Annotated in this window: 56 protein-coding genes, 1 other RNA gene and 1 pseudogene (1 of these 58 only partly in view); 33 read left to right on the plus strand and 25 right to left on the minus strand. The window is 53.9% G+C overall.

Annotated elements, in window-relative coordinates:
* Positions 1–353: 353 nt before the first annotated feature.
* The 3 genes and pseudogenes from J2X14_RS16070 to J2X14_RS16080 all read right to left on the minus strand — a co-directional run.
* Positions 354–533, minus strand: a pseudogene (locus J2X14_RS16070) (SDR family NAD(P)-dependent oxidoreductase); the annotation flags it as partial.
* A gap of 52 nt (positions 534–585) precedes the next feature.
* Positions 586–1,014, minus strand: coding sequence for a zinc-binding dehydrogenase (locus tag J2X14_RS16075; protein WP_352412191.1), 429 nt, complete (start codon positions 1,012–1,014; stop codon positions 586–588).
* Complete coding sequence (locus J2X14_RS16080) at positions 989–1,435, minus strand: ester cyclase (RefSeq protein ID WP_352412192.1); 447 nt, start codon at positions 1,433–1,435, stop codon at positions 989–991. Before J2X14_RS16080 ends, J2X14_RS16075 begins: the two co-directional genes overlap by 26 nt.
* A gap of 93 nt (positions 1,436–1,528) precedes the next feature.
* Here J2X14_RS16080 and J2X14_RS16085 point away from each other — a divergent pair, with 93 nt between their 5' ends.
* The 3 genes from J2X14_RS16085 to J2X14_RS16095 all read left to right on the plus strand — a co-directional run bounded on the left by J2X14_RS16085 (position 1,529) and on the right by J2X14_RS16095 (position 5,227).
* Positions 1,529–2,440, plus strand: a complete 912-nt coding sequence (locus J2X14_RS16085) for a LysR family transcriptional regulator (protein WP_352412193.1) — start codon at positions 1,529–1,531, stop codon at positions 2,438–2,440.
* Positions 2,441–3,606: 1,166 nt separating this feature from the next.
* A complete protein-coding gene (locus tag J2X14_RS16090) occupies positions 3,607–4,044 on the plus strand; it encodes a hypothetical protein (RefSeq protein WP_352412194.1) in 438 nt (145 codons plus the stop codon).
* The gene (locus J2X14_RS16095; RefSeq protein WP_352412195.1) at positions 4,025–5,227 is read left to right on the plus strand and encodes a hypothetical protein; all 1,203 of its coding nucleotides are present in this window, start codon (positions 4,025–4,027) and stop codon (positions 5,225–5,227) included. Before J2X14_RS16090 ends, J2X14_RS16095 begins: the two co-directional genes overlap by 20 nt.
* Before the next feature lie 309 nt (positions 5,228–5,536).
* Here the strand turns inward: J2X14_RS16095 and J2X14_RS16100 are convergent, their stop codons facing one another.
* The 6 genes from J2X14_RS16100 to J2X14_RS16125 are packed head-to-tail and all read right to left on the minus strand — an operon-like array spanning position 5,537 to position 9,503.
* Positions 5,537–7,852 (minus strand): phage/plasmid primase, P4 family, encoded by a 2,316-nt coding sequence (locus J2X14_RS16100; RefSeq protein ID WP_352412196.1) that lies wholly within the window; start codon positions 7,850–7,852, stop codon positions 5,537–5,539.
* A 9-nt stretch (positions 7,853–7,861) separates the two neighbouring features.
* The gene (locus J2X14_RS16105; protein ID WP_301250684.1) at positions 7,862–8,209 is read right to left on the minus strand and encodes a DUF5375 family protein; all 348 of its coding nucleotides are present in this window, start codon (positions 8,207–8,209) and stop codon (positions 7,862–7,864) included.
* Between the two features lie 17 nt (positions 8,210–8,226).
* Positions 8,227–8,466 carry a hypothetical protein gene (locus J2X14_RS16110; protein WP_502890020.1) on the minus strand — a complete coding sequence of 80 codons (240 nt, stop codon included), beginning with the start codon at positions 8,464–8,466 and terminating at the stop codon, positions 8,227–8,229.
* Positions 8,463–8,987: a host cell division inhibitor Icd-like protein gene (locus J2X14_RS16115; protein WP_352412197.1), complete on the minus strand. Its 525-nt coding sequence runs from the start codon at positions 8,985–8,987 to the stop codon at positions 8,463–8,465. Before J2X14_RS16115 ends, J2X14_RS16110 begins: the two co-directional genes overlap by 4 nt.
* A gap of 13 nt (positions 8,988–9,000) precedes the next feature.
* A complete protein-coding gene (locus J2X14_RS16120; RefSeq protein ID WP_352412198.1) occupies positions 9,001–9,249 on the minus strand; it encodes a hypothetical protein in 249 nt (82 codons plus the stop codon).
* On the minus strand, positions 9,246–9,503 hold the full coding sequence (locus J2X14_RS16125; RefSeq protein ID WP_352412199.1) for a helix-turn-helix transcriptional regulator: 258 nt from the start codon (positions 9,501–9,503) through the stop codon (positions 9,246–9,248). Before J2X14_RS16125 ends, J2X14_RS16120 begins: the two co-directional genes overlap by 4 nt.
* Positions 9,504–10,022: 519 nt before the next feature.
* Here J2X14_RS16125 and sid point away from each other — a divergent pair.
* The 3 genes from sid (at position 10,023) to J2X14_RS16140 (ending at position 13,057) form a co-directional block, all read left to right on the plus strand.
* Positions 10,023–10,733, plus strand: coding sequence for a capsid size-determining scaffold Sid (sid, locus tag J2X14_RS16130; protein WP_352412200.1), 711 nt, complete (start codon positions 10,023–10,025; stop codon positions 10,731–10,733).
* Entirely contained in the window at positions 10,730–10,981 is a 252-nt protein-coding gene (locus J2X14_RS16135) for an ogr/Delta-like zinc finger family protein (protein ID WP_352412201.1), read from the plus strand. The genes sid and J2X14_RS16135 overlap by 4 nt, the downstream gene beginning before the upstream one ends.
* A gap of 411 nt (positions 10,982–11,392) precedes the next feature.
* Positions 11,393–13,057, plus strand: coding sequence for an ATP-dependent nuclease (locus J2X14_RS16140; protein ID WP_352412202.1), 1,665 nt, complete (start codon positions 11,393–11,395; stop codon positions 13,055–13,057).
* Positions 13,058–13,071: 14 nt separating this feature from the next.
* Here J2X14_RS16140 and J2X14_RS16145 read toward each other — a convergent pair whose 3' ends face one another.
* The 3 genes from J2X14_RS16145 to smpB all read right to left on the minus strand — a co-directional run bounded on the left by J2X14_RS16145 (position 13,072) and on the right by smpB (position 15,340).
* On the minus strand, positions 13,072–14,265 hold the full coding sequence (locus J2X14_RS16145) for an integrase domain-containing protein (RefSeq protein ID WP_352412203.1): 1,194 nt from the start codon (positions 14,263–14,265) through the stop codon (positions 13,072–13,074).
* 184 nt (positions 14,266–14,449) lie between these two features.
* Positions 14,450–14,813, minus strand: a transfer-messenger RNA (tmRNA) gene (gene ssrA, locus J2X14_RS16150).
* A 44-nt stretch (positions 14,814–14,857) separates the two neighbouring features.
* A complete protein-coding gene (gene smpB, locus J2X14_RS16155; RefSeq protein ID WP_352412204.1) occupies positions 14,858–15,340 on the minus strand; it encodes an SsrA-binding protein SmpB in 483 nt (160 codons plus the stop codon).
* A gap of 159 nt (positions 15,341–15,499) precedes the next feature.
* Here smpB and J2X14_RS16160 point away from each other — a divergent pair, with 159 nt between their 5' ends.
* Together J2X14_RS16160 and J2X14_RS16165 are read left to right on the plus strand one after the other, a co-directional pair.
* A complete protein-coding gene (locus tag J2X14_RS16160; RefSeq protein ID WP_352412205.1) occupies positions 15,500–15,934 on the plus strand; it encodes a type II toxin-antitoxin system RatA family toxin in 435 nt (144 codons plus the stop codon).
* The gene (locus J2X14_RS16165; protein ID WP_352412206.1) at positions 15,927–16,214 is read left to right on the plus strand and encodes an RnfH family protein; all 288 of its coding nucleotides are present in this window, start codon (positions 15,927–15,929) and stop codon (positions 16,212–16,214) included. The genes J2X14_RS16160 and J2X14_RS16165 overlap by 8 nt, the downstream gene beginning before the upstream one ends.
* A 36-nt stretch (positions 16,215–16,250) precedes the next feature.
* On the opposite strand, the gene bamE is transcribed toward J2X14_RS16165, so the two are convergent.
* The 3 genes from bamE to nadK all read right to left on the minus strand — a co-directional run bounded on the left by bamE (position 16,251) and on the right by nadK (position 19,421).
* Complete coding sequence (gene bamE / locus J2X14_RS16170; protein WP_352412207.1) at positions 16,251–16,607, minus strand: outer membrane protein assembly factor BamE; 357 nt, start codon at positions 16,605–16,607, stop codon at positions 16,251–16,253.
* Positions 16,608–16,793: 186 nt separating this feature from the next.
* Positions 16,794–18,455 carry a DNA repair protein RecN gene (recN, locus tag J2X14_RS16175; RefSeq protein WP_352412208.1) on the minus strand — a complete coding sequence of 554 codons (1,662 nt, stop codon included), beginning with the start codon at positions 18,453–18,455 and terminating at the stop codon, positions 16,794–16,796.
* An 87-nt stretch (positions 18,456–18,542) separates the two neighbouring features.
* Positions 18,543–19,421, minus strand: a complete 879-nt coding sequence (gene nadK, locus J2X14_RS16180; protein ID WP_352412209.1) for an NAD(+) kinase — start codon at positions 19,419–19,421, stop codon at positions 18,543–18,545.
* A 123-nt stretch (positions 19,422–19,544) separates the two neighbouring features.
* Between nadK and grpE the strand changes: the two genes are divergently transcribed.
* Positions 19,545–20,138 (plus strand): nucleotide exchange factor GrpE, encoded by a 594-nt coding sequence (grpE, locus tag J2X14_RS16185; RefSeq protein WP_352412210.1) that lies wholly within the window; start codon positions 19,545–19,547, stop codon positions 20,136–20,138.
* Positions 20,139–20,178: 40 nt separating this feature from the next.
* Here grpE and ung read toward each other — a convergent pair whose 3' ends face one another.
* Complete coding sequence (ung, locus tag J2X14_RS16190; RefSeq protein ID WP_352412211.1) at positions 20,179–20,856, minus strand: uracil-DNA glycosylase; 678 nt, start codon at positions 20,854–20,856, stop codon at positions 20,179–20,181.
* A 272-nt stretch (positions 20,857–21,128) separates the two neighbouring features.
* On the opposite strand from ung, the gene grcA reads away from it, so the two are divergent.
* Positions 21,129–21,512 (plus strand): autonomous glycyl radical cofactor GrcA, encoded by a 384-nt coding sequence (gene grcA / locus J2X14_RS16195; protein WP_352412212.1) that lies wholly within the window; start codon positions 21,129–21,131, stop codon positions 21,510–21,512.
* Positions 21,513–21,737: 225 nt separating this feature from the next.
* Here the strand turns inward: grcA and srmB are convergent, their stop codons facing one another.
* The gene (gene srmB / locus J2X14_RS16200; protein WP_352412213.1) at positions 21,738–23,081 is read right to left on the minus strand and encodes an ATP-dependent RNA helicase SrmB; all 1,344 of its coding nucleotides are present in this window, start codon (positions 23,079–23,081) and stop codon (positions 21,738–21,740) included.
* Positions 23,082–23,213: 132 nt separating this feature from the next.
* On the opposite strand from srmB, the gene trmN reads away from it, so the two are divergent.
* On the plus strand, positions 23,214–23,951 hold the full coding sequence (gene trmN, locus J2X14_RS16205; RefSeq protein ID WP_352412214.1) for a tRNA(1)(Val) (adenine(37)-N(6))-methyltransferase TrmN: 738 nt from the start codon (positions 23,214–23,216) through the stop codon (positions 23,949–23,951).
* On the opposite strand, the gene nadB is transcribed toward trmN, so the two are convergent.
* Positions 23,936–25,555 carry an L-aspartate oxidase gene (nadB, locus tag J2X14_RS16210; protein ID WP_352412215.1) on the minus strand — a complete coding sequence of 540 codons (1,620 nt, stop codon included), beginning with the start codon at positions 25,553–25,555 and terminating at the stop codon, positions 23,936–23,938. The two genes, trmN and nadB, sit on opposite strands and share 16 nt — an antisense overlap.
* A gap of 473 nt (positions 25,556–26,028) precedes the next feature.
* On the opposite strand from nadB, the gene rpoE reads away from it, so the two are divergent.
* From rpoE to acpS, 11 genes are all read left to right on the plus strand, one after another.
* Positions 26,029–26,604: an RNA polymerase sigma factor RpoE gene (gene rpoE, locus J2X14_RS16215; protein WP_085070649.1), complete on the plus strand. Its 576-nt coding sequence runs from the start codon at positions 26,029–26,031 to the stop codon at positions 26,602–26,604.
* 30 nt (positions 26,605–26,634) lie between these two features.
* A complete protein-coding gene (gene rseA / locus J2X14_RS16220; RefSeq protein WP_352412216.1) occupies positions 26,635–27,285 on the plus strand; it encodes an anti-sigma-E factor RseA in 651 nt (216 codons plus the stop codon).
* The gene (rseB, locus tag J2X14_RS16225) at positions 27,285–28,241 is read left to right on the plus strand and encodes a sigma-E factor regulatory protein RseB (protein WP_352412217.1); all 957 of its coding nucleotides are present in this window, start codon (positions 27,285–27,287) and stop codon (positions 28,239–28,241) included. The genes rseA and rseB overlap by 1 nt, the downstream gene beginning before the upstream one ends.
* Positions 28,238–28,705 (plus strand): SoxR-reducing system protein RseC, encoded by a 468-nt coding sequence (gene rseC, locus J2X14_RS16230; protein ID WP_352412218.1) that lies wholly within the window; start codon positions 28,238–28,240, stop codon positions 28,703–28,705. Before rseB ends, rseC begins: the two co-directional genes overlap by 4 nt.
* A gap of 237 nt (positions 28,706–28,942) precedes the next feature.
* Positions 28,943–30,742 carry a translation elongation factor 4 gene (lepA, locus tag J2X14_RS16235; protein ID WP_352412219.1) on the plus strand — a complete coding sequence of 600 codons (1,800 nt, stop codon included), beginning with the start codon at positions 28,943–28,945 and terminating at the stop codon, positions 30,740–30,742.
* A 9-nt stretch (positions 30,743–30,751) separates the two neighbouring features.
* Positions 30,752–31,726, plus strand: a complete 975-nt coding sequence (gene lepB, locus J2X14_RS16240) for a signal peptidase I (RefSeq protein ID WP_352412220.1) — start codon at positions 30,752–30,754, stop codon at positions 31,724–31,726.
* Positions 31,727–31,856: 130 nt separating this feature from the next.
* Positions 31,857–32,537 (plus strand): ribonuclease III, encoded by a 681-nt coding sequence (gene rnc, locus J2X14_RS16245; RefSeq protein WP_352412221.1) that lies wholly within the window; start codon positions 31,857–31,859, stop codon positions 32,535–32,537.
* Positions 32,534–33,439 (plus strand): GTPase Era, encoded by a 906-nt coding sequence (era, locus tag J2X14_RS16250; RefSeq protein ID WP_352412222.1) that lies wholly within the window; start codon positions 32,534–32,536, stop codon positions 33,437–33,439. Before rnc ends, era begins: the two co-directional genes overlap by 4 nt.
* Before the next feature lie 7 nt (positions 33,440–33,446).
* Complete coding sequence (gene recO, locus J2X14_RS16255) at positions 33,447–34,181, plus strand: DNA repair protein RecO (protein ID WP_352412223.1); 735 nt, start codon at positions 33,447–33,449, stop codon at positions 34,179–34,181.
* A gap of 59 nt (positions 34,182–34,240) precedes the next feature.
* Entirely contained in the window at positions 34,241–34,972 is a 732-nt protein-coding gene (pdxJ, locus tag J2X14_RS16260; protein WP_352412224.1) for a pyridoxine 5'-phosphate synthase, read from the plus strand.
* Entirely contained in the window at positions 34,972–35,352 is a 381-nt protein-coding gene (acpS, locus tag J2X14_RS16265) for a holo-ACP synthase (RefSeq protein ID WP_352412225.1), read from the plus strand. Before pdxJ ends, acpS begins: the two co-directional genes overlap by 1 nt.
* A gap of 12 nt (positions 35,353–35,364) precedes the next feature.
* Here the strand turns inward: acpS and J2X14_RS16270 are convergent, their stop codons facing one another.
* Complete coding sequence (locus J2X14_RS16270; protein ID WP_352412226.1) at positions 35,365–35,619, minus strand: YfhL family 4Fe-4S dicluster ferredoxin; 255 nt, start codon at positions 35,617–35,619, stop codon at positions 35,365–35,367.
* A 59-nt stretch (positions 35,620–35,678) separates the two neighbouring features.
* On the minus strand, positions 35,679–36,518 hold the full coding sequence (locus tag J2X14_RS16275) for a MurR/RpiR family transcriptional regulator (protein WP_352412227.1): 840 nt from the start codon (positions 36,516–36,518) through the stop codon (positions 35,679–35,681).
* Between the two features lie 228 nt (positions 36,519–36,746).
* On the opposite strand from J2X14_RS16275, the gene yfhb reads away from it, so the two are divergent.
* Together yfhb and tadA are read left to right on the plus strand one after the other, a co-directional pair.
* Positions 36,747–37,382: a phosphatidylglycerophosphatase C gene (yfhb, locus tag J2X14_RS16280; protein WP_352412228.1), complete on the plus strand. Its 636-nt coding sequence runs from the start codon at positions 36,747–36,749 to the stop codon at positions 37,380–37,382.
* A gap of 60 nt (positions 37,383–37,442) precedes the next feature.
* On the plus strand, positions 37,443–37,946 hold the full coding sequence (gene tadA, locus J2X14_RS16285) for a tRNA adenosine(34) deaminase TadA (RefSeq protein WP_352412229.1): 504 nt from the start codon (positions 37,443–37,445) through the stop codon (positions 37,944–37,946).
* Positions 37,947–37,953: 7 nt separating this feature from the next.
* Here the strand turns inward: tadA and mltF are convergent, their stop codons facing one another.
* The gene (gene mltF / locus J2X14_RS16290; RefSeq protein ID WP_352412230.1) at positions 37,954–39,411 is read right to left on the minus strand and encodes a membrane-bound lytic murein transglycosylase MltF; all 1,458 of its coding nucleotides are present in this window, start codon (positions 39,409–39,411) and stop codon (positions 37,954–37,956) included.
* Positions 39,412–39,675: 264 nt separating this feature from the next.
* On the opposite strand from mltF, the gene purL reads away from it, so the two are divergent.
* The 5 genes from purL (at position 39,676) to glnB (ending at position 48,133) form a co-directional block, all read left to right on the plus strand.
* Positions 39,676–43,566, plus strand: coding sequence for a phosphoribosylformylglycinamidine synthase (purL, locus tag J2X14_RS16295; RefSeq protein WP_352412231.1), 3,891 nt, complete (start codon positions 39,676–39,678; stop codon positions 43,564–43,566).
* A 612-nt stretch (positions 43,567–44,178) separates the two neighbouring features.
* On the plus strand, positions 44,179–45,603 hold the full coding sequence (locus J2X14_RS16300) for a sensor histidine kinase (RefSeq protein ID WP_352412232.1): 1,425 nt from the start codon (positions 44,179–44,181) through the stop codon (positions 45,601–45,603).
* 6 nt (positions 45,604–45,609) lie between these two features.
* Positions 45,610–46,338: a two-component system QseEF-associated lipoprotein QseG gene (gene qseG / locus J2X14_RS16305; protein WP_352412233.1), complete on the plus strand. Its 729-nt coding sequence runs from the start codon at positions 45,610–45,612 to the stop codon at positions 46,336–46,338.
* Positions 46,338–47,675: a two-component system response regulator GlrR gene (gene glrR, locus J2X14_RS16310; protein ID WP_352412234.1), complete on the plus strand. Its 1,338-nt coding sequence runs from the start codon at positions 46,338–46,340 to the stop codon at positions 47,673–47,675. The genes qseG and glrR overlap by 1 nt, the downstream gene beginning before the upstream one ends.
* Before the next feature lie 119 nt (positions 47,676–47,794).
* Positions 47,795–48,133, plus strand: coding sequence for a nitrogen regulatory protein P-II (gene glnB / locus J2X14_RS16315; RefSeq protein WP_038624670.1), 339 nt, complete (start codon positions 47,795–47,797; stop codon positions 48,131–48,133).
* A gap of 79 nt (positions 48,134–48,212) precedes the next feature.
* Here the strand turns inward: glnB and J2X14_RS16320 are convergent, their stop codons facing one another.
* On the minus strand, positions 48,213–48,905 hold the full coding sequence (locus J2X14_RS16320; protein WP_352412235.1) for an aspartate/glutamate racemase family protein: 693 nt from the start codon (positions 48,903–48,905) through the stop codon (positions 48,213–48,215).
* A 36-nt stretch (positions 48,906–48,941) separates the two neighbouring features.
* The gene (gene hmpA / locus J2X14_RS16325) at positions 48,942–50,123 is read right to left on the minus strand and encodes an NO-inducible flavohemoprotein (RefSeq protein ID WP_352412236.1); all 1,182 of its coding nucleotides are present in this window, start codon (positions 50,121–50,123) and stop codon (positions 48,942–48,944) included.
* A 320-nt stretch (positions 50,124–50,443) separates the two neighbouring features.
* Between hmpA and glyA the strand changes: the two genes are divergently transcribed.
* Positions 50,444–51,697, plus strand: a complete 1,254-nt coding sequence (glyA, locus tag J2X14_RS16330; RefSeq protein ID WP_352412237.1) for a serine hydroxymethyltransferase — start codon at positions 50,444–50,446, stop codon at positions 51,695–51,697.
* Between the two features lie 127 nt (positions 51,698–51,824).
* Positions 51,825–52,979: a 3-phenylpropionate MFS transporter gene (locus J2X14_RS16335; RefSeq protein WP_352412238.1), complete on the plus strand. Its 1,155-nt coding sequence runs from the start codon at positions 51,825–51,827 to the stop codon at positions 52,977–52,979.
* Here J2X14_RS16335 and csiE read toward each other — a convergent pair.
* Positions 52,962–54,230: a stationary phase inducible protein CsiE gene (gene csiE / locus J2X14_RS16340; protein WP_352412354.1), complete on the minus strand. Its 1,269-nt coding sequence runs from the start codon at positions 54,228–54,230 to the stop codon at positions 52,962–52,964. The genes J2X14_RS16335 and csiE overlap by 18 nt on opposite strands.
* Before the next feature lie 124 nt (positions 54,231–54,354).
* On the opposite strand from csiE, the gene J2X14_RS16345 reads away from it, so the two are divergent.
* Positions 54,355–55,002 carry a DUF1007 family protein gene (locus J2X14_RS16345; RefSeq protein WP_352412239.1) on the plus strand — a complete coding sequence of 216 codons (648 nt, stop codon included), beginning with the start codon at positions 54,355–54,357 and terminating at the stop codon, positions 55,000–55,002.
* Complete coding sequence (locus tag J2X14_RS16350; protein WP_352412240.1) at positions 54,993–55,994, plus strand: nickel/cobalt transporter; 1,002 nt, start codon at positions 54,993–54,995, stop codon at positions 55,992–55,994. The genes J2X14_RS16345 and J2X14_RS16350 overlap by 10 nt, the downstream gene beginning before the upstream one ends.
* 57 nt (positions 55,995–56,051) lie before the next feature.
* Here J2X14_RS16350 and suhB read toward each other — a convergent pair whose 3' ends face one another.
* Positions 56,052–56,394: the 3' portion of an inositol-1-monophosphatase gene (gene suhB, locus J2X14_RS16355; protein ID WP_352412241.1), read on the minus strand. The gene runs 461 nt beyond the window's last position; only the last 343 of its 804 coding nucleotides appear in the window; the start codon falls outside the window, past its right edge; its stop codon occupies positions 56,052–56,054.

Consider the following 56,394-nt stretch of genomic DNA (forward strand, 5'->3'; position numbering starts at 1 on the left):
ATATCGTTTGAGCTATCCTGGGCGGATATGTTGAGGTATGCAAAAGCTGCATCTTTTGCGGGATCTTTGGTAGCAATTGGTTGTTGGTGGATCTACTACCAGCACTACAGAAAAAACAGATAGAGTACATATTCTAGTCATTTGGCTGGGTTATATTATGTTTGGAACCATGCTGGGTTATGGTCTGGGCTGTGGTATTACGAGGAAAATGGAAGCAGCCTAACGTAACGCGTTACCTTTATTTTGATGCTGCTGCTATAGGTTCTGTCATGATAGTTATGTAAATTCTTAGGTCTGATATTCGCTTAACACCGCGTAGATAAGACTCCTTTTCATAGAGCGGTGTGTTTGTTCTATGTACATGCGTGCGCGGTTGCAAGGGTAACGTTTTCGCACCGGGCAAGTTCCCTCAGTTCCGCAACGCACTGGGCATTTCTCCCCGTAGTCTCACGCATGCTGGCATAGACGACCAGGCCTTTGCGTACCAGCGCTAATGAAATGGCGTGACCGATGCCGGAAGAGGCGCCAGTTACGAGAACGACTTGTTAGTCTTGTTCCATGATTGCCGCTTTATCAGTGACTGGTTTAGATAAGCACCTTGCCGCATGCGTGTCCCGTGGATAGTTTTTCAAACGCGGCGCGCGTATGGTCCAGCGTGAAGATTGTATCGATAATGATCTGGAGTTGGCCGTCAAGGAATAACCTGATCGCTTCCGGCTGGACAGATGTAGCCTCGGCAAAGAAAACGAATGCGCCCGTATGGCTGCTCTTCGGTGTGAGATCGAATGCGACCAGGCTGGCAATCCGTCCGCCCGGCGTCAGTACAGACCCGGATTGCTCAAGTATGTTGCCTCCTATGGTATTGAGTACCAGGTCCACCTCTCGCAGTCGCGTGAAATCATCATTCCGATAATCGATAACTTCATCAGCACCCAGATTTTTGATCAGATCAATGTTTTCATTAAATCCTCGCGTCTGTGAAAAAGGTTCAACCTTGTGACGGGAACTGGCCAAGCTGCAGAAACAGGCCAAACCAATCTTCCATGTGCCAGGTGGTGGTTATCAGACCGTTGCTGAGCGTATGAAACTCGTGCAGCCTGAAATTCACCTTCTTACCGGTTGGCGCGATGCCGAACAGCTCACCCAAGTGGGTCCCGCTGATCTCGGCGCGCACACCGACCTTGCCAGGCTCCTGGATGGTGTCATGGATGGTAATGAGCACGTCCGGAAAGGCGGCGACGACCATATTAATGATAGGTTTGATGCCTGCCGGACCGGGAACCTGACCAGGGGCCGGTGGGATGTCATCCCATTCCGGAGCAAGTACCGCATCCACAAGATCGGGACGCTGTTCGCTGAAAGCGCGATACAGCGTCTCTACGGCGGCCAGTTCGGTGCGTAATTGCTGGGTCAATTCTATTGATGGGATGTTCATAAAAAGATCTACTCTGCGGTAAAGGAAGTGGCAGAATAAAACTTGCGTTATAATCAATCCAACAAATAACCTGTATAAGCCATTATTTGAAATATGGATTTTCACGGTGTTGATCTGAACTTGTTAGTTGCTTTCAATGCGCTCATGAACGAACGCAATGTCACGCGCGCCGCAACCCAGATAGGCGTAAGCCAGCCGGCGATGAGCGCAGCCTTGTCCCGGTTACGTAACTTGCTGGGGGATCCCCTGTTTCAGCGCAGCAATGCTGGTTTAATTCCCACCCCACGCGCACGGGATCTGGCGTCTCCTGTCGCTGCGGCTTTGCGCCAAATCGAGCTGGCCATGGTTACCCCGCCTGCTTTTCAGCCTGAAACGGCGCAAGTGACGTTTAAATTGGGCCTGCAAGATTACCCGACCGTGGTTTTGCTTCCAGCGCTTATGGAAGCGCTGGAACAGAACTCGCCGGGCGTTTCCTTGAATGTGATTACATTTAATGACCGCAATGCTGCTGTCGATCTGCTCGATGCCGGTGTGATCGATGCGGCCATCGGTGTGCCACCGACGAATATGGATGCGCGTATTTTGACGCGGCCGCTGCTGCATGATGAATTCGTCACCATCGTATCGAGCGAACATCAGGCTGCAAGGGAGCCGATGAATTTGAACACTTACCTGGATCTACAGCATGTGCTTGTGTCACCTGAAGGACAGTTGCACGGCCTCGTCGATCAAACTCTCGCGCAACATGGCAAGCAGCGCAAACTCGTATTAACCATCCCACAAATATTTGCCGTGCCTGCGGTCGTCGCGCGCACCAAGATGGCCGCTACGATACTCAAACGTGTGGCACTTCATTCGCAGGTCAGCCATCGACTGATGCTATTTTCGCCGCCTCTTGCGCTGCCAGAGATCGTGTTTCATCTGATATGGCATCGACGCAGCGACAACTATCCAGCTCAGGTATGGTTCAGGGAATTTATTGCCAGGCACTCAAGCACCTTGTGATCAGCATTTTGTTTGACGGCGCCGCTGATAGAAGCGCATTTGCAGAGAGTAAGAGCCGGTTGTCAATGAATGCGAGTCTGCATTTTTTACAGTGAATTGCACGCTAGCTTCGCTGATATTAAGCCAATCGCTTAGAAGCGCGTACTGGATATTGTTTGCTATAAGCGAACAGCGGACATTACGGGTTAATAAGTGGCTCTGCACTTCCTTAAGTGTTTTTTGATCAAAATTCTGTAAGCGCTATCGGTTTTTGGTCGGCGTCCAGCGCCTGAAGCTTGCCCCGGTTTAGCATGCACAGTTAATGAGCTTGGGTTGGGCTGGGAAAATCGAACGGATACTTCAGCTGAAGCTCAAGGGGCTTGGTCTTTCACCGCGCATGGTCTCTCGAAGACTCTGCCAACAGCTATTGCAGTATTACTAAGCGACTCGCATGCGTTACTCCATTGGCGCCTAACAAGGTGCCTAAAAGGTTCGGATTTAATTAGTTCAGTTCGGACTTCGCGGGACAAATTGAGGGCACAAAAAAGCCCGCAGGGCTTGTGCCGTGCGGGCTCTTAGGACTTCATCGGATGACTCTGGTAATCACCGATGGAGAATTTTGGTGGGCTGGCGGAGTCTGAATTTTACCCACAACTTTATGTTTTTAAGTGATTTTTATGAGTTCAACTTTGATTGGTATACCTAAGCGTATACCAATGGCGTTTAGTCTGTGGCTTTACGACAGCTGATAAGTTAAGAATTTATAAAACTAAATGCACATATTATCTTCAGAAAAAAAGATTCTTCGAAAAAGTGTTCACCCTGTTCACTTTTAATTTTTATGATTAATAATCATAATGTTATCTGGTGATCACTTAGACGGGTACTCTTCACCACTCTTCACCCGAGGTGAACACCATTCACATTCAGACGTAAAAGTATGATGGCAAGTTTAAATTTTCGTCGCACTGCGGAAGATGGCCGGTGTCACTGCTTGGGTGATAGGAACCTTTCGCCTACGTTGTAAGTAGGCTTTGAGCGAACAGCGGACATGGGTATCGGTATTGCCCTGAGGATACCGCTTATTGCTTACACCTGCGCGAAGGCTTGAAATTTAAGGCAATAAATTTTTTGCTAAAAGTTTATTTTATTGTTATAAAAACATTTTACATTTTTTGGTGTTGAGAATGAGTGAAAATACAAAGATTCAGGCATCAACTTCTAATGAAAAGAAATATAAATGTAACCCGAAACATAGGAATACAAAACCAGAATCAGACAAAACTATATGGTTAGTAAATGAAGCTCAAGAAGAAACTTTCTTTTGGGAATCAGTTGATGAAAAGTATGTATGCGATAAAAATTGTTATTGGTGGGTGAATGTTACACCAGCGACGAGTGAAAAAAACATAATCGGAAGAACCGATGTGAATTATGCATACATCGCAAAGTTTAAATCAGATCATAATAATGAATGGCATGGCTATCCAGTGACAGCGGAAAGGTCGCCACATGATGTTCCGCATACCACTATTTTGGATGAGTGGAAGAGGCTTAAGTTTTTTTCAAAAAAAGAGGTTTCAGACCTCAAAAAGGGGAGAGGTTATGTCAAATCTTGCGCTTGACCTTAAAATAGAAGGAGACTTCATAGATTCTTTTATTTACTCTGGGGTTTTATACCTCCTTGATTCTGAATTTAGGTTCACATCATATTCTTGGAACTCTTTATGTGATTTTATCTTAAAAAGAAATGGATTCAAATTTAGCGATGCTAGCTGTATCTTAAGATACTCAAAAGATAATAGAAATGATAATGGTTCAGCGCATACAATAGACACCAATATTAGTGTGAATGAGCTTCTTTCGCTGAAAAAAGATTCTATCAATATTAATACTTGGCCATCAGATATAAACTTATTTTCAAATAAATTATATTTCTCTGGTGATGATGGTGTTTATTTTATAAATACAGACCATACAACTGCTGAATTTGATAAGAGAAAAATGCAAAAAGTTTTCGGCATGAAAAGTTTCTCTATATCTCCTAATACAAACAATAGAATTGCTTTAGCTGTTGGCCGTGAAGGTGTTTTTACTTCAACTTTAAAATATGGAATTAAAGTACCTGCAGAATCTAAAGTATCCGGTAGCAGTTGTATTGATATAGATTGGATGAATGATAATCTTTTCATTAACTCAGATACTCTCGTTGTTGAACAGTTTTGTAAGATTGAGAATAAAAATAATGTTGAGTCTAATGATTTATTTGTGGCAATAAAAAGCGGAATATCAAAAGAACATGAAGAAGAACATGTTAATTCTGGAGAGCTGACTAAAAAAGCCTACAGGAAATACGTTGATGCAATCTTAAATAAGCCTCCTGAAACTATGCAGTTAAAGGAAAGTTATAAATATGGCTGGTCTAGTGGTGATTGCGACTTTATATTAAATAAAGATGATAGGATATTAGCTCAAAATAATATATCTGGTGAGAAAAAGGATATTTCAATTGAGGGCCGTTCTTCGGGGTTAATTAAAGTTCGAACTTCAGGCTGCGGAACTATTATAGAATCCAAAGATGGTAGGCTATTCATGCTTTCGGAGCATGAAGTTAAAGATATATCGAGTGAATTCGTTTCTTGGCGAGTTTACCCTAGGGCAAAAAACCACGCCAATCACTTGCATATAATAAACGATGAAAATATAAATATTAAGATTTATAACAAAACATTTTCCATCCTCAATACTTTTCTTTCTAAGGGCAATGATGATGAGTATAATTACAAAATATCCAACCTGATCAGCTAGAGCATTATCATCAGAGTGGTGGTATTTAATAGATATCGCCACTTTGATTGAAAAATACCAAGGTGCACATCATTCTAAAATATTCACCACAACCTCACTTGAACTTTTCCGTTGCAAAATATTCAAATCATAAAAAATTAATTCTAAAAAGCATCCAGAGTTATGTGGGTGAATTCTGCACCAGTAATTACAGTAATAACTATGGATTTAAATCGTTCGTTAAAGAGTGTCTGTGACAGTGCTATTCCAGACTCTTGAATGTATGCACTTGGCACAAACCGGCCTAAGCCGGTTTGATATTGCAATTTATTAGCCATCGCAGCGGGGCAGCCAGTCGGCCTCGCAGTCTTTGCTCAGCTCCAGGCTGGTCTGTATGCCGTTCTTTGTCTTGCGCTTCAGCAACTCTATCTCGTACTCCTTCAGCGTCTGCGGCACCGCCTGCCCGAACGCCGTCAGGCTCATGGGGTGCTGATGGCCTCTGGCCTCCATAAAGGAGAGGTAGGCGTGATACAGGTAGCGGCGTGGGTTCATCGGCCGGATATTGGCGTTGCCGATAAACAGTCCGGTCGGCGTGCTGAGCGACGTCAGGTAGCCGCAGAAGTCGACCAGCGGATCGGCACTGCGCTTGATTTCCAGTGCTTCTTCTGACGACTGCTGCGCCTGCAACAGGTCGCGGGCGTCGTCAGGACGGGTGAAGCGCTCCATAAGGTGGCGCACGATAACCGCCAGCTCACCGGCAATCTTCTCCAGCAGCTGCGGGTCACGCTCGTTTGCCGGTATCACGTCCGGGAACGGCAGGATTACCCGCCGACGCGACACGCCGCCGCTGCGGTCGCTGAAGCGCATCGGGTTGTTGTTCACCGCCAGTATTACCGCCGGGATATGGGTTGAGTAGGCGTCACGATACTTCGGGTCAATCGCCACGGCGTCACCGCCGGTAATCGCTTTGATGCCCGCACCGTCGCCGCTCCACTTCTCCTGGTCCGGCAGGATAATTAAGGAGTATCCCACGACCGAGGCGCGTTCCCGTGATGACTCCAGCGTGTCGATGGTGGCCGCCGTGGTGTTGTCCTCGCCTGCCAGCAGACGGGCAATGGAGGCCATCACACTTTTGCCGCTGCCGCCGGGGCCGGTCACTTCGAGGAACAGCTGCCAGTCGTAGCGGTTCGCCAGCACCATAAATAACGCCGCGAGGATACGCTCCTGTTTCGTCTCATTACGTCCGGCCGCCCGCGTCAGCCACTGCCAGAAGTGCGGGGCATCGTCCGCCAGATTCTCGCCCGCCTTCGGGGTGGTGTAGTCCACGCTGTTGATGGTTCTGAGCCAGTTCTCTTTTTTATGCGGGCTGAAGGTGCCGGTTGCGGTGTCAAACACGCCGTTACGAAAGCCAATCAGCCTCCGGGCCGGTGCGCCCATCTGCGGCACCATCAGCTTGAGCGTGTCCACGATGCCGCCGATACCGGTTGCCGAGAACGGCGCGCGCACCTTCTGAAATAGCGCTGCGATTTCCCGACTGAGCACGCGATACGGCAGCACCTGCCACGCGCCGCCCTCGTAGCGGCACAGGTCTTCACCCACCACCGGCACGGCCAGGGTGTTGAGGTAGTGCGCGGCCAGCAGCTCGGCCTTCTGGCTGGCGCTCATGGCCTTCAGGTCGGCCTCGCTCACCGACTCAAACGGGCTGAGCGCTTTCGGCTGGGTAAAAGCGGTCAGCATCGCCAGAGTAGCGACTTCACCCTGCGCCTGAAAGACGTCGTTCCAGTCGCCGGTAACAGGTGGCAGGGCCGGTTTGCCGTTACAGCGCTTTGCCGCCGCTTCAGCCCTGAGCTGGCCGGTGCCGTTCTCATCGTTATCAGCGGCAATCAGTATCAGCGCCTCCGGATGCTCCGCGTGCAGTCGCTCCGCCAGCGCGGGCAGGTTGTTGGCGCTTAATGCCACAAAAACCGCCTGGCCTGTGAGCTGGTGCACGGTCAGGCCGGTGGCGTAGCCTTCGGTCAGCCAGAGCGTGTCGCCGGGTTCGCCCAGGCAGTGGAACGCCTCCTTCACCTGGCCGCCCGCAAGGGTACGTTTGGTGCCGTCAGCATTAATCAGCTGGGCGTTGACCGTGTCGCCGGTAAAGTCCGTCAGTGGCACCAGCAGGTCGCCGGGCTGGTATGTTGTGTCGCTGATGCGCTTTAAAGTGGTCAGCGTCAGAACGGGCGTTTCAGCCAGGCCCTTGTCTGTCAGGTAGGCGTTACCGGTCTGTGCTTTCGCACCGGCGACAAGCCGTGCAGCCTCTTTTGCGGCGTTAAGGCGCGCACGCGCCTTTTCCTCGTCGGTTTTCTCCTGGGAGGTAACCAGCTTTACCGGCAGGGTGCCAATCAGGTCAGCCACCCGGCAGGCGGCCTCCTTTGTGTTCACGTCCAGCGCCTTTTCAACCAGCGCCAGCCCGTCGCCCGCGCCGCACTGGTTGCAGACCCACGTCCCGCGTCCGGCCTGATTGTCGAAGCGGAAGCGGTCTTTGCCGCCGCAGACCGGGCACGGTGAGTGCTGCCCGGCGGCGTTGATGCTGATACCCAGCGCGGGCAGCAGCTGAGGCCAGTGACCGGCGGCGGCGCGCACGGTGTCGGTGACGATATGTTTCATGCGGCCTCCTTAATGCAGTGTGGCTTTTGAAGCGGCCAGGCGGCCGCACAGCAGTTCATCCATCATGGTTTCACCCATGCGCGTCAGGCGCGGCGCGGCGACCAGCACGTCGGGCTGTACCATTTCGCTAAGCATGGTGCAGGCCATGTCCATGCCGTTTTCCGGGCCGTACTTACGCACGTAATAGCCTTCCAGCTCCAGTGCGATGGTCATCTGCACCTCGTCCAGCGAGGCGGAGACGTCAAGGCCGTAATGCTCGCAGGCGGAAAGGTAGCCCTGGGCAACGGCGCGGCGGTAAACGGCAGTGCGCACCTCAACGGGCAGGCAGGACTGATTATTAGAGTTATTAGTTGTCACGGGAGACCTCCATATCGTTAAGCATGACGGATTCGCAGGTGCTGACCAACTTTCCCCAGCTGGTCGGTAAGCAGCGCCACCACGGACGCGAGCGCGTTACCGTCGGGGCCATTCTTACGGTTGCCGGAACATTCGATAACGTCGAGCATATCGAGCACGGTCACGCCCACGCTGTGGGCATGCTGAAGGCGCAGGAAATCGGCGTACGGAATGGGGTAGCTGTCGTGGTTGTTAAGTCGGGCTGACAGGGTATTCATGCGGCCACCTCACAGAGCGGCAGGCGACCGGCAAAGAAAAGCACGTAATCGCGGGCCAGCAGGCGGCGGGCGGCGGATTCGGTTTCGGCAGTGGTACGCAGCATGCAGGGACGGGCGGCGGTATCGGCACGGCGCACGGCGGCAAAAAGAAAGGTGAACTGCATGCGTGCAGAAATAAGGGTTGCGGCCATAGTGGCAGACTCCATTGAGTAGCGGTTAACGCCACCACCGGAGTTCTCACACTCGGGTGGCAGCCCGGACGGGGGTGAGAAACCGGCCTCAATGGATACCGGCCAGCCCGAAGGCTGCCCCGCCCGGGCCACCATTATGAAGACGGCACAGCGGCTCAAGAACCGTTGCCCGAAAAATGGGTGCACAAAGGCTACGACGTAAAAAAACACGCGTGGCGCGTGTTGTGTCGCCATTGAGTAACCCGGGTTCTCACGCCCGGCTGCCGATTTTGCGGCAGCGGAAAAACTGTATACCGGTAGCTCGCCAGAAAAAAGCCTTTTTTTACACATCGGGCCTTTTTCCTCAGCAATCGGTCAGGACGTGATCGGATTGCGGCGGATTTGATCGGAAGTTTTCGCTTTTATCCCCCTTGCTCCCCTTTGCGGGCTTCTGCTTTTCGGTAAGCACGGAAATATGGCCGTGGCGGCCGCTGTTGAATGCAGGCAGCGTGGATTTTTTGCCTGCGATGGCAGAAAGCAGACTTTCTGCCACGTACACGGCCTCTTCCTGGCTGAGCGGATAGCTGCGGGTGCCGAAGTTAAGCTTAATCATGCCGCACCTCCGGCACGCTGCGCGATGCGGGCCTGCATCCAGTCGTCAATCTCCGACGCCAGCCAGGCGACGTTCTTGCCGCCGAGAGAAATCTGCGACGGAAACTGCTCGCGGCAGATTAAGTCGTAAATGGTGGAGCGGGACAGACCGCAGGTGCTGATAACTTCCGGCAGGCGCATAAAGCGGTCGCGGGGGTAGTGCAGGTCGTTCACGGACGGCGTGGCCGGAGCGGATGGTGAAGCAGTGGAGAGCATGATGTTACCTCATATTGTATCCAGGCGGCGCTGGCCGTTTCCGGTCGTGTTGTGCTGGTAACCCCCTATTGTGAGAATATTTTTTCCTGTGTAAACAAGCCGCCTTCCTGTGGTAAATGAGCAAAATCGCGTTCTGTTACACCCTGTTTGCCACTGTATGCCAAAGAGTGCCAGAGAGTGCCATTTATAAAGAACTGACCGGAAACTCAGATTCATTAATAGTTAAAAACTCTGAAAGAATGCTAGCCAGAAAAAGGTCGGTTTAAAACCGGGTGAACAGTGGTGAATACTCGGTGAACAGTTAATTCTGAAGTGTTCACCCCTTTACTAACTGTATTTATTATATTGTTCCTTAAGGTGAAGAGTAGTGAACAGTTTTTTATAAAACTAAAAGCTCAGCAGGGATACTTGGTCAGAATATAACCATGTTTGCTGAGCGACAGGCAGACAGCAATGAAATGATTTGTCCGGTGGTGAACGACAGAATAGCGACATACTTTACAGACAGAGAGAAAAGCTATGAGCACCCCGGAAAACAGCGGCACCTTGGCAGCCTTTGAGCAGGCCCGTACCGCACACCTTGAGAAGATGAAAGAGTACAACGCCATCTGTGCCGACATTACCCGCTGCACGAAAGAGCGTGAAGCGGCCATTGAGGCCGGAAAAGAAGCTGAAACGAACTGGCGCACCCGCTTTCGCAGCCTGCGCGGCAATCTGACCGACGAGCTGAAGGCGGAACACAGCCAGCGCATTGCCAGCCGCGAGCTGGCCGACGAGTTTACCGGCCTGATTGCCGAGCTGGAGCTGGATAAGCAGGTCTCCATGCTGAATGCTTGCGGCACGGGTAAGGAATATGTCTACGCGCACAAGCTGGCTTTTAACGAGTTTGCCGATGCGGCCTGGCAATCGGCGCTGCGCAACGTCAGCCCGTCCCTGCTGTGGGCCATCCGCCTGCGCCTTCAGCGTGAGAAGGTGAATCCCCGTGACGACGGCGAGCGCAGCGACGTACAGGTCGTGGCGGAGCTTATCGGCAATGCGCTGACCCGTGTGGCCGCCGCGCTGCCCGAGAAAGCGCTCACGGAAGCCCCAGTGCTGGAGAATATCGGCCTGTGGCGCCCGGCACTCACCGGGGTGGATATGGCGCTGTATGCCAGTCCGGGTAAGCGCAACAAGCTGTGGGACGCCATCCATGTACACCGTCCGTGGATAAAGGAAGGTAAAAAGAAATGATGCACTGTCCGTACTGCAAAAGCCCCGCGCACGCCAAATCGAGCCGCTATATGTCCGAACAGGTGAAGGAGCGCTATCACCAGTGCACCAGCCTCGACTGCTCCTGCACGTTCAAAACCAGCGAGAGTATCATGAAAGTCATCACCGCACCGCCTCAGCCCGAACCGGTTCACGCAGCCACCCCGGAGCCGGTAAAAGAACGCCAGACAATCGGGCGCTACGGCTCATCTTTCCGCATTCTTCACTGACCACAACGGCCGCTGAAACCAGCGGCTTTTTTGTGTCCGTTTTTCATCCTTTCAACGCCCTTTTTCTGGCCAGCCCGGTTTGTAAATAGCAATGCATGCATACGGTGCATGGATTTGCATGTAAACTGAGGGACTACACATACCCCTTCAGTCTATGCCCGGCGCGGCTTTGTCCGGTTCATGCAATTGCATAAAAAACGATGCATAAAGCGGGCAGGCGAGGCGGGGGTATGAGTGCGCGCAAAGGTATTATTCATCATAAATGTTTTTTGAAATGATTATTTTAAAGCTAATAATTCATTTGCTATCGAATGTGGCCTACTGGTTAAAAAACCATCTTTTATTTTCTTTTAGGTTGTGATTAATTAAGTGCTCTTATGTTTTTAGGAAAAATCCTAAAATGGAGTTTTTATGAAACTTGCAGCGCTGTACATTAAAAATTTCAAAGGTGTCAACGAGGAAATAAGAATACTGATAGATAATGTCGTTGTGTTGATTGGGAAAAATAACAGCTGTAAATCTACAGTCTTAGATGCATATGAAGCATATTGTACTCTAGGCACAGGAAGTCGAAGTTTAGATGATTTTCATAATCGCGATGATTCTTTACCAATTGAAATAACTGGGTTGTTTACCGATGTAAATGATCACGATATTAAGCAGATAGGGCAAGAGTGGTTTCATGAAGAACTTGATAGTTTTAAAAAATGCTCTAAATTTAAAATAATTTGGGATAACGCTGACAATGACGGAAGGAAACTCAGCTTTAGTAATGAAACTAATGACTGGAAAGATGGTGGGGCTGGGGGATGGAACTCAATACTTTCAAGCAGGTTGCCGACGCCCATAAGAATTAATCCCAATGACTCTCATGTGACTTTAGAGGCAATAGTTAAAGATTTGATAGCAAGTAATGCTGTTGAAAAAATAAAATCTGATAAATCAAAAGCAGCTGGAATTATATCGGAAATCCAATCTTTAGCAAAAGAGATTGAAGGTGAACTGCTAGAAAGCATACAAGATATAAGTGCTGGAATCGAAGAAAACGTAGATGCTATGTTTAAGGGTGTGAAGGTAAGGTTTGAGACAGGAGTTGGTAAATTTGAACCTGAAAAAGCTATCAAGGAAGGCAGCCGCTTCATATTTGATACAAACGGCTGTAGCTCTCCACTTTCACACCAAGGTTCTGGTGTGCAGCGAGCATTCTTATGGGCAGCCATTAAAACTTTATGCAATGCAGGGCTTTTAAAAAAAGGTCGAAAAATAATAAATAATCAAAAAGCGAAAATACTACTCGTTGATGAACCAGAAATAAACATGCATCCTTCTGTCGTACGTTCTGTACGAGATGCTATTTATACTCTTGCTGGGTTAGAGGGGTGGCAAGTGATATGTACTACTCACTCACCTGTTTTTATAGATCTCACGAGGGCTCATACAACTCTAATCAAAGTTTCTAACGTCAAAAAGAGTGTAAGATATTATCAAACAGAGAAGGTGGCATTTACTGATAACGAGAAAGAAAATTTAAAAACATTGAATAGGTGTTGTCCAACTGTCAATGAGTTCTTCTTTTATGAGAAATCAATTTTGGTTGAAGGTGACACTGAGTTTTTGGCTTACAATCACATTATACATACTAATAGCAAAGAGCATGAATACTGCGTTATTAATTGCAGAGGTAAAGCTAACATCCCAACATTTATAAAAATATTAAATCAGTTTGGAAGTAAAGCCGTTGCAATCCATGATCTAGATAATAAATTTATAGATGGTGGGAAGATTAATGCTATGTGGACAATCAACAAAAAGATCAGGGAGGCGGCCGATCTTTCCTATGGGAATGTCATAACTGTTGCACACCTCCCTGACTTTGAAGGGCACTATCTAAAAGAAAAGCCCAAAAAAGATAAGCCATATAATATATTTTGCCATTTATCTGCTGAGGATTATTATGAAAATGAAAAGTATCGTGCTTTACGAAATAGTCTAAATGATATTGAGGCTGGCACACATACTGGAATATATGAAGGGTGTGATAAAATAGATGCATGGGGTGAGGCACGCATCTCTTAGTTTTTTTTAATTTCTTATTTAGAGTGGTAAATAAAATCCCCCCACCACTGCATAAGCTCAGCCCTTTTTTCCAAGTAGAGAGAGCGGTTGTATGCTCTCCTTACTTCGTTTTTATCAACGTGCGATAAGGCTGCCTCAATAACATCGGCATTGAATCCCATTTCATTCATCGCTGTGCTGGCGATAGAGCGTAATCCATGAGCTACTAACCTTTTACTATAACCAATCCTTTTTAAGGCTGCATTCGCAGTTTGGCTATTCATAGGTTTTTTTGGGTCATTCCTGCTGGGGAATATATACTCTCGGTGACGGCTAATAGGAGATAATGTCATTAACAATTCAATAGCCTGACTTGAAAGGGGAACAATATGTTCACGTTTAGCTTTCATACGCTCCGCAGGTATAGTCCATAATTTTGCATCTAAATCAATTTCTATCCACCTAGAGCCGGCAGCTTCAGAAGGTCGGGCAAGTGTCAGTAGCTGCCACTCAATGAGGCACCGCGTTGGTATAGTAAGATTCGACATTCCAAGTGATTGCATCAATTTTGGCAGCTCTTCCGGCCGTAGTGTCGGCATATGCTGCTTTTTGGGCTTCTCAAACGCCATTCCGATACCAGATGCAGGGTTAGCTTCAATCAGCCCGGTATTAACGGCATAAATCATAATCTCGTTTATACGCTGTACCAGACGGCGAACGGTTTCAAGAGCACCACGGGCTTTGATGGGTTCTAACGCCTCAACCAGCTTACGAGCTTTGATTTCCTGCACGGGAATCTCGCCAATGGCAGGAAAAACGTCTCTCTCAAGAGAGCGCCAAATATCCTTCGCGTAATCCGGTGTAACGCTGGCCTGTTTCAATGCAAACCAGTTGGCGGCCACGGTTGAGAAGATACTGTCTAATGCAATCTGTTGCTGTTCTGTGGCCTGTTCGGCCTGCGTTTGTGGGTCAATGCCGTTAGCGATTAAGGAGAGGTAATCAGCGCGCATGCGTCTGGCATCTGCCAGTGAAAGGGCAGGGTAGACACCGAGGCCCATCATAGTTCTTTGTTTTGTTACTGGGCGTTGATAGCGAAAACGCCAGAGCTTCTTACCGCTGGTTTTTACGATCAAGAAAAGCCCATCGCCATCATGCAGCGTCAAATCTTTATCAACGGCTTTGGAGCGAAGAACTTCGGTGTTGGTAAGAGGACGCGTAGTCCTTGCCATGTGGGGCGTTCCTTCGTGAATTGGTATACGTTTTTAGGATACATCTTACCGTATACCAATACGTATACCAATAATCACTGGATTTAGCCGGAACGCTACGGACTATTACAGACACAAAAAAGCCCGCGAAGGCTTATGCCATGCGGGCTTTCCGTACTTCACCGGACGTATCCGGATCAACATTTGGTGGAGCTGGCGGGAGTTGAACCCGCGTCCGAAATTCCTACGTCCTCGGTACTACATGCTTAGTCCAGTCTTTACATTCGCTTGTCAGCTGCGAACGGACACGCCACTAACAAACTAGCCTGATTAGTTTTAACGCTTCAACCCCAGGCAGGGCATCCACGCGATCTCTTTTGGGTTTGACCTCTCTTGATCCCCGTCCTAAGAGCGGAGGCTAGGGAGAGAGGGCTCTAAGCAGGTTATTAAGCTGCTAGTGCGTAGTTTTCGTCGTTTGCGACTATTTTTTTGCGGCTTTTAACGAGGCCAACCGCCCCTCGGCATGCACCTTGGGTTTCGCGAATCCCGTCGAATCCAGAATCAGCCCCAAGAGTTAAAGAGTATAACAAAAAACGTTTGGTCAATCCAGCGCTTAGCGATGGGCATTCTTCATAATGCGTGCTTTATCCAGCTGCCATTCGCGGTTTTTCACATCCTCACGCTTGTCATGCTGCTTCTTGCCGCGCGCAACGCCAATTTTCAGCTTGCACCAGGCATTCTTCCAGTAAAGCGACAGCGCAACAATCGTATAGCCTTCGCGGTTAACGCGACCGTAGAGGCTGTCCAGCTCGCGCTGGTTCAGCAACAGCTTACGGTTACGCGTAGGATCGCAGACAACGTGGCTGGATGCGACCAGCAGCGGCTGAAAGGTGGCACCGAACAGATAAGCTTCACCATCGCGCAGCAGAATATAGCTGTCGCTGATGTTGGCCTTACCGGCTCGTAGCGATTTAACTTCCCATCCTTGTAGCGCCATTCCCGCTTCGAACTCCTCTTCAATGAAGTATTCATGGCGGGCGCGTTTGTTAAGGGCAATAGTGGCAGAACCGGGTTTATGTGCTTTTTTCTTTGTCATAGTGCAACTTAGTTTACATCAGACCAGGGTTAATCGCATCCCCGGCCCCAAACTCACCGGGAAAAAAAGCTATTCTAGCACGCCTTGCGACGTAGAGAATTTCTGTTTGACTATTGAAAATGCTATTATTTGTACGTTTTAGGAATCACAGGAAACAATATGGCCCAGATTAGCCGCTCCGCACTCGTGCCCTACAGTGCTGAACAAATGTACCAGTTAGTGAACGATGTCGATGCCTATCCGGAGTTTTTGCCTGGCTGTTCGGGAAGTCGCGTGCTGTCCGCTTCCGGACAGGAGATGACGGCCTCGGTCGATGTGTCCAAAGCGGGCATCAGTAAAACGTTCGTGACGCATAATACGCTCACCGATAATCAAAGCATCCGCATGCAGCTGGTAGACGGCCCGTTCCGTAAGCTAACCGGTGGCTGGACCTTTACCTCGCTGGGCGATGACGCCTGTAAAGTTGAGCTCAATCTGGAGTTCGAATTTACCAACATGCTGGTTGAGCTGGCGTTCGGTCGTATCTTTAAAGAGCTGGCAAACAGTATGGTGCAGGCTTTTACCCAGCGTGCAAAAGAGGTTTACCGTGCCTGATATTACTGTTGAGGTGGTTTATGCGCTGCCGGAAAAACAGTACGTGCGTCAGGTAACGCTGGCGGAAGGCAGCAGCGTGGAAGAAGTGATCCGCGCGTCGGGCTTACTGGAGCTGCGTCATGATATTGACCTGACGCAGAATAAAATCGGCATCTACAGTCGGCCAGTAAAACTGCAGGATGAGGTGAACGATGGTGATCGCGTGGAAATTTATCGTCCGCTCATCGCCGATCCTAAAGAGCTACGTCGACAGCGGGCTGAGCGTTCAGCAAAAAAATAAAGGCGCCTTAGCGCCTTTTTTTATATCCGACACCCATTAGTTGCTGGCGTTATTTTTGCCGCTGAGGTTCGGTTTATTATCGATATTGGTCAGCACGCCGCTGCTGTCAAAAGTCAGCGTCAGCGTCTGCTGGGTGACTTTTTCATGGCCGGGCTGCTGGCGGAATACATAATACCAGGTATTGTTGCTGAATGGATCGCTCATCATCGGCGTACCCAGCGTATAGGCAACCTGCTGTTTGTTCATGCCTACGCGTAGCTTGGCAACGTCGGTGGTAGTGAGATAGTTACCCTGATTAATATCAGGACGGTAAACCACGCGCTCCAGAGTGGAACAGCCAGCAGTCATCATGAGAAGTAACACTGCAGCAGCAGTCAGCGTTTTACAGCGCATTTATACATTCCTTTTTTGGGCTCAACGCCTTTTAAACAGGCGAGTTTGGTGCCAGCACGGTCTGAACACAGCCTGCGATCATCGTGTTTCATTCAGGCGACAAGCTGTCGATGATAATAAACCTGACCGCAGTTGGAAACCTTTACAGAGCAAGCATATGACCGCAGGAATGTAAAAAAGTGCATATCAGGCCGCTAAAAGCTCTTTCGCATTCGCCAGCGTGTTGCGCGTGACTTCGCTGCCGCCCAGCAAACGCGCCAGTTCCTGCAGGCGCGCACGCTTATCCAGCGGCTGCATATGAGTTTCGGTCATTGCGCCGTCGGTCTCTTTGCTGACAAAGAAATGATGATGACCACAGCCCGCCACCTGCGGCAGGTGCGTTACGCACATGACCTGCGTAGACTCGCCCAGCTGGCGCAGCAGCTTGCCAACCACCGCCGCCGTCGGTCCGCTGATACCCACATCCACCTCATCGAAAATCAGCGCCGGGGTATCCATCTTACGGGCGGTAATCACCTGAATCGCCAGCGCGATACGCGACAGTTCGCCGCCGGAGGCCACTTTAGCCAGCGGCTGCAACGGTTGGCCTGGGTTGGTGCTGACGCGGAAATCGATGCGATCCGCGCCCTCAGCGGTAAGCTGCTCCGGGTTAAACTGGACGGCAATAGTGAACTGGCCGTGCGGCATGGAGAGCGCATGCATGCTTTCAGTAATCAGCTGCGTTAACTCCTGCGCATAATGCGCGCGTTGCTCATGCAGCTTCTGCGCGCTGCTTAGCGCCGCCTGATGATGCTGGGTCACCGCCAGGCTCAGCGCTTCCTGATCGCTCTCCTGCTGCGACAGCAGCTGCTCTTCATCCAGCAACTGCTGATGGAAGGCTGGCAACGCTTCCGGCGCAACGTGATGCTTGCGCGCCAGGCTTATCTGCCGGGAGAGTCGCTGCTCCAGCTCATACAGCCGGTTAGGATCGAGATCGAGGCGGTCGCAGTAGAGACGCAGTTCATCGCTTGCTTCGCTGATCTGGATAGAGGCTTCATCCAGCATGTTCAGCACGCCGCCCAGCTTCTCATCCATGGTGACCAGTTCACCCATCATCTGACGTGCGCTGTAGAGCAGGCTCTGCAAATTGCTGTCATCGCCATCGGCCAGCAGGTGGAGCGCCTGCTGACTGGTAGAAAGCAGCTGTCCGCTGTTGGCGAGGCGTTTATACTCTTCGTCGATTTGCTCGAACTCACCGGCGACCGGGGCAAACTCGTTGAGCTCTTTTAACTGATACTGCAACAGCTCGCGTCTGGCTTCGCGCTCCTGCATCTGTTGTTGATGCTGCGCTAGCGCGCGGCAGCTCTGATGCCACTGACGATAGTTAGCCGCCATGCTTTGCATCAGCAGCGGCTGATCGGCATAGGCGTCCAACAGGGATTTTTGATGTTCCGGTTTTAACAGCAGTTGATGCGCGTGTTGACCATGAATCTGAATCAAGTGCTGACCGAGGTCGCGCAGCTGAGAAAGCGGGACCGCCGTGCCGTTAATAAAACCACGGGAGCGGCCATCGCTGCTGATTACGCGGCGCAGCAGACACTCCTGACCGTCGTCCAACTGGTTCTCTTCCAGCCAGCGCAGGGCAGAAGGGGTATCTTTCAGGTTAAAACGGGCGCAGAGGTCGGCACGGTTTGCGCCCTGGCGCACCATATCCACTTCCGCACGGCCGCCAAGGCAGAGGCCCAGCGCATCAATAGCAATGGATTTGCCCGCGCCGGTCTCACCGGTAATCGCGGTCATGCCACGTTGAAAATCAATTTCCAGCTCGCGAACAATGGCAAAATTACTGATAGTGAGTTGGGCCAGCATACGTGCCTTCCTGTACATAAACACAGACATGGTTTTTCGTACAGTATAATCTGGTTTTATATACAGTAAAGTGGCACGTTGCGCTTTTTAAAATAATTTTTTCGACCAGCCAAGCTTTGAACTTAGGGTATTGAAATAGCTATAGTTTTTAGGGTGGATCAGGTTGAGGTGATAGTCGCTACGGCGTACCAGCACATCCTCGCCCTCCTGGATCGGCAGCGCGATTTGGCTGTCGCAGCTGATCTCTAAATCGTTGCGCAAGTCGGAAAAACGCAGGCGAATTGTGCTGCTGCTGTTGATGACTAAAGGTCGGGCAGAGAGCGTATGCGGGAACATTGGCACCAGCGCAATCGCATCCAGCGAAGGGGTTAAAATAGGGCCGCCCGCGGAAAGCGAATAAGCGGTAGAACCGGTCGGCGTGGAGATAATCAGCCCATCGGAGCGCTGCGAAAAAGCGAAGTTCTCATCAATATAAACTTCAAACTCAATCATATGCGCTACTTTGCCGGGATGCAGCACCACTTCGTTGATGGCGGTGCCAATACGCGGATCGCCCTCGCCACGACACACGCGCGCTTCCAGCAGAAAACGTTTTTCCGTGATGTAGTCGCCGCGCAGCACATCATCCAGCTGCTGCTGAGCGTTGTCAGGATCCAGATCGGTGAGAAAGCCTAAATTGCCGCGGTTAATGCCGATCACTTTGATATCGTAACGCGCCAGCACGCGCGCCGCGCCCAGCATATTGCCGTCGCCGCCGACCACCACCGCCAGATCGGCGCGTTGTCCAATTTCCGCCAGCGTGCCGGTTTGCACATGTTCCAGCGCAAGCTCACGCGCAATCTGTTGTTCAACAATCACTTCGTAGCCTTGCTCACTCAGCCAGCGCCAGAGCATTTCGTGAGTGGTCAGGGCGGTAGGATGGCGAGGATGTCCGACGATGCCGATGCACTGGAAATGTTTGTTCATTATGCTGGTATCCCTTATAGGGCAAATCTGCCCTGACATTGTGACTGGTTCCCTTGAAACCATTAATCTGATCCCCATAATAAGCGAACCAGCGAGATGAATGTGCAAAACGCGGAGAAATTCATGAGTAGTAAAGATCAGAAAGCACCAAACGAGCAAGTCTCAGACGAGATGGAAATGGAACAGCAGCAAAACGACAACGCGGAGACGGTACAGTCTGAAGCAGAAGTGGTGGATCCGCGTGATGAACGTATTGCTCAGCTTGAAGAGCAGCTGGCCGGATTACAGACCGGCGTACGTGACGCTCAGCTGCGTGCGCAGGCAGAGATTGAAAATATTCGCCGTCGTACCGAGCTGGATATTGAAAAAGCGCATAAATTTGCGTTAGAAAAATTCGCCAATGAGCTGCTGCCGGTGATCGACAGCCTGGAACGTGCGCTGGAAGTGGCGGATAAGTCCAACCCGGAACTGAGCGCGATGATCGAAGGTATCGAGCTGACGCTGAAATCCCTGCTGGCTGCGGTACGCAAATTTGGCGTGGAAGTGGTAGGCGAAACCAACGTGCCGTTTAATCCTGACGTGCATCAGGCGATGTCGATGATGGAATCGGAAGAGGTCGCGCCGAATCACGTCATGATGGTGATGCAGCGCGGTTATACGCTGAACGGTCGCCTGCTGCGCCCGGCGATGGTTGCCGTCGCGAAAGCCAAAGGCTAATGCTGCACGCGCCGTGGCTTAAGGTCACGGCGCGATGATATCAGGGAAGCTGTGGCGTCCAGTCAATCGGCGTCTCGCCCTGCTGCGCGAGGATCTCATTGGTACGCGAAAAGTGTTTGCAGCCAAAGAACCCGCGATGGGCGGAGAGCGGGGAAGGGTGCGGCGCTTTCAGCACGTGATGCCGCTGCGCATCGATAATGCTGCCTTTTTTCTGCGCATGCGATCCCCAGAGCAAAAACACCACGTTTTCACGCTGCTCATTAATCACGGCGATCACCCGATCGGTAAAGGTTTCCCAGCCAAAACGCGCATGGGAGTGCGCTTTGCCCGCCTCGACGGTTAATACCGTATTCAACAGCAGCACGCCTTGCTTTGCCCAGCTCTCTAAAAAGCCGTGGTTCGGACGGGTAAAGCCGGGAATATCCTGCTCCAGCTCTTTATACATGTTCAATAGCGAAGGCGGAACCGCAACCCCAGGCCTGACGCTAAACGCCAGCCCATGCGCCTGATTAGGGCCGTGGTAGGGATCCTGCCCCAAAATCACCACTTTCACATCGCCTAATTCCGTGAGGCGAAAGGCGTTAAACACATCTTCTTTCGGTGGATAAACCGTGACGCCTGCCGCACGCTCTTGCGCCACCATTTTTAACGTTTCGATAAAATAAGGCTGCTCTTTTTCCGTCGCCAGCACATCATGCCAGGTTGTCGCTTTATCCATGACGCTCTTCCTTCTTACAATAAAACATCAGAGTAACGACTCTGCGCCTGTGAGCAACCCCCAAAATAAATTGAAAATTTACAAAATTAATTTACTGGTGAAATTTGATTCAAAACAAAAATTTAGCTTTGCATCAGGAATTGCTCCAGGGATTTAATTGACCTGGGTCAAAGTTAGTCACGCTATGCGTTGGTATATAAACAACGGATGTTTTTTAAACGCAAACCTGACGCTGTCAACAGCGTTGGCGTCACTACGCCTGGGAGGCAAATATGATTACAGGTATTCAAATTACAAAAACTGATAACAGCGCGCTGCTTAACTCTTTCTGGCTGCTGGATGATGAAAAAGCCGAGGCGCGCTGCGTTTGCGCTAAAGGCGATTACACCGAAGATCAAATCGTTCCGGTGAGCGATCTGGGGCAGTTTGAATATCGCGAAGTCCCGCTGGAAATGAAACCGCAGGTGCGCGTAGAAGGCGGCCAGCATCTGAACGTTAACGTGCTGCGTCGTGAAACGCTGGAAGATGCGGTTAAGCATCCGGAAAAATACCCGCAGCTGACCATTCGCGTATCAGGCTATGCCGTACGTTTTAACTCGCTGACGCCGGAACAGCAGCGTGATGTTATTACGCGTACGTTTACTGAAAGTCTGTAAGCAAAAAAGGTTGATTACGCTCCAGGCGCGTTGAAAAAAGCAACATGCCTGTTTCCAGAAAAACATATGAAAAAACAGTCAGGTGCAAGGTTGTTAAACCTGACAGGATGAAGAGAATAATTTTTTTGGCGGCTTAGCGTCAAAAACATGTTACAAACCACGCTTTACGAACTCAGCCTGAAAAAAAACCGCCGATAAACGGCGGTTTTTTGTTGCGCGGTGCAATTATTCAGCACCGTCTTTTTTGCTTTCGCTACCGGTAGCGGCGGCAGGCTTGCGGCGCTTACCGATGTTTTTGCGATCGCGGTGGCGCAGCTTAACGCGTGGCTTGTTCTCTTCTTCTTTCTTCTTATCTTGTTCTTTACGCTTCGCCAGCACTTTCTTCGACGGTTTGCCTTTGAGCTTCTGGTTCGGCGTGCGCGTGGTCGGACGCAGCTCATCAATAGTGCGCGCTTTCAGCGGTTCGCTGATATAGCGGCTGATTTTATCGAGCAGCAGATAATCGTGCGCTTCTACCAGCGATAGCGCGGTGCCTTTACGACCCGCGCGACCGGTACGACCAATACGGTGCAGATAGACATCGGCAGTACGCGGCAGATCAAAGTTAATCACGTGGCTGACGTCATCCACGTCAATGCCGCGTGCGGCGACGTCGGTGGCAACCAGCACATTAACCCGGCCATCCATCAGACGCTTCAGCGCTTCATTACGCTTTGCCTGCACCATCTCGCCTTCAAGATAGCTGGTTTGAATACCCGCTTCGTGCAGCCAGCTAACCAGCTCATGCACGCGATCGCGCTTACGGACAAAAACGATCGAGCGGGTCGCCTCAGGCTGTTTCAACAGATGCACCAGCAGTTTGGTCTTATGCGCGACGTCGTCAGCGCGGTAGTACCACTGTTGGATCTTTTTACGTTCGCGACGTGAAGGATCGGAATCCAGCTCCACCGGCTCGTTCAGCAGACGCTCGGCAAAATCTTTCACGCTGTTGCCTTCCAGCGTCGCAGAGAACAGCATGGTCTGCTTACGCCAGCGGGTTTCCGCCGCGATCGTTTCGATATCCTGCGCAAAACCCATGTCCAGCATGCGGTCCGCTTCATCCAGGATCAAAATCTCTACGGCGCGACAGTCGAAGTTTTCTTCTTTAATGTATTGCAGCAGGCGGCCCGTGGTGGCGACCACAACATCCTGGTTTTCACTGAACACTTCAGCGTGGTTCATATAGGCCACGCCGCCGGTAATCGTGGCGATGTCCAGCTGAGTATGCTTAGCCAGTTCCTGCGCCTGATCGGCAACCTGCATCGCCAGCTCACGCGTCGGCGTCAGGATCAATACCCGTGGCGGGCCCGATTTTTTACGCGGGAAGTCCAGCAAGTGTTGCAGCGCGGGCAAAAGATAAGCCGCCGTTTTCCCGGTCCCGGTTGGTGCTGAACCCAACACGTCGCGACCATCCAGCGCGGGGGGAATCGCTTCTGCCTGGATAGCGGTAGGGCGGGAAAAGCCTTTGTCCTGCAGGGCTTCCAGCAGGCTTTCATCAAGTTCGAGTTCGGAGAATGTGGTTGCGGTCATGTTCTACCTCAGTTTGGGGCGCTGATTATAGACAGATTAGCGGCGATCTTCATCTGTTTGTCGGCAGTTTATCGCTTTTAACCCTCTCTTATTTCCCCTATGCTGGCACCGATTTTGTCTTTGGTCCTGATTATGTCGCAATCAAAACGCCCGTTACGTGGCAACGGCTTTACTTTTAAACGCTTTTTTATCGCGCACGACCGCTGTGCGATGAAAGTGGGCACCGACAGTATTTTGCTTGGCGCCTGGGCACCGGTTGCCCGGGCGACGCGTATTCTGGATATTGGCAGCGGCAGCGGTCTGCTGGCGTTAATGCTGGCGCAGCGTACGGCATCCACCGTCGCGATCGATGCCGTCGAGCTGGATGAAGATGCGGCCTGCCAGGCGCAGGAAAACGTCGCGCAGTCGCCCTGGGCACAGCGTATCCATATTCATCAGGCCGATATCCTTGAATGGGCGCCACGTCAGGCACAACGTTATTCGCTGATTGTCAGCAATCCGCCCTATTTTACGCCAGGCCCCGCCTGCGCCTCATCGGCGCGCGATATGGCGCGCGCCACGCATACCCTTAACCATGAAAGTTTACTGCGCTGTGCGGAAATACTGATTGGCGAAGAGGGTTTCTTTTGCCTGGTGCTGCCGGAAGAAGAGGGGAAGCAGTTTGTCAGCCTGGCGCTGGCGCGCGGCTGGCATCTGCGTTTTCGTAATGATGTGGCGGAAAACAGCACGCGCTTACCGCATCGCGTGCTGCTGGGCTTTTCCCCGGCAGCGGGCGAGCTGCTACAGGAGCGCATGGTGATTCGTGGGCCTGACCAGCGCTACTCGCCCGCGTTTTGCAGCCTGACCCAGGATTTTTATCTGTTTATGTAGCCAGGCGGCAGCAAAATCGTGGGGCCGGATTGCGGCAGCGCGGTGGGATAATCGAGCGTAAAGTGCAGGCCACGGCTCTCTTTACGCTGCATCGCACTCTGGATAATCAGTTCGGCGACCTGCGCCAGATTACGTAACTCCAGCAGATTGTTAGAGATGCGGAAATGGCGGTAATATTCTTCGATCTCCTGCTGGAGCAGCGCAATGCGGCGGCTGGCGCGCTCCAGACGCTTCGTGGTGCGCACAATGCCGACGTAATCCCACATAAACAGCCGCAGCTCATGCCAGTTATGTTGAATCACCACGCGCTCATCCGAATCATCCACCTGGCTTTCGTCCCAGGCCGGTAAAGTATCGACACGGTTAACCTGCGGCAGCGTGCGCGCCATCTCTTCTGCGGCAGACCAGCCATACACCAGACACTCCAGCAGCGAGTTGGATGCCATACGATTCGCCCCATGCAAACCGGTATAGCTCACTTCACCAATGGCATACAGCCCCGCGAGATCGCTGCGGCCATGCTGATCAACCATCACGCCGCCGCAGGTGTAATGCGCCGCCGGTACAATCGGTATCGGCTCGCGGGTTAAATCGAAACCCAGCGAGCGCAGCTTCTCGTCGATCATTGGAAAATGCGCGCGAATAAACTCAGCGGGCCGGTGGCTGATATCCAGATACATGCATTCAACGCCCAGCCGTTTCATCTCATGATCGATAGCGCGCGCCACGATATCGCGCGGTGCCAGCTCGGCGCGTTCGTCAAAATCGGGCATAAAGCGGCTGCCGTCAGGGCGGCGTAAATAAGCGCCTTCACCGCGCAACGCTTCGGTTAATAAAAAATTGCGCGCCTGAGGATGATAGAGGCAGGTGGGATGGAACTGATTAAATTCCATATTGGCGACGCGACAACCCGCACGCCAGGCCATAGCGACGCCATCGCCGGAAGCGACGTCAGGGTTCGTGGTGTATTGATAAACTTTCGCTGCGCCACCGGTCGCCAGCACCACGGCGCGTGCGCTACAGGTTTCCACCTGCTCGCGGTTACGGTTCCAGATCCAGGCACCCAGCACACGGCGAGGGCCGGGCACGCCTAATCGGTCAGAGAGGATAAGATCAACGGCGTTGGTGCGTTCAAGAATGCGAATATTAGGATGGCTTAGCGCCTGGCTGACCAGCGTGGTGACCACTTCGCGTCCGGTGGCATCCGCGCTGTGTAAGATGCGTCGGTGACTGTGGCCGCCCTCGCGCGTTAAGTGATAGCGCTCTGCGCCGTCGGGCTGGGTTTCCTTATCAAAGGCGACGCCATGTTTTATCAGCCACTCCACGCAGTGACGCGCGTTGCGGGCGATAAAATCCACCGCGTCACGCTCGCACAGCCCGGCACCGGCAATCAGCGTATCTTCCACATGCGATTCGATGCTGTCCATCTCATCAAAAACGGCGGCGATACCGCCTTGCGCATACAGGCTTGAGCCTTCGCTCACCGCGCCTTTGCTTAATACGGTAACCTGTTGTGTCTCTGCCAGCCGCAAAGCCAGTGATAAGCCTGCCGCGCCGCTGCCAATAATCAAAACATCGCACTGATAATCGGATATATCGCTCATGGTGTTTATTATACTAAACAAGTGGTCAGCTGAGCATAAGCGCAAAGCGTCCGCTTAAAAAGCGTTAAATGCACGCTCAGGCACAATCTGCGACAACGCGTGCGCCTCTTTTGCGCTGACAATGGCTCTGTTTGCGTTGAAAAGCGTCGGAAAAGCGCGTTTTTAACGCAAACTGTTTATTATGGCGAACACGACGCAATAATTACGCGTTAAAGATGAAAATATCGTGCGCATCGGGTACTCTGCGGCTTACGTCAGATAGCCGGTTAATGATGAAAAACAGGTCGGTGCCGGTGGTTTTCTGGACACAATTACTATTTTGTCAAAGAAAAGTATCCGGTGACGTAACAAAAAAGTGGCTTAACTGAACTATTGTCTTATGACCGGCTCTAACGGGGGCTTGCTCATAAAGTTGAGTGATCGCTGCTGGTTCAATTACGCGTGGAGAATGATTTGAGGAGATATTACCTCGGATGAGCGAGCAATTAACGGATCAAATTCTCGTTGAGCGGGTACAGAAAGGAGATCAGAAGTCATTCAATTTACTGGTTGTACGTTACCAGCATAAAGTGGCGAGCCTGGTTTCGCGCTACGTACCGTCAGGCGACGTACCCGATGTGGTACAGGAATCCTTTATTAAAGCTTATCGTGCGCTGGACTCATTCCGCGGCGATAGCGCATTTTATACCTGGTTATACCGTATTGCCGTTAACACCGCGAAAAACTACCTGGTTGCTCAGGGAAGGCGTCCGCCGTCCAGCGATGTGGATGCGATGGAGGCCGAGAATTTCGAAAGCGCCGGGGCGCTGAAAGAAATATCGAACCCTGAGAACTTAATGTTGTCTGATGAATTGAAACAGGTAGTGTTCCGTACCATTGAATCGCTCCCGGAAGATTTACGTATGGCGATCACGCTGCGGGAGCTGGATGGTTTAAGCTATGAAGAGATAGCAGCCATCATGGATTGTCCGGTCGGCACCGTCCGCTCGCGTATTTTTCGCGCACGAGAGGCCATCGATAACAAAGTTCAACCACTTATCCAACGTTAGAAATAACGGATACAGGAAGGGTACTGAGGCATGCAGAAAGAAAAACTTTCCGCTTTAATGGATGGCGAAACTTTGGACAACGAAGTGATTTCCGCATTGTCTAAAGACGCTACACTGCAACAAAGATGGGAAAGCTATCATCTTATCCGCGATACGTTGCGTGGCGACGTGGGCGAAACGGTGCATTTTGATATCGCCGCGCGTGTTGCCGCCGCTATCGAACAGGAACCGGCGCGCAATGTAGCAACGTTTATTCCGGAAGCGCAGCCAGAGCCCGCTCGCTTTGAAAAAATGCCGTTCTGGAAAAAAATGCGTCCCTGGGCGGCGCAGATTACCCAGGTCGGTGTTGCCGCCTGCGTCTCTCTGGCGGTGATTGTCGGCGTGCAGCACTATAACCAGCCGCAGGATGCGGGTCAGGCTTCAGAAGCGCCGGTTTTCAATACGCTGCCGATGATGGGCAAAGCGTCTCCGGTCAGCCTCGGCGTGCCGTCTGACAGCTTTGACACCAACAGCGCCAGCCAGCAGGTGCAGGAGCAGCGTCGTCGGGTGAACGCGATGCTACAGGATTACGAGCTGCAGCGTCGTTTACATACTGAACAGATGCAGTTTGATGCGCATGGCCCACAGCAGGCGCAGGTTCAGGTTCCAGGAAATCAGTCGTTAGGAATACAGCAGCAGTAATGAAGCAGCTCTGGTGTGCCGTTAGCCTGTTGGCTGGCGGCCTGTTTTATTCGTCCATCGCCCCGGCGCAGGAAACTGCATCCGGGGCGTTGTTGCAACAGATGGAACAGGCTAGTCAGTCTCTCAATTATGAACTCGCCTACATCAACGTCTCCCGGCTGGGTATTGAATCGTTACGCTATCGCCATGCGATAATTGATAACAAGGTTTACGCACAGCTGTTGCAGATGGATGGACCGCGTCGGGAAGTGATTCAACGCGGCAACGATATCAGCTACTTTGAGCCTGGGCTGGAGCCTTTTTCTCTGCCCGGTTCGCATATCGTTGATGCGTTGCCCTCCCTGGTTTATGCCGATTTTAAACATTTAACCGCCAGCTACGATTTCGTGCCTGTTGGACGCACGCGTATTGCCGATCAGCTGTGCGAAGTGGTGCGTATCGTGGCGCGTGACGGAACGCGTTACAGCTACATTGTCTGGCTGGATAGCGAAACCAAGCTGCCGCTGCGTATCGATCTGCTGGATCGCGACGGCGAAACGCTGGAGCAGTATCGGGTCGTCAGCTTTGCCGTTGACGAAGGCGTACGCAATTTAATGCAGGGGCTGGAAAAGGCGAATTTGCCGCCGTCGCTCTCGGTGCCGCAGGCGCAAAAGGTGGCTTTTAACTGGCAGCCAACGTGGCTGCCCGCCGGTATGAAAGAGGTGGCACAAAGCCGACGTAACCTGCCGGCGCTGAATAAGTCTGTGGAATCAAGGTTCTATTCCGACGGGCTGTTTAGTTTTTCCATTAACGTGAGCCCGGCGGATAAAAATAGCACTACGCAGCTGTTGCGTACCGGCCGCCGTACGGTGCAAACTGCCACCCGCAACAACAGTGACATTACCATCGTGGGCGAATTACCGCCCTCTACGGCGAAGCGTATCGCCAACAGTATTAACGTAGGTACACAACGATGATGAGAGAATGGGCCACCGTGGTTGCGTGGCAGGATGGCATCGCCACGCTCCACTCGGAAGTGAAAACCACCTGTAACAGCTGTTCAGCGCGTAAAGGCTGCGGCAGCGCGATGCTCAACAAGCTGGGGCCGAAAAACGCGCATGTGATGCAGATTGCCAGCGAAAAGCCGCTGCAGCCCGGTCAACGGGTTGAACTGGGGATTCGTGAAAGCAGCCTGTTAAGCTCTGCGCTGCTGGTCTATATGACGCCGCTGCTGGGGCTGTTCCTGCTGGCCGGGCTGTTTCAGATGCTGTTTCATACCGACCTGGCTGCCGCCTGCGGCGCCTTGTTGGGCGGCATCGGTGGCTTTATTGTCGCGAAAGGCGTTTCGATGCGTTTTGGCGAAGGCGAAGCCTTCCAGCCGGTGATTCTCAATGTCATGCTGCCGCCCGATGTGTTGCGGGTTGAGCAAGAATCCCACTAAATATCAGCCGGACGGTTCATTTCGTCCGGCTAATGTTTTACGCTTTTTTGCACTTCACTTACGGCAAATACGCTATCATCCCGTTTTCCTTGCTTTATCTCCCGGCGCGATGATTCCACCACCCTGATATGTCGTGTACAATGCGCCATTCGGGCGCTCTCCGCCTGTGATATTCCACGCTCTCCTGAGGTTGCATCGCGAGAGTTTCAGCATTTGTAAGGCAGAAAAACCTCCATAATGAAGCATATAAGAAACTTTTCGATCATCGCGCACATCGACCACGGCAAATCGACCTTATCAGATCGTTTGATCCAGATTTGCGGCGGCTTAACCGATCGTGAAATGGCTGCGCAGGTTCTGGACTCAATGGATCTGGAGCGTGAGCGTGGCATCACTATCAAAGCGCAGAGCGTGACGCTCGATTACAAAGCGCAAAGCGGTGAAACTTACCAGCTCAATTTTATCGACACTCCAGGCCACGTTGACTTTTCCTATGAGGTCTCGCGTTCTCTTGCCGCCTGTGAAGGTGCGCTGCTGGTGGTAGACGCAGGGCAGGGCGTGGAAGCGCAAACATTGGCTAACTGCTATACCGCCATTGAAATGGATCTGGAAGTGGTGCCGGTACTGAACAAAATTGACCTGCCAGCGGCCGATCCCGATCGTGCGGCGCAGGAAATTGAAGATATCGTCGGCATCGACGCCACGGATGCGGTGCGTTGCTCGGCCAAAACCGGCGTTGGCGTACCGGAAGTGCTGGAGCGCCTGGTGCGTGATATCCCGCCGCCGGAAGGCGACCCGAACGCGCCGCTGCAGGCGCTGATCATCGACTCATGGTTTGATAACTATCTGGGCGTAGTGTCGCTGGTGCGTATCAAAAACGGCACCCTGCGCAAAGGCGAAAAGATCAAAGTGATGAGCACCGGTCAGGTCTATAACGCCGATCGCCTGGGTATCTTCACGCCGAAACAGGTCGATCGCGACGTGTTGAACTGCGGCGAAGTAGGCTGGCTGGTTTGTGCGATCAAAGATATCCTTGGCGCACCGGTAGGCGATACTTTAACCGGTTCCAAACACAGCGCAGATAAAGCGCTGCCGGGCTTTAAGAAAGTGAAGCCGCAGGTGTATGCCGGTCTGTTCCCGATCAGCTCCGACGACTATGAAGCCTTCCGTGATGCGCTGGGCAAGCTGAGCCTGAACGATGCCTCGCTGTTCTATGAGCCGGAAAGCTCAACGGCGCTGGGCTTTGGTTTCCGCTGTGGCTTCCTGGGTCTGCTGCATATGGAGATCATTCAGGAGCGTCTGGAGCGTGAATACGATCTCGACCTGATTACCACCGCGCCGACCGTGGTATACGAAGTGGAAACCACCGGCGGTGAAACCGTGTATGTCGACAGCCCCTCTAAGCTGCCGCCGTTAAACAACATTAACGAACTGCGTGAGCCGATCGCAGAATGTCATATGCTGATGCCGCAGGAGTACCTGGGCAACGTGATCACGCTGTGCGTTGAAAAACGCGGCGTTCAGACCAACATGGTTTATCACGGCAATCAGGTTGCGTTGACCTATGAAATTCCGATGGCGGAAGTGGTGCTGGACTTCTTTGATCGTCTGAAATCCACTTCGCGCGGTTACGCCTCGCTGGATTATAACTTCAAGCGCTTCCAGGCGTCCGACATGGTGCGCGTCGACGTATTGATCAACGCCGAGCGCGTTGATGCGCTGGCGCTGATTACCCACCGTGACAACTCGCAGTATCGTGGTCGCGAACTGGTGGAAAAAATGAAAGAACTGATCCCGCGCCAGCAGTTTGATATTGCGATTCAGGCGGCGATCGGTAACCACATTATCGCCCGTTCGACGGTAAAACAGCTGCGTAAAAACGTTATCGCCAAATGTTACGGCGGCGACGTCAGCCGTAAGAAAAAGCTGTTGCAGAAGCAGAAAGAAGGTAAGAAGCGCATGAAGCAGGTCGGCAACGTTGAGCTGCCGCAGGAAGCGTTCCTCGCCATTCTGCACGTGGGCAAAGACAGTAAATAAGGATATCTGATGGCTAATATGTTTGCCCTGATTCTAGCGATCGCCACGCTGGTCACCGGCATTATCTGGTGTATTGACCGATTCAAGTGGGCACCGGCCCGCCGTGCGCAGCAGGCTCAGGCTCAGGCGCAAACCGGCAATTCGCTGGATGATAAAACGCTGGCGAAAGTGGCGAAGCAGCCCGGCTGGGTCGAAACCACGGCATCGGTGTTTCCGGTGCTGGCGGTGGTGTTTGTGGTGCGCTCATTTATTTATGAGCCTTTTCAGATCCCATCCGGCTCCATGATGCCGACGCTGCTGATTGGCGATTTTATCGTGGTAGAGAAATTTGCCTACGGCATCAAAGATCCCATTACCCAGACGACGCTGATCCCGACCGGACATCCAAAGCGCGGCGACATCGCCGTGTTTAAATATCCTAAAGATCCCAGCCTGGACTATATCAAGCGCGTTATCGGCCTGCCGGGCGACCGCGTGACCTATGATGCGCTTAATAAAACGCTGACGGTTAATCCGGCTTGTGACAGCGGTAAATCCTGTGATAAAGCGCTGCCGATCACTTATTCAGATGTGGCGCCCAGCAACTTTATCCAGACGTTCAGCGGCTTTGACGGCAATGAATCCGGCAACGGTTTCTGGCAGGTTCCGCCGGGCGAAACCATGCCTGGCGGTCTGCGCCTGGCGGGCCGTAAAGAGACGTTGGGTGATGTTACTCACAATATTTTACTGGTAACAGAAGCGCGAAGTCAGGCCAGCATGTATTATCAGCAGCCGGGACAGCCGCAGGCGAGCTGGGTAGTACCCGCAGGACACTATTTTATGATGGGCGATAACCGTGATAACAGCGCTGACAGCCGTTACTGGGGATTCGTACCAGAGAGAAACCTGGTTGGCAAAGCGACCGCTATCTGGATGAGCTTTGAAAAACAGGAAGGCGAGTGGCCAACCGGCGTTCGTCTGAGTCGTATTGGCGGCATCCACTAAGGTTGTCGTGAGTAAAACGGATGGCTTCCCGTCTGCGGGAAGCCACTGCAAACGAAACTGTTTAGCGTTGATTATCGTCAGCCCTGTTTCGTATGCAGCATAATTGACGCATTATTGAAATTGGTATCGCATGAATCCCATCCTCATTAATAAGCTCCAGCGAAAGCTGGGCTACACTTTTACTCATCAGGATCTGCTGCAACAGGCATTAACCCACCGGAGTGCCAGCAGTAAACATAACGAACGTCTTGAGTTTCTTGGCGATTCTATCCTGAGCTTTGTTATTGCTAATGCGCTTTATCACCGCTTTCCCCGCGTGGACGAGGGCGATATGAGCCGCATGCGCGCGACGCTGGTAAGGGGAAATACCCTGGCGGAGATGGCGCGCGAATTTGATTTGGGCGAATGCCTGCGCCTGGGGCCTGGCGAGCTGAAAAGCGGCGGTTTCCGTCGTGAATCGATCCTGGCCGATACCGTTGAAGCCTTAATCGGCGGCGTGTTTCTCGACAGCGACATTCAAACCGTCGAGCAGCTGATCCTTAACTGGTATCAAAGCCGTCTGGATGAGATCAGCCCCGGCGACAAACAGAAAGATCCAAAAACGCGTCTGCAGGAGTATCTGCAGGGTCGTCATCTACCGCTACCCTCCTATCTGGTGGTGCAGGTACGTGGCGAAGCGCACGATCAGGAATTTACCATTCACTGTCAGGTGAGCGGCATGGCAGAGCCGGTGGTGGGCACCGGTTCAAGCCGTCGTAAAGCTGAACAGGCAGCGGCCGAACAGGCGCTGATTAAGTTAGGACTCGAATGAGCGAACAACAGATGCACTGCGGCTTTATTGCGATTGTCGGCCGCCCCAACGTTGGCAAATCCACGCTGCTGAACCAGTTACTGGGGCAGAAGGTTTCCATCACCTCGCGTAAACCGCAAACCACGCGCCATCGCATTATGGGCATCCATACCGAAGGCGCTTATCAGGCGATTTACGTGGATACCCCCGGCCTGCACATCGAAGAGAAGCGGGCGATTAACCGTCTGATGAACCGTGCCGCCAGTAGCTCCATCGGCGACGTAGAGCTGATCATTTTTGTGGTGGAAGGCACGCGCTGGACCGCCGATGATGAGATGGTGCTCAACAAGCTGAAAGAGAACAAAGTGCCGGTGCTGCTGGCGATCAACAAAGTCGACAACATCACCGATAAATCGATTCTGCTGCCGCACCTGCAGTTCCTGAGCCAGCAGATGGAATTTATGGATATGGTGCCGATCTCCGCAGAAAGCGGGAAAAATGTCGATACCATTGCCAGCATCGTGCGCAAGCGCCTGCCGCAAGCCGATCATCACTTCCCGGAAGATTACATCACCGATCGCTCGCAGCGTTTTATGGCGTCGGAAATTATCCGTGAAAAACTGATGCGTTTTCTCGGCGCTGAGCTGCCCTATTCGGTCACGGTTGAGATCGAACGCTTTATCACCAATGAGCGCGGCGGTTATGATATCAACGGCCTGATTCTGGTTGAGCGTGAAGGCCAGAAGAAGATGGTGATTGGCAACAAAGGCGCCAAAATCAAAACCATCGGTATTGAAGCCCGTAAGGATATGGAAGAGCTGTTTGAGATGAAAGTGCATCTTGAACTGTGGGTTAAAGTGAAGTCGGGCTGGGCGGATGACGAGCGTGCGCTGCGTAGCCTGGGCTATGTTGACGATCTCTGATTGCTGAATGGAAGGCTGGCAGCGCGCGTTTGTCTTGCATGGGCGGCCCTGGAGCGAAACCAGCCTGATGCTGGATCTCTTTACCGAAAATCATGGTCGGGTGCGCGTGATCTCCAAAGGGGCGCGCGCTAAGCGCTCCCATCTCAAGGGGGCGCTGCAGCCTTTCACGCCGCTGCTGGTGCGCTGGGGCGGCCGTGGCGAAGTCAAAACGCTGCGCAATGTCGAGGCGGTCTCGCTGGCTTTGCCCTTAAGCGGCACCACGCTCTACTGCGGCCTGTATGTCAACGAGCTGGTGGCGCGCGTGCTGGAGCATGAAACCCCTTTCCCTGAACTCTTCTTTGATTACCTTCACTGCATTCAGTCTCTGGCGCAGGCCAACGGCAGCCCGGAACCGGCGCTGCGGCGGTTTGAGCTGGCGCTGCTCGGTCACTTAGGTTATGGCGTCGATTTTCTGCACTGCGCCGGAACCGGCGAAGAGATTGAAGATGGCATGACCTACAGCTATCGTGAAGAAAAAGGTTTTATCGCCAGCTTGGTGATAAACCAGCGCAGCTTTACCGGACGGCATCTGCGGGCGCTGGCGGAGCGCGATTTTCCTGATGGCGATACGCTGCGGGCGGCAAAACGCTTTACTCGTATGGCGTTAAAACCGTGGCTGGGCGGCAAGCCGCTAAAAAGCCAGGAGCTGTTCCGTCAGTTTATCCCTAAAAAGCGCGCTGATACGCCGGATAGCCAGGCGTAAATACAGCGAGCGCCGAGGCGTTTCGCTGCCTGAATAACTGCAACATTCTGAGGATTGTCATGGCTGAGTTGTTATTAGGCGTCAATATCGATCATATCGCTACCGTGCGTAACGCGCGCGGCACCCACTATCCCGATCCAGTGCAGGCGGCTTTTGTTGCCGAGCAGGCGGGCGCGGACGGCATTACCGTGCATCTGCGTGAAGATCGTCGTCATATCACCGATCGCGACGTGCGTCTGCTGCGGCAGACCATTGAAACGCGCATGAATCTGGAGATGGCGGTCACGGAAGAGATGTTAGCCATCGCCTGTGAGCTGAAACCGCATTTCTGCTGCCTGGTGCCGGAAAAGCGTCAGGAAGTCACCACCGAAGGCGGCCTGGATGTGGCGGGCCAGCAGGCGAACATCAGCGCGGCGGTAGCGCGTCTGAGCGCGGCGGGCATTCTGGTTTCCCTGTTTATTGATGCCGATGTGCGGCAGATTGATGCGGCCGTTGCCGCAGGCGCGCCCTATATTGAAATCCACACCGGCGCTTATGCCGAAGCGGAAGAGGGCAGCGCGCGTGACGCTGAGCTGGCGCGTATTCGTCAGGCGGCGAGCTACGCGGCCGCAAAAGGGCTGAAAGTCAACGCCGGGCACGGCTTAACCTATCATAACGTCCTGCCGATTGCCGCGCTGCCGGAAATGCACGAGCTGAATATCGGGCACGCCATTATTGGCCGCGCGCTGATGAGCGGGCTGGCGGATGCGGTAAAAGAGATGAAGCAGCTGATGCGGGAAGCGCGTCGCTAATGGCTATTCTCGGACTGGGCACCGATATCGTTGAAATCGAGCGTATCGAAGGGGTGATCAGCCGTTCAGGCGATCGCCTGGCGCGCCGCGTGCTAAGTGAAAACGAGTGGCAACAATATCAAAAGCATCAGCAGCCGGTGCGTTTTCTCGCCAAGCGTTTCGCGGTAAAAGAAGCGGCGGCGAAAGCATTCGGCACCGGGATCCGCGGTGGCCTGGCGTTTAATCAGTTTGAAGTCTATAACGATGCGCTTGGTAAGCCGGAGCTACGCTTTTTTCAGCAGGCGGCCGAGCTGGCAACCAAACTGGGGGTGCAAAACGTGCATGTTACGCTGGCTGATGAGCGTCACTACGCGTGCGCCACGGTGATTATTGAAAGCTGAGGCGGAAACGCCTCATACTGCCTGCTGGATAAGCACAAACTTTTCCCACAGCTGATCACGATTTTCCTGATGCGCCGGATCGGTAACAATGGTGTTATCGATTGGGCAAACGCTCATGCAGGTCGGCGTATCGTAATGTCCTACGCACTCAGTACAAAGCCAGGGGTCGATAACGTAAATTTCATCGCCCATGGAAATCGCCTGGTTTGGGCATTCCGGTTCGCACATATCGCAATTAATGCATTTTTTAGTGATCAGTAACGCCATGATGTTCCCGGTCCCGCCTGAATAACCTAAAGCGCGGTCATTATACGCGCGCTAACAGATCATACCAGTTTTTTTACCAGCGACTCGCTGTGGCGAATATAGTCGGAAGCGCGCTCGGCATCCTGCTGCACCAGCGCCATAAACAGTAAGTCGGTCAGCGCCAGCTGAGCCGAAGTCGAGGAGATCGCCGCGCTGCGCGTGCTCTGTTCTTCCGCCACGGTATAGAGGCAATGCGTCGCACACTGCTGCAGTGTGTTTGGCGTAAAACCGGTAAAGGCCAGCACATAAGCGCCAACGCGCACCGCCTCCTGAGCGGCAAGATTGATCTCACGTCGTTCGCCGCTGTAGGAGATAGCCAGCAGCAGATCCCCGGCGCGTAGCGCCTGTACGCTGGCCAGCAACGCGTGCATATCCTGTTCCGCCACCGCGCTGATGCCGATTTTCATCAGCTTCCATGAAAAATCTTTCGCCACCAGCCCCGATGCGCCCATACCGACCAGCACAATACGATCGGCGCGTTTTATCAGCGCCAGCGTCTCCAGCAGCTTTTCTTCGCTGTTGATATCCAGCGTGGCGCGGATCGCCGAGACCTTTTCCGTAAACAGCTTTTCGCCCACCACCTTTAGCGGATCGCCGCTTAAAATATGGTTATGTACCGTAATCGACTCTTTAGCCTGCAACGATTCATTCAGCGCCAGCTTTAGCGCCGGAAAACCCTTATAGCCCAGCTTTTGGGCAAATTTAACCACGCTGGACTGACTCACGCCCGCTTCCTGCGCCAGGCGCGGTGAGCTAAGCTGGCAGGCATGAGCGGGCTGCGCCAGAAGATAATCGGCCAGCCGACGCTCGTTCAGCGCCAGCCCCGAATAGAGTTGGCGGATGCGTAACAAGGCACTCATGGCGGACTCCTTCAGATTGATATTGCCAGCTAAAAGCGGACGTGAACGCCACTTTAGCAACTTACCCACTGAAGAATAAGCATAAAGCATTGTTGAAGTGATGTTATAACGCGGATCAAAACGGAAGCCAAATCACATTGCAAACAGGCTGCCGTTAGCCAGTGATGGCTGCTACTGTCTACACTAATGAATGCTGAAGCAAAAGGCTTATTGAAGGAGAGCGGTTTAATGGCGGACTCGCAACGACGAGTGGTATTTTTCGATCTGGACGGTACCTTACATCAACAGGATATGTTTGGCACCTTTATGCGCTATCTGCTGTGGCGACAACCGCTTAATTTGCTGTTGGTGATACCGCTGTTGCCGGTGGTGGGCGCAGGGTTGTTGATCAAGGGGCGCGCGGCGCGCTGGCCCATGAGCCTGCTGCTGTGGTCGATCACCTTTGGGCACAGCGAAGCGACATTGCAGCGCCGTGAGGCGAACTTTGCCCGCTGGTTCCGGCAGCGCGTGGTGGCGTTTCCCGTGGTGCAGCAGCGCCTGACCGATTATCTCAGCAGCGAGGATGCTGATGTCTGGTTAATCACCGGTTCGCCGCAGCCGCTGGTGGAGCAGGTCTATTTCGATTCCGCTTTTCTGCCGCGCGTGAAGCTTATCGCCAGCCAGATGGCGCGAGGCTGGGGCGGGCGTGTTCTTAGCCTGCGCTGCCTTGGTCATGAGAAAGTCGTGCAGCTGGAAGAGAAAATCGGTACGCCGTTACAGCTCTACAGCGGCTACAGCGACAGCAAACAGGATAACCCGTTGCTCTACTTTTGCCAGCATCGCTGGCGCGTTACGCCTCATGGGAAACTGCAACAACTGGAATAATTGGGTCTATTAACTGGTTTGGTTATAATGCCAGCCGCATTTTTTCCGCTGGAGAGTACTGTGGGCGAAACAAGTGATGAATACTGGATGCGCTATGCGTTACAGCTGGCGCAGCGGGCGCGTGAGCAGGGCGAAGTTCCGGTGGGAGCAGTGCTGGTACAGGGCGAACAGATGATTGGCGAAGGGTGGAACGGGCCCATCGGTCAGCACGATCCCACGGCGCACGCCGAGATGATGGCGCTGCGTCAGGGAGGCCAGGCGCTGGGGAACTATCGCCTGCTCAATACCACGCTTTATGTCACGCTGGAGCCGTGTGTGATGTGCGCGGGCGCGATTGTTCATAGCCGCATTGATCGGCTGGTGTTTGGCGCCAGAGATGGAAAAACCGGCGCGGCCGGTTCGCTGATGGATATTTTGGGACATCCGGGCATGAACCACCAGGTCAAGGTGGTGCATGGCGTGCTGGCAGATGAATGTTCCGCGATACTCAGTGATTTTTTTCGTATGCGCCGCGAACAAAAGCGCGCGCAGCGCCTGGCGCAGCAGCAGGCCGATCCTTCCTGAAACCGAATCAGTTCATGGCGATATCAGGCGCAACCGCCGGATAACCTTCGCCTAAAGCGGCCTCCAGCGCCTTGCGCTGGGCCAGCTTTTTCTCCTGCTCTTGCAGGTAACCCACCAGGCTGAGCTGATACTTGCGAATATTCTCCACATAATTATAGGCCTCGTGCCCGCGCGCATAGCCATAGGTGGTCTGGCTGTAATAGCGCTTCTGGCTCAGCATCGGCAAACGTAGCTTAACGTCTGCCCAGCTATCGGGATCGCCACCCTGTTTTTCGGTCAGCTTGCGCACATCCAGCATATGCGCGTAACCCATGTTATAGGCTGCCAGCGCAAACCAGATACGTTCATCTTCCGGCACCGAGGAGGGGAATTTATCCATCATGCGCAGCAAATATTCGGTGCCGCCGCGCACGCTCTGCTCAGGATCAAGACGATCGCTGACGTTCAGGCTTTCGGCGGTATTGCGCGTCAGCATCATCAGACCGCGTACGCCGGTTGGCGACGTCGCCTGAGGATTCCAGTGCGACTCCTGATAAGAGATTGCCGCCAGCAGTCGCCAGTCTATTTCCGTCGCATAGCGCTCAAACAGCGGGCGGATGCCGGGCAGCGTATCATCGATCGCACGCAGAAAGGTGCGGGTATCGACATAGTCAAAGGCGCCGACATGACCAAGGTATTTCTCCTCCAGTCGCGCCATCGCGCCTTCCTCTTCCATCTGGCTAAAGAAATCAAGCATCGCCGCAGAGAGGCTGTCATCCTCATCGCGCTGCGTATACCAGGTGACCGGCTCTTCCTCGGTGATATCAAACGCCACCGCCAGCTGCGGATGAATACGCTGCAGCAGCCCGATGGTAATGGAATCTCCAACGGTGTAATCCAGCTCGCCGTCCGCAACCGCTTCCAGCAACGCTTTTGGCCCTTGGTCGGTCGAGATAGCCCAGTCCAGATCGGGGTACTGATTCTCTTTGATATTACGCAGCGTAGACATATAGGCGGAGCCGGAAGCCACCGTCAGCCGTCCTTTCAGGTTGCCGAGGTTCTTTGGTCGCGGGGTGCCGATGCGATAAACCAGCTGCTGCGAAACGGAATAATAACTGGGGCCGGTACGAAAACGCGCCAGCCGCTCGCTGTTATAAATCAGCCCGGCAGCCAGCAGATCGGCATCATTATCATCCAGGTCGTCAAACAGGTCATTGAGATTCTGGCGCACAGTAACCTGCAACGTGACGCCCAGATAATCGGCGAAGCGCTTCGCCAGCTCGTAATCCATTCCAGCCGGTGCGTTATTGACGGTGTAGTAAGTCAACGGGGAATTAATGGTACTGATTCGTAGCACTCCCCGTGATTTTATCTGCGCAATTTTATCCTGTGTCCCGCCGTACCACGGGATGGTTGGCCAAAGCGCTACTGCCAGCAGCACGGTGATCAACCCGATAAGCAGATAATTAATTTTCAGGCGTTTCAAATAGTTATCTCTCGGTGGCTCTCAGGCCTCTGTCTCTTCGGGCAGCGTTTGTTATCTATTAAATCCCAGAGCGTGGAGCATTTTGCGCAACAAAGCGGCGTAGAGCAACTTTAATAGCAGGAATCGTGTAATTTTCAGGCTATTTCTCAGGGTGGAAATTTCCACGCAAACGGTTTCGTTACCGGCGTCGTTTCTTTATAATACCGCCCGTTTTCCCTGTTGCGCCCAAAGAAGCGTCCTCCGGCGCTCTGACGAGAGATCTTAATGATGGAAATTCTGCGTGGTTCGCCCGCTCTGTCGGCATTTCGTGTAAACAAACTGCTGACCCGCTTTCAGGATGCTCACCTGCCGGTGAGTGATATTTACGCCGAGTATGTCCATTTTGCTGATGTCAGCGCACCGCTGACCGCAGAAGAAAAATCCCGCCTGCAACGTCTGCTGAAATACGGTCCCTCTCTCGCCGAACATGCGCCACAAGGGCGTTTACTGCTGGTCACGCCGCGTCCGGGTACGCTTTCACCCTGGTCTTCTAAAGCCACTGATATCGCTCATAACTGTGATTTGCCGCAGGTGCGTCGCCTTGAGCGCGGGCTGGCCTTTTATGTGCAGGCGCCGCAGCTAACCGAAGCGCAATGGTCGCAGCTGGCGGCGCTGCTGCACGATCGCATGATGGAAACGGTGTTTAGCGAGTTACAGGAAGCGGAAAAACTTTTCGTGCAGCAACAGCCGCAGCCGCTGCAGAGCGTGGATATTCTGGCGCAGGGGCGTAGCGCACTGGAGGCGGCGAATCAGAAGCTGGGCCTGGCGTTAGCCGATGATGAGATCGACTATCTGCTGGCGGCGTTTGAAAAACTGGGGCGCAACCCGAACGATATTGAGCTGTATATGTTTGCTCAGGCGAACTCTGAGCATTGCCGCCATAAAATTTTTAATGCGGACTGGGTAATCGACGGCGTATCGCAGCCGAAATCCCTGTTCAAAATGATCAAAAACACCTTCGCCCAGACGCCGGACTATGTGCTGTCGGCCTATAAAGATAACGCCGCAGTGATGGAAGGCTCGGCGGTGGGGCGCTTCTATGCCGATACGCAGCAGGGCATTTACGATTTCCATCAGGAACCGACTCATATCCTGATGAAAGTAGAAACCCATAACCACCCGACGGCGATCTCACCGTGGCCGGGCGCGGCGACCGGTTCCGGCGGCGAAATTCGTGACGAAGGCGCCACCGGACGCGGCGCGAAGCCAAAAGCGGGGCTGGTGGGCTTCTCGGTGTCTAACCTGCGTATTCCTGGCTTCGAACAGCCATGGGAAGAGGATTTCGGCAAGCCGGATCGTATCGTCAGCGCGCTGGATATCATGACCGACGGCCCGCTGGGCGGCGCGGCATTCAATAATGAATTTGGCCGTCCGGCGCTGAACGGCTATTTCCGTACCTATGAAGAGCGGGTAAACAGCCATAACGGCAGCGAAGTGCGCGGCTACCATAAGCCGATTATGCTGGCGGGCGGGATCGGCAATATTCGCGCCGACCATGTGCAGAAAGGCGAAATCACCGTGGGCGCGCAGCTGATTGTGCTGGGCGGTCCGGCGATGAATATTGGCCTTGGCGGCGGCGCGGCCTCCTCCATGACCTCTGGTCAGTCTGATGCCGATCTCGATTTTGCGTCGGTGCAGCGCGATAACCCGGAAATGGAACGCCGCTGTCAGGAAGTTATCGACCGCTGCTGGCAGCTGGGCGAGCAAAACCCGATTCTGTTTATCCATGATGTTGGCGCGGGCGGCCTGTCGAACGCGATGCCGGAGTTGGTCAGCGACGGCGGGCGCGGCGGTCGTTTCAACCTGCGCGATATTCTGAATGATGAGCCGGGCATGAGCCCGCTTGAAGTTTGGTGTAACGAATCGCAGGAGCGCTATGTGCTGGCGGTGGCGCCAGACAAACTGGCGCTGTTTGACCAGCTGTGCCAGCGTGAGCGCGCGCCTTATGCGGTGATTGGTGAAGCCACGGAAGAGCAGCATTTAACGCTATCCGATAGCCACTTCGACAATCAGCCGATTGATATGCCGCTGGATGTACTGTTAGGCAAAACGCCGAAGATGACGCGTGACGTCAGCCGCCAGCAGGCGCAGGGCGAAGCGCTGGTCCGTGACGGTATTACGCTGGAAGAGGCGGTCAAACGCGTGATGCATCTGCCGACCGTGGCGGAGAAAACCTTCCTGATCACCATTGGCGACCGCAGCGTAACCGGGATGGTGGCGCGTGACCAGATGGTCGGCCCATGGCAGATTCCGGTGGCGAACTGTGCGGTCACTACCGCCAGTCTCGATAGCTATCATGGCGAAGCGTTCTCTATCGGCGAGCGTGCGCCGGTGGCGCTGCTGGACTTTGCCGCCTCGGCGCGTCTGGCGGTAGGCGAGGCATTAACTAACCTGGCGGCAACCGATATCGGCGCGCTGAAACGCGTGAAGCTTTCGGCTAACTGGATGGCCGCCGCCGGACACCCGGGCGAAGATGCCGGCCTGTACGATGCGGTAAAAGCGATTGGTGAAGAGCTGTGCCCGGCGCTGGAACTGACCATTCCGGTGGGTAAAGATTCGATGTCGATGAAAACCCGCTGGCAGCAAGGTAACGAGCAGCGTGAAGTTACCGCGCCGCTGTCGCTGGTGATCACGGCATTTGCCCGCGTTGAAGATGTACGTCGTACGGTAACGCCGCAGCTACAGGCGGCAGAGGATAACGCACTGCTGCTGATCGACTTAGGGGAAGGTCAGAACGCATTAGGCGCTACCGCGCTGGCGCAGGTGTTCCGTCAGCTGGGCGATAAGCCCGCCGATGTACGCGATGTGCAGCAGCTGGCAGGCTTCTTCAGCGCCATGCAGGCGCTGGTGCAGGCCGGAAAGCTGCTGGCCTATCATGACCGCTCCGACGGCGGCCTGCTGGTTACGCTGGCGGAAATGGCGTTTGCCGGTCACTGCGGGATCGAGGCGGATATCGCCACGCTGGGTGCGGATGCGCTGGCCGCGCTGTTTAATGAAGAGCTGGGCGCGGTGATTCAGGTTCGTGCGCAGGACCGCGCTGCGGTGGAAGCGCTGCTGGGCGAGCATGGCCTGAGCGACTGCGTTCACTACCTTGGTAAGGCGTTGCCTGGCGATCGCTTCGTGATCCGCGCGGGCGAGCGCGCCATCTACAGCGAAAGCCGCTCCACGCTGCGCATCTGGTGGGCAGAAACCACCTGGCAGATGCAGCGCCTGCGTGATAACCCGGCGTGTGCCGATCAGGAACATGAAGCGAAAAAAGATGACAACGATCCGGGGCTGAATGTTGATCTGACCTTTAAGCCGCAGGAGGATATCGCCGCTCCCTTTATTGCCCGCGGCGCACGGCCAAAAGTGGCGGTGCTGCGTGAGCAGGGCGTTAACTCGCACGTTGAAATGGCGGCGGCTTTCCATCGCGCCGGTTTTGATGCGGTTGATGTGCATATGAGCGATCTGCTGGCGGGGCGCAGCACGCTGGAAGAGGTTCAGGCACTGGTCGCCTGTGGCGGCTTCTCGTATGGCGACGTGCTGGGCGCAGGCGAAGGCTGGGCGAAATCAATTTTGTTCAACAGTCGCGTACGCGATCAGTTCGAGACCTTTTTCCATCGTCCGCAAACCCTGGCGCTGGGCGTCTGTAACGGTTGCCAGATGATGTCTAACCTGCGTGAGCTGATCCCCGGCAGCGAGATGTGGCCGCGCTTTGTACGCAACCAGTCCGAGCGTTTTGAAGCGCGCTTCAGCCTGGTTGAGGTTGCAGCCAGCCCGTCACTGCTGCTGGACGGCATGGCTGGTTCACGTATCCCGATTGCCGTCTCGCACGGCGAAGGGTTTGTTGAGGTACGCGACGGCGCGCATCTTGCCGCGCTGGAAGCAAAAGGCATCGTGGCGCTGCGTTTTGTCGATAATTACGGCAAGGTCACTGAAAATTATCCGGCTAACCCGAACGGCTCGCCAAACGGGATTACGGCGGTAACCAGTGAAAATGGTCGCGTCACCATTATGATGCCGCACCCGGAGCGCGTGTTCCGTACCGTGAGCAACTCCTGGCATCCCGCCGAGTGGGGCGAAGATGGCCCATGGATGCGCATTTTCCGTAACGCGCGTAAACAGTTAGGTTAATATTCTGGCTGCTAAAAACCGCATCGGCTTCCGGTGCGGTTTTTTTTATGCGTTGCCAAAATACGACAGTTGCGGGTTTTATGTGTCTCTAAATGGAGACATTTAAACTATTGATATTTATTGTTTTTTTTATAATGGGCGTCAGCTGTTGCTAATAAGCGACAGCAGCAGCAGGGGAAATTTAACTTTAGTCAGGGTCAGGAGAATTCTAATGGTATTAATCTTTATTAATTAATCTGTTAGATAAATGTTTTAAAGTTGGCACACTCTTTGCTAATATATCAGCAGTGGCTCATTCACCTCCTTATGACAGCCCTGCTAACGCGGTCAAGCGCTTCATAAAACGCCGAATGACGCACAATACGGTGCCTGCCGTCCACGTACCGATAATAGATCGCTTGCGACTTTATCAAACACCGGGCGCAACGTTGAGTTAGGCACCACCTATTAGTATGCGGTGACGCTTCATCGCATCAGAAACGGCAGAGCTTCGGCTCTGCCGTTTTTATTTCTGCGGCCTTTGCCGCGTTTCCGCTCGCCTTAATGGTTTCAGACTTTCCTCCCGTCGCGTTGTTCGCTAGCATCATCCTCACTTCAATAAGGATAATGCATGTGAAAAGCTGGCGATTTTTCCCCCGTTCCCTGCGTCAGCTGGTGCTGATGGCGTTTTTGCTGGTGTTACTGCCACTGTTGGTGCTGGCCTGGCAGGCGTGGGAAAGCCTTTCAGCGCTGAGCCAGCAGGCTGCCGATACCAATCGCACCACCTTAACGGACGTTCGCCGCAGCGAAGCGATGGCGCGCACGGCGCTGGAGCTGGAGCGCAGCTATCGTCAGTATTGCGTACTGGGCGATCCCATGCTGGCGCGTCTCTATCAAACCCAACGTACGCGCTATTCCCAGATGCTGGATGCGCACGCGCAGGTGTTGCCCGATCTGCGCGCCTGGCAAAGCCTACGTCAGGCGCTGACGCAGCTGGAACAGCTGCACTGCCTGAACAGTAATCCGGTCAGCGCCGCGGCGGAAAACCTGGCACGGTTTTCCAGCGCCAATACGCAGATGGTGCAGGCCACGCGTGAAACCGCCTTTTCACGCGGCTTACAGCTACAGCGGGAGATTGCCGAACGTGGGCAGTTCTTTGGCTGGCAGGCGCTGCTGCTGTTTATGGTAACGCTGGGGCTGGTGCTGCTGTTTACCCGCATGATTATCGGGCCGGTCAAAGGCGTCGAGCGGATGATCAACCGGCTGGGCGAAGGGCGGCCGCTGGGCAACACGGTTAGCTTTAAAGGCCCACGTGAAATTCGGGCGCTGGGCCAGCGAATCCTGTGGCTGAGCGAACGGCTGGCGTGGCTGGAATCGCAGCGTCATGAGTTTTTACGGCATATCTCCCATGAACTGAAAACGCCGCTGGCCAGCATGCGTGAAGGCACCGAGCTGTTGGCGGATGAAGTAGCTGGCCCGTTAACCGCCGATCAAAAAGAGGTTGTCACTATTCTGGATGGCAGCAGCCGTCATTTGCAGCGTCTGATTGAGCAGCTGCTTGACTACAACCGCAAGCTGGCCGATAGCCCGCAATCGCTGGAGACGGTGAACCTGGCGGAGATCGTTCACAGCGTTGTGGCGGCGCATGCGCTTCCCGCACGCAGCAAAGCAATGCAAACCGAACTGGATCTGCAGGTCACCGCCTGCCGCGCTGAACCGATGCTGCTGATGCGGGTGATCGATAATCTCTATTCCAACGCTGTGTATTACGGCAATGAATCCGGTACCATTTGGTTGCGCAGTCAGAAACAGGGCGAGCGGGTATGGATTGATGTGGCAAATACCGGCACGCCGATCCCGGAAGCAGAGCAGGCGATGATTTTCGAGCCTTTTTTCCAGGGAAGCCAGCAGCGTAAAGGCGCCGTAAAAGGCAGCGGGCTGGGGCTGAGCATCGCCAAAGATTGCCTGCGGCGTATGCAGGGCGATCTGCAACTTATCACCACGGATCAGGCTGATGTTTGCTTCCGTATCGAACTTAATTTGAGCGTCGGGAAATGATAGCTAATGACCATATTTACATTCTCTGCCGCACAACATTTTGGCCGCCGTCTGTTGCTCTTGTCGGCCTTACTGGTTGCTGCCTGTCAGCAGCCGACACACAGCGTGTTATCGCGTCAGGTTGAAGCGCCGCCTGAGCCAAAAATCAATATTGTCGATTATCTGGCCGTCGATTGCGCTCGCGTCTGGCATATCGACGACAGCAACAGCGTAAAAAATCCGCTCTACTGGATGCGCGCGATCGATTGCGCCGCACGGCTCTCGCCGATCCAGGCGCGAGCCGAGGCGCACGGCTGGCCAGCTACCAACTGGCAAAATAGCTTTAAGCAGGGGATCCTGCTGGATAATGGCAACGTCACGCCGGTTGAGCGGCGTCAGTATGTGGAACAGCTGGACAGTTTTAGCGTGGCGTATCCCGGCTCTGTACGTCCGCTGCTTCAGCTATGGCGTAACCATCAGGCGGCACTGCTGGATCTTTCGGAAAGCCGCACGCGCTATCACCATCTGCAGCAAAGCAGCGACAGTCAGCTTGATGCGCTGCGGCAAAAGCAGCTTAGCCTGAGTCGCGAACTGACAGAGACGCGTCGTAAGCTGGAGACACTGACCGATATTGAGCGCCAGCTCTCTTCACGTAAGTCGCCGGATGTCTCTGATAATAGTCATGCTGATGAGAGCGGCATCAATGGAGCACCCGCGTCGTCAGGTGAAAACAGTCATGAAAAAGAGGCGCAATAATGCCACGTAACTCCGCCCGTTTGCTGCTGGTTGATGACGATCCCGCGCTGTTGAAGCTATTGGGGATGCGTTTAACCAGCGAAGGTTTTCAGGTCACGACGGCCAGCAGCGGGCCAGACGCGCTGCGTCAGCTTAATAAAGAGAAAGTCGATCTGGTCATCAGCGATCTGCGTATGGATGAGATGGATGGCCTGGCGCTGTTTGGTGAGATTCAGAAACTTCATCCCGGCCTGCCGGTGATTATCCTGACGGCGCACGGCTCGATACCTGAAGCGGTTTCCGCCACGCGGCAAGGGGTGTTTAGCTTTCTCACCAAACCGGTGGATCGCGATGCGCTCTACAAGGCGATTGATGAGGCGATGACGCACAGCGCGCCAGCCAGCAATGATGCCTGGCGTGAAGCGATCGTGACCCGCAGCCCGCTAATGCAGCGCCTGTTGGAACAGGCGCATATGGTGGCGCAATCTGACGTCAGCGTGTTAATTAACGGGCAGAGCGGCACTGGCAAAGAGGTGCTGGCAAAGGCGATTCATGCCGCCAGCCCGCGCGCCGCCAGGCCTTTTATTGCCATCAACTGCGGTGCCTTGCCGGAGCAGCTGCTGGAATCTGAGCTGTTTGGCCATGCGCGCGGCGCCTTTACCGGCGCGGTGAGCGCACGGGAAGGGTTGTTCCAGGCGGCCGAAGGCGGCACGCTGTTTTTAGATGAAATTGGCGATATGCCGCCAACGTTGCAGGTTAAGCTGCTGCGTGTATTGCAGGAGCGCAAAGTACGGCCTTTGGGCAGTAACCGCGATGTGGATATCAATGTGCGCATCCTTTCCGCCACCCATCGTGACCTGCCGAAAGCGATGGAAAAGCAGGAGTTCCGGGAAGATCTGTTTTATCGTCTGAATGTGGTGAGCCTGAAAATTCCGGCGCTGCATGAGCGTGCTGAAGATATTCCGCTGCTGGCTAACCATCTGCTGCGCCAGGCGGCAGAACGGCATAAGCCGTTTGTACGCAGTTTCTCAACCGATGCCATGAAGCGTCTGATGAGCGCCAGCTGGCCCGGCAATGTGCGCCAGCTGGTGAACGTGATTGAACAGTGCGTAGCCCTGAGCTCCGCGCCGGTGATTAGCGAGGCGCTGGTGGAGCAGGCGCTGGCGGGCGAAAATACCGCGTTGCCAACCTTTGTCGAGGCGCGTAACCAGTTCGAACTGAACTATCTGCGTAAATTGTTGCAGATGACCAAAGGCAACGTCACTAACGCCGCCAGGCTGGCTGGACGTAATCGCACAGAGTTTTATAAGCTGCTGTCACGCCACGAGCTGGACGCCAACGACTTCAAAGAGCCATAGTTTTTAGTGCCTTTCACGCGGTGAGATATGGTAGCTTAGCCTGCGAAAACAGAGGGCGTATCTACCGCAAATAGAATGATTACCCGTCCGGCCACGGAGGGAGAGAAAAAGGGTCCGTTATGAAAAAGATTGACGCAATTATCAAACCGTTCAAGCTCGACGATGTGCGCGAAGCGCTGGCTGAGGTGGGTATCACCGGGATGACCGTCACGGAAGTAAAGGGTTTTGGACGCCAGAAAGGGCATACGGAACTTTATCGCGGCGCTGAATATATGGTGGATTTTCTGCCGAAAGTAAAAATTGAAATCGTGGTGGCTGACGATATCGTTGATACCTGCGTCGATACCATTATGCAGACGGCGCAAACCGGCAAAATCGGCGACGGTAAAATCTTTGTTTACGATGTCGCGCGCGTGGTACGTATCCGTACCGGCGAAGAGGATGAAGAGGCGATCTAATCCTGCACGCAACAAAAGCCCAGGCGTTGGTCGCCGGGCTTTATCGCTTAGAGATCCGGTGTTGAACCCGCGCTTGCTGTCAGGCCAACGCCAGCGCAACGGCGGCTTCAGCATGGATTTGCGTGGTGTCAAACAGCGGAACCGTCGCGTCCTGTTGATCGATAAGCAGCGTGATTTCCGTACAGCCCATAATTATCGCCTCCGCTCCCTGCGCCACCAACTCTTCGATGACGGCACGATACTTTTCGCGCGAAGCGGCATTAATGTGGCCAAGGCACAGCTCCTGATAGATCACCTGATGCACGGTTTCGCGTCCCGCCTCGTCAGGAATGAGCACCTCAATGCCATATTCATGTTGCAGCCGCTGTTTATAAAACGCCTGCTCCATGGTAAAGCGGGTACCTAACAGACCGACTTTGCCCAGTCCGGCGGTTTTAATCGCTTCGGCGGTGGCGTCGGCAATATGCAGCAGCGGAAGCGACGTCGCCGAAGTGATGGCTGGCGCGACTTTATGCATGGTGTTAGTGCAGAGCACGATAAAATCCGCGCCCGCCGCCTGCAACGCACGGCCCGCCGCCGCCAGCTTTTCTCCGGCCTCCTGCCAGTTTCCCGCTGCCTGCAGCTGCTCTATTTCATAAAAATCGACGCTGTACAGCACCAGCCTGGCGGAGTGCAAACCGCCAAGCTGCGCATTAACGCCTTCGTTGATAATTTTGTAATAGAGCGCCGTGGACTCCCAGCTCATCCCGCCCAGCAAACCGATTGTTTTCATGCTTCACCTGCGTAAAAAACAGAATCAGCAATCAGCTTAAACCACTTTGTGCGGGCCAAAAACCTCATAATGAATATGATCATTCGCTACGCCCGCATCCAGCAGCTGACGCGCAACAAACTGCATAAAGCTCACCGGGCCGCAAAGATAGTAGTGGCGATCGGTAGTGATCAGATCGGCGACAGCGGCCAGGTTCATGACGCCCTGCGCATCAAAGCGCCCGGCATCCTCGGCACGCGGCGTGTTATACCAGACATGGCTGCTGAAGTGGGCAAGCTGTGCGCCGGTTTGCGCCACCTCATCGGCAAACGCATGACGCGCGCCATTTTCTGCCGCGTGCAGCCAGCTTACCGACGCCTGATGCTGCTGTTGCGCGAGGGCATGCAGCATCGCCAGCATGGGCGTTAAGCCGACGCCAGCGGAAATCAGGGTAACCGGCGTGGCCGTATCGACCTGCAGGAAAAAATCACCGGCCGGCGCCGCCAGGTTAACCACGTCGCCAACTTTCGCCTTCGCATGCAGCCAGCCGGAGACGGTGCCAAGCGCCTCACATTTTACGGCGATGCGATAATCGCGGCCGTTTGGCGCATGGGTCAGGGAATATTGACGGATTTCATGATTCGCGAAGTCAGGATCCTGCACATGCACGCCCAGGTACTGGCCAGGGTTAAAATCCGCTACCGGTTTGCCATCTACCGGCGTCAGGGTAAAGCTTTTAATGACCTCGCTCTGCGGCTGAATCGCGCTGATGCGGAACGCGCGGGTGCCACGCCAGCCGCCCTGTTTTTCCTCATGTTCATGGTAAATCTCTTCTTCGCGCTGAATAAACACATTGGCCAACACGCCATAAGCTTTGGCCCAGGCATCCAGCACCTCCGCACCTGGGTTGAGCATCTCATCAATGGTCGCCAGCAGATGCTTACCGACAATCTGATACTGCTCTGGCTTAATGGAAAAGCTGGTGTGTTTCTGCGCGATACGTTCAACGGCGGGCAGCAAGGCCGCCAGATTCTCGAGGTTGGCACCATAAGCGCAGATGGCGTCAAATAAAGCCTGACGCTGATCGCCATTGCGCTGATTGCTCATGTTAAACACATCTTTCAGCTCCGGATTATGGGTAAACATCCGGTCATAAAAGTAAGCGGTCAGCGCAGGTCCAGTTGCTGCCACAGCAGGCAGCGTGGATTTAACGGTAGCGATAGTTTGGGCATCAAGCATGGTGGTTCTCCAGTGAAATTTATAAGTTGCATTTTAAATGCATGTTAAATGGTTTTGTCGGGATTTGTAAATAACCCTGAAAAAATAAAGGACGCTGCGGTTAACAATAATGAAAAATATGCAAGCGATAGCTGAAGAACTATCGTGATAAAAGTGGGAAGGGAATCAGGCTGGAGGCCTTGCCAGCGCTCAAGCCAATCGTTTGCGTAAAAAGCGGGTCGTGAGGCTATGCTTCCACCGGTAAAACGGTTTACACTGTTGGCCTTCGCCCGTCAGGGCCGTATAGTGCCGTTTAAAGTTAGCTGAGTCAGGAGATGCGGATGTTAAAGCGAGATATGAACATTGCCGATTACGATGCCGAGTTATGGCAAGCAATGGAGCAAGAAAACGTGCGTCAGGAAGAGCATATTGAACTGATTGCTTCCGAAAACTACACCAGCCCGCGCGTAATGCAGGCGCAAGGTTCACAGCTGACCAATAAATATGCCGAAGGCTATCCGGGCAAGCGCTACTACGGCGGTTGTGAATATGTTGATATTGTTGAGCAGCTGGCGATCGATCGTGCTAAGGAACTGTTCGGCGCCGACTATGCCAACGTCCAGCCGCATTCTGGTTCTCAGGCAAACTTCGCGGTCTATACCGCACTGCTGCAGCCGGGCGATACCATTTTAGGTATGAATCTCGCGCACGGCGGCCACCTGACGCACGGTTCTCCGGTTAACCTTTCCGGTAAACTGTACAACGTTGTGCCTTACGGCATCGACGAGACGGGCAAAATCGATTATGACGAGCTGGCTTCGCTGGCGCAGCAGCACAAGCCGAAAATGATTATCGGCGGCTTCTCGGCCTATTCTGGCGTGTGCGACTGGGCAAAAATGCGTGAAATCGCCGACAGCGTTGGCGCTTACCTGTTTGTCGATATGGCGCACGTGGCTGGCCTGATCGCCGCCGATGTTTATCCGAACCCGGTTCCGCATGCACATATCGTTACCACCACTACCCACAAAACGCTGGCGGGTCCGCGCGGCGGCCTGATCCTGGCGAAGGGCGGCGACGAAGATCTGTATAAGAAACTGAACTCTGCCGTGTTCCCTGGCGGCCAGGGCGGCCCGCTGATGCACGTGATCGCCGGTAAAGCGGTGGCGCTGAAAGAAGCGATGGAGCCAGAGTTCCGCGTTTATCAGCAGCAGGTAGCTAAGAACGCCAAGGCGATGGTTGAAGTGTTCCTGGCGCGTGGCTATAACGTGGTTTCCGGCGGTACGCACAACCATCTGTTCCTGCTGGATCTGGTTGATAAAGGCCTTACCGGTAAAGAAGCGGATGCCGCACTGGGCCGCGCTAACATCACCGTTAACAAAAACAGCGTGCCGAACGATCCCAAAAGCCCGTTTGTCACCTCTGGTATCCGTATCGGTACGCCAGCGGTAACCCGTCGCGGCTTTAAGGAAGATGAAGTGCGCGAGCTGGCTGGCTGGATTGTCGACGTACTGGACAACATTAATGATGAAGCGACCATTGAGCGCGTGAAGCAGAAAGTGCTGGAAGTCTGCGCCCGCTTCCCGGTTTACGCTTAATCGTCTTCCCTCGTTTTTGCTGACAAGCCCTGGCCCGTTGGTCGGGGCTTTTTTATGGTCAATGTCGCCCTTAATTGCTTATCGTTCACCGATTTGCCAAAGTAAGCGCCTCATTGTCGGGGGAAATATGACAATCCGTTCAACATACTGGTTAGCACTCGGTTACTTCACCTACTTCTTTTGTTATGGCATCTATCTTCCTTTCTGGGCGGTATGGCTAAAAGGCAGCGGCCTGGATGCGGAAAAAATCGGCCTGCTGCTGGGCGCGGGGATGATTGCCCGCTTTGTCGGCAGCCTGCTGATCGCCTCACGCGTACGCGATCCGTCGCAGCTGGTGCTGGCTCTGCGTCTGCTGGCGTTGTTAACGCTGTTATGCGCCGCGGGCTTTTGGCTGGGGCAGCAGTGGCTGTGGCTGCTGTTGGTGATGATCGGCTTCAATCTGTTTTTCTCGCCGCTGGTGCCGCTTAGCGATGCGCTGGCCGCCACCTGGACACGTCAAATCGCGCTGCCTTACGGGCCGGTAAGGCTGTGGGGATCGCTGGCGTTTGTGATCAGCTCGGCGCTGACCGGCGTGCTGATTACCGCCTGGAACAGTCAGGCGATTCTGGCGCTGTTAAGCGTGGGCCTTGTAATGATGCTGGGCGGCATGCTGCTGCGACCGGCGGTGATGCCGCTGGGGGAAACGCGCGCCGCGCAGAGCGCAGGCTGGGGCGAATGGCGATCGCTGCTGCGGGAAAACAGCGTCTGGCGTTTTCTGCTTTGCGTAACGCTGATGCAGGGCGCGCATGCCGCCTATTATGGCTTCAGCGCTATCTGGTGGCAGGAGGCGGGCTACTCCGCCAGCGTGGTGGGCTATCTGTGGTCGCTGGGCGTGGTGGCGGAAATCATTATCTTTGCACTGAGCAATCGCCTGTTTCGCCGCTGGCGCGCGCGCGATCTGCTGCTGCTTTCCGGCATCTGCGCACTGGTGCGCTGGAGCCTGATGGCTTCGACCACCGCGCTGCCGTGGCTGATTGTCGCCCAGATCTTGCACTGCGGCAGTTTTACCGTGTGTCATCTGGCGGCGATGCGTTTTATCGCTGCGCGGCAGGGCGGGGAAGTGATTCGCCTGCAATCGATCTATTCAGCGCTGGCGATGGGCGGCGGGATCGCGGTGATGACCATGGTTTGCGGCGTGCTGTTCCAGCATTTGCAGGGCAATATCTTCTGGTTAATGGCGTTGCTGGTGCTGCCGGCGCTGTTTTTACGTCCGCGCGTGCAGCCATCAGGACTCCAGCAATAGGCGAATACGCTGTTGTTGATGCGGCGTTAGCGGCAGTTCGGCGTGAATCAACGGCGGCGAATAGAGCGGCAGCGGGGCGGCATAAGGCGAGATCACCAGCGTCACGCCTTTTGGCGCCCCGTGACGCTGGAAGTCGCACATGGCTAAATATTTAATATTCAACGGCAACAGCGTTAACTCCCGCAGCTGTTGCTCTAACGCCTTTTCCAGCGTCGCGTCCTCGCCGGTTAGCAGCAGCACCTGCTTCTCCTGCAGGGCGCTCTCCTGCATCAGCCATGAGCCGAAAATAACCGCGATCAGGCCCATCTCTTCTGCTGAAAAGCGAATGCCATAATGCTGTTCGAAGTTTTCGATAGCGGTTTGCGTGGTGCGCAGCAGGCGCGGGTAAAGGCGAATCACCTCTTCTGACAGGCTGTTATCAATGCCGACTGCAAAATGGCAGCGATCCAGCGCCTGCGCCAGGTGCGTATAAAGCTGGCTGCACAGCCCCTTTTCATTGCTGAAGCGCATACCTGAAAGCGACTGAAAACGCGCCATCAGCCATTGCGTTTGCTCCATCAGTTCGAGTTCGCAGTGATGAGATAGCTGACCGGGCGAAGGGGCATGAATCATGCTAAACAGCAGCGTATAAAAATTAATTTCGCTGGCGGCAGGGGCAAAACGGCAGCGCCGTTGCCAGTGTTGAATCACCACCTGCGCTGCCCGCCGCTCAGCTTTGTTCTCCAGCCAGAGCTGCTGCTGGACGGAGAAAACCGCCTGCCGCGTGTGGCATAGCGAATATTGCATAAACAGCTGTAAAAATAGCCGATCGCGCGCGCTAAAGCTGCGCTGTAAACGGCCTGCGCAGTGGGCGATCAGCGCTTGCAGATTGCGCTCGTTATAGACCAGCTTTTCTATCTGGCGCGCCCGTAGCTGCTGGCGCAAAGCGGGAATAAAATTTCCTTCGATAAAAACCGGAGAGACACGCAGCGCGCGGCGCAGCCAGTGCAGCAGGCAGAGACGCCTGTCCAGTTCGTCGCCCTGCAGCAAAAAGCTGCCATCCTGCTGCTGTAAAATGCCAAGGCGGTGATAACGCTGGATCTCTTCACCGACCTCCGCTATATCTTGCCGGGCAAGCGAAGGATCGACATGATTGAGTTGGCACAGGCTATCCAGAGTCAGTAACGGCTCAGGCAAGTAGAGCATCAGCAGGAGATGACAACGACGCTGGGAACTGGAGAAGAGTGGTGCTGTGGGTGTAGCAGAACTCATCATAAATTTTCCGGTCAGTCATACCAAAAATAAGCATAGACAACCGACGTAACAACAGATGCGCGGCGACATTTTTTTATCCAGACGTTAACCTGGGTCACAGAATTGCCGTAAGGGAAGATGAATGACAGCAACCTATTCGATCAAACGCGCCGCTATTGGCTGCCTGGCGCTGCTCCTTTCGCCTTTAGCCTGGTCTCATCCACACAGCTTTATCGCCATGCAAACCACGCCGGTGGTCAGCGGTGATGCGCTGACCGGACTGAAAATGGTCTGGACCATGGATGAGATCACCTCAGCCGATCTGCTTTATGATGCGGGTGATGCCGCGCCCGCTTCGCCGGTGTGGAAAAAGCTGGCGGCGGAAGTGATGGCTAACGTGCTGGCGCAGCACTATTTCACCGAATTCTGGCATCAGGGCAAAGCGGTAAAGTTTGCTAATCTGCCGCCCTCCTATGCCTTGTCGCGCAGCGGGGCGCAGGCCGTGTTGACCTTTGTGTTGCCGCTGGCGCAGCCGCAGCCGCTGCAAGGCCAGACCTATACTTTTAGCGTGTTTGATCCTACTTATTTTGTTGATATGTCGTGGAAAAATGCGCAGGCGCTGAGCCTGCCCGATACGCTGGCGTCGCGCTGCAAGCTAACGCTGCAAACGCCGCAGCCGGATGCGGCGTTGAAAGATTTCGCCCTGTCGCTGGATAAAGCCGATGCGCCGCCGGAAAGCATGGATCTGGGCCGTCAGTTTGCGCAAAAGGTAACGTTCTCATGTCAGTGATGATGCAACAGCATGAACGACGCTGGCACAGCCTGTGGCCATTGTGGAGCGTGCTGGCGCTGGCGCTGCTGGCCGCGTTAGCCGCCTGGTGGTACTGGCCGCAGCTGCTGTGGCAGAGCGTGAACTGGCAAAAAAGCCTGCATCAGCAGATGATTGGCCTGCTGCAGCGCGCGGCGCAGCATCCGCATCAGGCCGGACTGGCTCTGCTGGGCTTCAGCCTCGCGTATGGCATTTTACATGCGTTGGGGCCAGGCCATGGCAAAGTGGTCATCGCCACGTTTCTCGCGACCCATCCTGTGCGCCTGAAAACCAGCCTGCGGCTGACGCTGGCCGCCGCTATTGTGCAGGGCGGGGTGGCGATAGCGCTGGTGACAGTGGTGTTGATTGTGCTGCAAGCCTCTTCGCGCCAGCTGCATTTAAGCAGTTACTGGCTGGAGAAGGGCAGTTATCTGCTGGTTGTCGGGCTCGGCGTCTGGCTCTGCTGGCGTGCGCTGCGGCAGCTGCGGCGTAGCGGCAAGATGCGCGTTCAGCAAAGCGCGATGCGTATTCACCAGCTGCGCCCGCTCGATCACCAGCACGATGCGCATTGCGGCTGCGGTCATCAGCATCTGCCTGATGAGCAGCAACTGGCGCGCGCGACCAACTGGAAAACCTCGTTGCTGGTGGTATTGTCGATGGGGCTACGCCCCTGCTCTGGAGCGATCATGATGCTGCTGTTTTCTCGCGTGATCGGCGTTTATGCCTGGGGCATCCTGAGCGCGCTGGCAATGGCGCTCGGTACGGCGCTGACGGTGTCGATGATGGCGTTGCTGGTACAGAGTTCACGCGCGTTGGCGCTAAGGCTTAACCGACGTGCCGCGCCTGCGCCATGGCAGCGGGTAGCGTTACACAGCCTGGCGCTGGCGGGCGGTTTACTGTTGATTATCGGCGGCATCGTTTTGTGGCTAAGCGCGCAACCTGCTGTTTCCGGCGGCCTGCGCGCGCTGCGCTGAAAAGCAAAAAAAGCCGCACGTCCTTGAGGAGGTGCGGCTTTTTTATCGGCGAGAGAATTAACGCTTCAGCGCATCGCTCAGCTCTTCGCGCATTGAAGCAAGCATCGCTTTCACTACGCGTGGGTTACCGGCTACGATGTTACCGGTGGACATAAAGCCATGGCCGCCGGTAAAGTCAGTGACCAGCGCGCCCGCTTCACGTGCAATCAGCTCGCCGCCCGCGAAATCCCACGGCTTCAGGCCAATCTCAAAATAGCCATCAACGCGACCGGCCGCGACATAGCACAGATCCAGCGCGGCTGAACCGGTACGACGGAAATCCGCGCACTGGGTAAAGAGCTTACCAACCAGCTTCATATAGCTTGCTGCGTGTTGCTTCTGTTTAAACGGGAAGCCGGTC

The organism is Mixta sp. BE291, from assembly GCF_031457955.1.
Lineage (GTDB): Bacteria > Pseudomonadota > Gammaproteobacteria > Enterobacterales > Enterobacteriaceae > Mixta.

Excerpts from the sequence above, each read along its gene's own strand:
- J2X14_RS16080 (WP_352412192.1), bottom strand. The coding sequence starts at position 1,435 with ATGAACATCCCATCAATAGAATTGACCCAGCAATTACGCACCGAACTG.
- J2X14_RS16085 (WP_352412193.1), top strand. The coding sequence starts at position 1,529 with ATGGATTTTCACGGTGTTGATCTGAACTTGTTAGTTGCTTTCAATGCG.
- J2X14_RS16090 (WP_352412194.1), top strand. The coding sequence starts at position 3,607 with ATGAGTGAAAATACAAAGATTCAGGCATCAACTTCTAATGAAAAGAAA.
- J2X14_RS16095 (WP_352412195.1), top strand. The coding sequence starts at position 4,025 with ATGTCAAATCTTGCGCTTGACCTTAAAATAGAAGGAGACTTCATAGAT.
- J2X14_RS16100 (WP_352412196.1), bottom strand. The coding sequence starts at position 7,852 with ATGAAACATATCGTCACCGACACCGTGCGCGCCGCCGCCGGTCACTGG.
- J2X14_RS16110 (WP_502890020.1), bottom strand. The coding sequence starts at position 8,466 with ATGAATACCCTGTCAGCCCGACTTAACAACCACGACAGCTACCCCATT.
- J2X14_RS16115 (WP_352412197.1), bottom strand. The coding sequence starts at position 8,987 with ATGTGTAAAAAAAGGCTTTTTTCTGGCGAGCTACCGGTATACAGTTTT.
- J2X14_RS16120 (WP_352412198.1), bottom strand. The coding sequence starts at position 9,249 with ATGATTAAGCTTAACTTCGGCACCCGCAGCTATCCGCTCAGCCAGGAA.
- J2X14_RS16125 (WP_352412199.1), bottom strand. The coding sequence starts at position 9,503 with ATGCTCTCCACTGCTTCACCATCCGCTCCGGCCACGCCGTCCGTGAAC.
- sid (WP_352412200.1), top strand. The coding sequence starts at position 10,023 with ATGAGCACCCCGGAAAACAGCGGCACCTTGGCAGCCTTTGAGCAGGCC.
- J2X14_RS16135 (WP_352412201.1), top strand. The coding sequence starts at position 10,730 with ATGATGCACTGTCCGTACTGCAAAAGCCCCGCGCACGCCAAATCGAGC.
- J2X14_RS16140 (WP_352412202.1), top strand. The coding sequence starts at position 11,393 with ATGAAACTTGCAGCGCTGTACATTAAAAATTTCAAAGGTGTCAACGAG.
- J2X14_RS16145 (WP_352412203.1), bottom strand. The coding sequence starts at position 14,265 with ATGGCAAGGACTACGCGTCCTCTTACCAACACCGAAGTTCTTCGCTCC.
- smpB (WP_352412204.1), bottom strand. The coding sequence starts at position 15,340 with ATGACAAAGAAAAAAGCACATAAACCCGGTTCTGCCACTATTGCCCTT.
- J2X14_RS16160 (WP_352412205.1), top strand. The coding sequence starts at position 15,500 with ATGGCCCAGATTAGCCGCTCCGCACTCGTGCCCTACAGTGCTGAACAA.
- bamE (WP_352412207.1), bottom strand. The coding sequence starts at position 16,607 with ATGCGCTGTAAAACGCTGACTGCTGCTGCAGTGTTACTTCTCATGATG.
- recN (WP_352412208.1), bottom strand. The coding sequence starts at position 18,455 with ATGCTGGCCCAACTCACTATCAGTAATTTTGCCATTGTTCGCGAGCTG.
- nadK (WP_352412209.1), bottom strand. The coding sequence starts at position 19,421 with ATGAACAAACATTTCCAGTGCATCGGCATCGTCGGACATCCTCGCCAT.
- grpE (WP_352412210.1), top strand. The coding sequence starts at position 19,545 with ATGAGTAGTAAAGATCAGAAAGCACCAAACGAGCAAGTCTCAGACGAG.
- ung (WP_352412211.1), bottom strand. The coding sequence starts at position 20,856 with ATGGATAAAGCGACAACCTGGCATGATGTGCTGGCGACGGAAAAAGAG.
- grcA (WP_352412212.1), top strand. The coding sequence starts at position 21,129 with ATGATTACAGGTATTCAAATTACAAAAACTGATAACAGCGCGCTGCTT.
- srmB (WP_352412213.1), bottom strand. The coding sequence starts at position 23,081 with ATGACCGCAACCACATTCTCCGAACTCGAACTTGATGAAAGCCTGCTG.
- trmN (WP_352412214.1), top strand. The coding sequence starts at position 23,214 with ATGTCGCAATCAAAACGCCCGTTACGTGGCAACGGCTTTACTTTTAAA.
- nadB (WP_352412215.1), bottom strand. The coding sequence starts at position 25,555 with ATGAGCGATATATCCGATTATCAGTGCGATGTTTTGATTATTGGCAGC.
- rpoE (WP_085070649.1), top strand. The coding sequence starts at position 26,029 with ATGAGCGAGCAATTAACGGATCAAATTCTCGTTGAGCGGGTACAGAAA.
- rseA (WP_352412216.1), top strand. The coding sequence starts at position 26,635 with ATGCAGAAAGAAAAACTTTCCGCTTTAATGGATGGCGAAACTTTGGAC.
- rseB (WP_352412217.1), top strand. The coding sequence starts at position 27,285 with ATGAAGCAGCTCTGGTGTGCCGTTAGCCTGTTGGCTGGCGGCCTGTTT.
- rseC (WP_352412218.1), top strand. The coding sequence starts at position 28,238 with ATGATGAGAGAATGGGCCACCGTGGTTGCGTGGCAGGATGGCATCGCC.
- lepA (WP_352412219.1), top strand. The coding sequence starts at position 28,943 with ATGAAGCATATAAGAAACTTTTCGATCATCGCGCACATCGACCACGGC.
- lepB (WP_352412220.1), top strand. The coding sequence starts at position 30,752 with ATGGCTAATATGTTTGCCCTGATTCTAGCGATCGCCACGCTGGTCACC.
- rnc (WP_352412221.1), top strand. The coding sequence starts at position 31,857 with ATGAATCCCATCCTCATTAATAAGCTCCAGCGAAAGCTGGGCTACACT.
- era (WP_352412222.1), top strand. The coding sequence starts at position 32,534 with ATGAGCGAACAACAGATGCACTGCGGCTTTATTGCGATTGTCGGCCGC.
- recO (WP_352412223.1), top strand. The coding sequence starts at position 33,447 with ATGGAAGGCTGGCAGCGCGCGTTTGTCTTGCATGGGCGGCCCTGGAGC.
- pdxJ (WP_352412224.1), top strand. The coding sequence starts at position 34,241 with ATGGCTGAGTTGTTATTAGGCGTCAATATCGATCATATCGCTACCGTG.
- acpS (WP_352412225.1), top strand. The coding sequence starts at position 34,972 with ATGGCTATTCTCGGACTGGGCACCGATATCGTTGAAATCGAGCGTATC.
- J2X14_RS16270 (WP_352412226.1), bottom strand. The coding sequence starts at position 35,619 with ATGGCGTTACTGATCACTAAAAAATGCATTAATTGCGATATGTGCGAA.
- J2X14_RS16275 (WP_352412227.1), bottom strand. The coding sequence starts at position 36,518 with ATGAGTGCCTTGTTACGCATCCGCCAACTCTATTCGGGGCTGGCGCTG.
- yfhb (WP_352412228.1), top strand. The coding sequence starts at position 36,747 with ATGGCGGACTCGCAACGACGAGTGGTATTTTTCGATCTGGACGGTACC.
- purL (WP_352412231.1), top strand. The coding sequence starts at position 39,676 with ATGATGGAAATTCTGCGTGGTTCGCCCGCTCTGTCGGCATTTCGTGTA.
- qseG (WP_352412233.1), top strand. The coding sequence starts at position 45,610 with ATGACCATATTTACATTCTCTGCCGCACAACATTTTGGCCGCCGTCTG.
- glrR (WP_352412234.1), top strand. The coding sequence starts at position 46,338 with ATGCCACGTAACTCCGCCCGTTTGCTGCTGGTTGATGACGATCCCGCG.
- glnB (WP_038624670.1), top strand. The coding sequence starts at position 47,795 with ATGAAAAAGATTGACGCAATTATCAAACCGTTCAAGCTCGACGATGTG.
- J2X14_RS16320 (WP_352412235.1), bottom strand. The coding sequence starts at position 48,905 with ATGAAAACAATCGGTTTGCTGGGCGGGATGAGCTGGGAGTCCACGGCG.
- hmpA (WP_352412236.1), bottom strand. The coding sequence starts at position 50,123 with ATGCTTGATGCCCAAACTATCGCTACCGTTAAATCCACGCTGCCTGCT.
- glyA (WP_352412237.1), top strand. The coding sequence starts at position 50,444 with ATGTTAAAGCGAGATATGAACATTGCCGATTACGATGCCGAGTTATGG.
- J2X14_RS16335 (WP_352412238.1), top strand. The coding sequence starts at position 51,825 with ATGACAATCCGTTCAACATACTGGTTAGCACTCGGTTACTTCACCTAC.
- csiE (WP_352412354.1), bottom strand. The coding sequence starts at position 54,230 with ATGAGTTCTGCTACACCCACAGCACCACTCTTCTCCAGTTCCCAGCGT.
- J2X14_RS16345 (WP_352412239.1), top strand. The coding sequence starts at position 54,355 with ATGACAGCAACCTATTCGATCAAACGCGCCGCTATTGGCTGCCTGGCG.
- J2X14_RS16350 (WP_352412240.1), top strand. The coding sequence starts at position 54,993 with ATGTCAGTGATGATGCAACAGCATGAACGACGCTGGCACAGCCTGTGG.